The 57,671-nt window shown below is 57.3% G+C and carries 35 protein-coding genes and 3 pseudogenes (1 of these 38 running past the window's edge); 23 read left to right on the top strand and 15 right to left on the bottom strand.

All coding sequences use genetic code 11. The features are described from left to right. The 7 genes and pseudogenes from PMI21_RS18760 to PMI21_RS28775 all read left to right on the top strand — a co-directional run. Positions 1-1,640: the 3' portion of an acyl-CoA dehydrogenase family protein gene (locus tag PMI21_RS18760; RefSeq protein WP_007936682.1), read on the top strand. Its footprint begins 190 nt before the window's first position; only the last 1,640 of its 1,830 coding nucleotides appear in the window; its start codon lies beyond the left edge, outside the window; the stop codon is at positions 1,638-1,640. Continuing rightward, positions 1,630-2,118, top strand: coding sequence for an acyl-CoA thioesterase (locus PMI21_RS18765; protein ID WP_007936681.1), 489 nt, complete (start codon positions 1,630-1,632; stop codon positions 2,116-2,118). Before PMI21_RS18760 ends, PMI21_RS18765 begins: the two co-directional genes overlap by 11 nt. Next, on the top strand, positions 2,106-2,975 hold the full coding sequence (locus tag PMI21_RS18770; protein ID WP_007936680.1) for a fumarylacetoacetate hydrolase family protein: 870 nt from the start codon (positions 2,106-2,108) through the stop codon (positions 2,973-2,975). The genes PMI21_RS18765 and PMI21_RS18770 overlap by 13 nt, the downstream gene beginning before the upstream one ends. Further along, positions 2,972-4,417, top strand: coding sequence for an FAD-binding oxidoreductase (locus tag PMI21_RS18775; RefSeq protein ID WP_007936679.1), 1,446 nt, complete (start codon positions 2,972-2,974; stop codon positions 4,415-4,417). The genes PMI21_RS18770 and PMI21_RS18775 overlap by 4 nt, the downstream gene beginning before the upstream one ends. Beyond that, complete coding sequence (gene fabG, locus PMI21_RS18780) at positions 4,414-5,172, top strand: 3-oxoacyl-ACP reductase FabG (protein WP_007936678.1); 759 nt, start codon at positions 4,414-4,416, stop codon at positions 5,170-5,172. Before PMI21_RS18775 ends, fabG begins: the two co-directional genes overlap by 4 nt. Before the next feature lie 75 nt (positions 5,173-5,247). Then, positions 5,248-7,926, top strand: coding sequence for a pyruvate dehydrogenase (acetyl-transferring), homodimeric type (aceE, locus tag PMI21_RS18785; RefSeq protein WP_157214302.1), 2,679 nt, complete (start codon positions 5,248-5,250; stop codon positions 7,924-7,926). A 932-nt stretch (positions 7,927-8,858) separates the two neighbouring features. Further along, a pseudogene (locus tag PMI21_RS28775) lies at positions 8,859-8,960 on the top strand (transposase domain-containing protein); the annotation flags it as partial. A 122-nt stretch (positions 8,961-9,082) separates the two neighbouring features. On the opposite strand, the gene PMI21_RS0128020 reads toward PMI21_RS28775, so the two are convergent. The 4 genes from PMI21_RS0128020 to PMI21_RS18800 form a co-directional block, all read right to left on the bottom strand. Continuing rightward, positions 9,083-9,532 (bottom strand): hypothetical protein, encoded by a 450-nt coding sequence (locus tag PMI21_RS0128020; RefSeq protein ID WP_033063911.1) that lies wholly within the window; start codon positions 9,530-9,532, stop codon positions 9,083-9,085. Positions 9,533-9,866: 334 nt separating this feature from the next. Then, positions 9,867-11,771 carry a hypothetical protein gene (locus PMI21_RS18790; RefSeq protein WP_007936676.1) on the bottom strand — a complete coding sequence of 635 codons (1,905 nt, stop codon included), beginning with the start codon at positions 11,769-11,771 and terminating at the stop codon, positions 9,867-9,869. 17 nt (positions 11,772-11,788) lie between these two features. Next, positions 11,789-12,421: a hypothetical protein gene (locus tag PMI21_RS18795; RefSeq protein WP_007936675.1), complete on the bottom strand. Its 633-nt coding sequence runs from the start codon at positions 12,419-12,421 to the stop codon at positions 11,789-11,791. After that, positions 12,414-14,081, bottom strand: a complete 1,668-nt coding sequence (locus tag PMI21_RS18800) for a VPA1262 family N-terminal domain-containing protein (RefSeq protein ID WP_007936673.1) — start codon at positions 14,079-14,081, stop codon at positions 12,414-12,416. Before PMI21_RS18800 ends, PMI21_RS18795 begins: the two co-directional genes overlap by 8 nt. Positions 14,082-15,212: 1,131 nt before the next feature. On the opposite strand from PMI21_RS18800, the gene PMI21_RS18805 reads away from it, so the two are divergent. From PMI21_RS18805 to PMI21_RS18820, 4 genes are read left to right on the top strand one after another with little or no spacing between them, the layout of a single operon-like run. Further along, positions 15,213-16,028 carry a hypothetical protein gene (locus tag PMI21_RS18805; RefSeq protein ID WP_007936671.1) on the top strand — a complete coding sequence of 272 codons (816 nt, stop codon included), beginning with the start codon at positions 15,213-15,215 and terminating at the stop codon, positions 16,026-16,028. Positions 16,029-16,033: 5 nt separating this feature from the next. Further along, positions 16,034-18,979, top strand: a complete 2,946-nt coding sequence (locus PMI21_RS18810; RefSeq protein ID WP_157214299.1) for a hypothetical protein — start codon at positions 16,034-16,036, stop codon at positions 18,977-18,979. Beyond that, positions 18,976-20,382 (top strand): hypothetical protein, encoded by a 1,407-nt coding sequence (locus PMI21_RS18815; protein WP_007936667.1) that lies wholly within the window; start codon positions 18,976-18,978, stop codon positions 20,380-20,382. The genes PMI21_RS18810 and PMI21_RS18815 overlap by 4 nt, the downstream gene beginning before the upstream one ends. Beyond that, the gene (locus PMI21_RS18820) at positions 20,366-20,929 is read left to right on the top strand and encodes a condensin complex protein MksE (RefSeq protein WP_007936665.1); all 564 of its coding nucleotides are present in this window, start codon (positions 20,366-20,368) and stop codon (positions 20,927-20,929) included. Before PMI21_RS18815 ends, PMI21_RS18820 begins: the two co-directional genes overlap by 17 nt. Before the next feature lie 206 nt (positions 20,930-21,135). On the opposite strand, the gene PMI21_RS18825 is transcribed toward PMI21_RS18820, so the two are convergent. From PMI21_RS18825 to PMI21_RS18855, 9 genes and pseudogenes are all read right to left on the bottom strand, one after another. Continuing rightward, positions 21,136-23,787, bottom strand: a complete 2,652-nt coding sequence (locus PMI21_RS18825; protein WP_007936664.1) for a DEAD/DEAH box helicase — start codon at positions 23,785-23,787, stop codon at positions 21,136-21,138. Positions 23,788-23,807: 20 nt separating this feature from the next. Next, positions 23,808-31,298, bottom strand: coding sequence for a sacsin N-terminal ATP-binding-like domain-containing protein (locus PMI21_RS18830; protein WP_007936662.1), 7,491 nt, complete (start codon positions 31,296-31,298; stop codon positions 23,808-23,810). 363 nt (positions 31,299-31,661) lie between these two features. Next, a pseudogene (locus PMI21_RS28770) lies at positions 31,662-31,811 on the bottom strand (transposase domain-containing protein); the annotation flags it as partial. 255 nt (positions 31,812-32,066) lie between these two features. Continuing rightward, a complete protein-coding gene (locus tag PMI21_RS18835; protein ID WP_007936658.1) occupies positions 32,067-33,800 on the bottom strand; it encodes a UvrD-helicase domain-containing protein in 1,734 nt (577 codons plus the stop codon). Further along, positions 33,797-35,881: an ATP-dependent nuclease gene (locus PMI21_RS18840; RefSeq protein ID WP_033063910.1), complete on the bottom strand. Its 2,085-nt coding sequence runs from the start codon at positions 35,879-35,881 to the stop codon at positions 33,797-33,799. Before PMI21_RS18840 ends, PMI21_RS18835 begins: the two co-directional genes overlap by 4 nt. A gap of 769 nt (positions 35,882-36,650) precedes the next feature. Next, entirely contained in the window at positions 36,651-37,409 is a 759-nt protein-coding gene (locus PMI21_RS18845; protein WP_007936654.1) for a hypothetical protein, read from the bottom strand. After that, entirely contained in the window at positions 37,406-37,876 is a 471-nt protein-coding gene (locus tag PMI21_RS18850; RefSeq protein WP_007936652.1) for a hypothetical protein, read from the bottom strand. The genes PMI21_RS18845 and PMI21_RS18850 overlap by 4 nt, the downstream gene beginning before the upstream one ends. A 54-nt stretch (positions 37,877-37,930) precedes the next feature. After that, positions 37,931-38,424: pseudogene (locus PMI21_RS28765) on the bottom strand (conjugal transfer nickase/helicase domain-containing protein); the annotation flags it as partial. A 225-nt stretch (positions 38,425-38,649) separates the two neighbouring features. Beyond that, positions 38,650-39,564 carry a LysR family transcriptional regulator gene (locus PMI21_RS18855; RefSeq protein ID WP_007936649.1) on the bottom strand — a complete coding sequence of 305 codons (915 nt, stop codon included), beginning with the start codon at positions 39,562-39,564 and terminating at the stop codon, positions 38,650-38,652. 268 nt (positions 39,565-39,832) lie between these two features. Between PMI21_RS18855 and PMI21_RS18860 the strand changes: the two genes are divergently transcribed. From PMI21_RS18860 to pgm, 4 genes are all read left to right on the top strand, one after another. Continuing rightward, positions 39,833-40,855: a zinc-dependent alcohol dehydrogenase family protein gene (locus PMI21_RS18860; protein ID WP_007936647.1), complete on the top strand. Its 1,023-nt coding sequence runs from the start codon at positions 39,833-39,835 to the stop codon at positions 40,853-40,855. Between the two features lie 588 nt (positions 40,856-41,443). Continuing rightward, complete coding sequence (locus PMI21_RS18865; RefSeq protein WP_033063907.1) at positions 41,444-42,934, top strand: hypothetical protein; 1,491 nt, start codon at positions 41,444-41,446, stop codon at positions 42,932-42,934. Positions 42,935-43,001: 67 nt separating this feature from the next. After that, positions 43,002-44,402 carry an aminotransferase-like domain-containing protein gene (locus PMI21_RS18870; protein WP_007936643.1) on the top strand — a complete coding sequence of 467 codons (1,401 nt, stop codon included), beginning with the start codon at positions 43,002-43,004 and terminating at the stop codon, positions 44,400-44,402. Between the two features lie 112 nt (positions 44,403-44,514). Next, positions 44,515-46,161 carry a phosphoglucomutase (alpha-D-glucose-1,6-bisphosphate-dependent) gene (gene pgm / locus PMI21_RS18875; protein ID WP_007936641.1) on the top strand — a complete coding sequence of 549 codons (1,647 nt, stop codon included), beginning with the start codon at positions 44,515-44,517 and terminating at the stop codon, positions 46,159-46,161. A gap of 122 nt (positions 46,162-46,283) precedes the next feature. Here the strand turns inward: pgm and PMI21_RS18880 are convergent, their stop codons facing one another. Further along, positions 46,284-46,979 carry a pirin family protein gene (locus PMI21_RS18880; RefSeq protein ID WP_007936639.1) on the bottom strand — a complete coding sequence of 232 codons (696 nt, stop codon included), beginning with the start codon at positions 46,977-46,979 and terminating at the stop codon, positions 46,284-46,286. 279 nt (positions 46,980-47,258) lie between these two features. Between PMI21_RS18880 and PMI21_RS18885 the strand changes: the two genes are divergently transcribed. The 3 genes from PMI21_RS18885 to PMI21_RS18895 all read left to right on the top strand — a co-directional run bounded on the left by PMI21_RS18885 (position 47,259) and on the right by PMI21_RS18895 (position 52,478). Further along, positions 47,259-49,733 carry a UvrD-helicase domain-containing protein gene (locus tag PMI21_RS18885; RefSeq protein ID WP_007936637.1) on the top strand — a complete coding sequence of 825 codons (2,475 nt, stop codon included), beginning with the start codon at positions 47,259-47,261 and terminating at the stop codon, positions 49,731-49,733. 175 nt (positions 49,734-49,908) lie between these two features. After that, positions 49,909-51,285, top strand: a complete 1,377-nt coding sequence (locus tag PMI21_RS18890; RefSeq protein ID WP_007936636.1) for a pyridoxal-phosphate dependent enzyme — start codon at positions 49,909-49,911, stop codon at positions 51,283-51,285. Further along, positions 51,282-52,478, top strand: coding sequence for a cystathionine gamma-synthase (locus PMI21_RS18895; protein WP_007936634.1), 1,197 nt, complete (start codon positions 51,282-51,284; stop codon positions 52,476-52,478). Before PMI21_RS18890 ends, PMI21_RS18895 begins: the two co-directional genes overlap by 4 nt. Positions 52,479-52,669: 191 nt before the next feature. On the opposite strand, the gene PMI21_RS18900 is transcribed toward PMI21_RS18895, so the two are convergent. After that, positions 52,670-52,945, bottom strand: coding sequence for a DUF1652 domain-containing protein (locus PMI21_RS18900; protein ID WP_007936632.1), 276 nt, complete (start codon positions 52,943-52,945; stop codon positions 52,670-52,672). A 275-nt stretch (positions 52,946-53,220) separates the two neighbouring features. Between PMI21_RS18900 and PMI21_RS18905 the strand changes: the two genes are divergently transcribed. The 5 genes from PMI21_RS18905 (at position 53,221) to PMI21_RS18925 (ending at position 57,561) form a co-directional block, all read left to right on the top strand. Next, positions 53,221-54,036: a helix-turn-helix transcriptional regulator gene (locus tag PMI21_RS18905; protein WP_007936630.1), complete on the top strand. Its 816-nt coding sequence runs from the start codon at positions 53,221-53,223 to the stop codon at positions 54,034-54,036. A 51-nt stretch (positions 54,037-54,087) separates the two neighbouring features. After that, positions 54,088-55,494 carry an NAD(P)/FAD-dependent oxidoreductase gene (locus PMI21_RS18910; protein WP_007936628.1) on the top strand — a complete coding sequence of 469 codons (1,407 nt, stop codon included), beginning with the start codon at positions 54,088-54,090 and terminating at the stop codon, positions 55,492-55,494. Positions 55,495-55,524: 30 nt separating this feature from the next. Next, positions 55,525-55,866, top strand: coding sequence for a cupin domain-containing protein (locus PMI21_RS18915; protein WP_007936626.1), 342 nt, complete (start codon positions 55,525-55,527; stop codon positions 55,864-55,866). 61 nt (positions 55,867-55,927) lie between these two features. Beyond that, positions 55,928-57,013, top strand: a complete 1,086-nt coding sequence (locus tag PMI21_RS18920) for a polyamine ABC transporter substrate-binding protein (RefSeq protein ID WP_007936624.1) — start codon at positions 55,928-55,930, stop codon at positions 57,011-57,013. An 89-nt stretch (positions 57,014-57,102) separates the two neighbouring features. Beyond that, positions 57,103-57,561 (top strand): REP-associated tyrosine transposase, encoded by a 459-nt coding sequence (locus PMI21_RS18925; RefSeq protein ID WP_007936622.1) that lies wholly within the window; start codon positions 57,103-57,105, stop codon positions 57,559-57,561. Positions 57,562-57,671 lie beyond the last annotated feature (110 nt).

Genomic DNA, 57,671 nt, shown 5'->3' with positions numbered 1-57,671 from the left:
ATGTGCACGCGGCGCTGGAACGCCCGCTGCAGATTCTGGCCAACCCGCGTCGGCTGTTTGCCCTGGCCGAATGGCCAAGCCTGCTGGACGTCGCCAGCTTCTCGCTGCTGATGGTCCACTACAACCTGTGCCTGGGCACGGTGTTTGAACATGCCCAGGGCCGTCCCGACATTGCCGGGCTGACCGAGGCGCTGGACGAGCTGACCTCGTTCGGCCCCTACATGGCGACCGAACTGGGTTATGGCAATAACGTTGCGGCGCTGCAGACCGAGGCGGTGTATGACCGCCACAGCCAGACCTTCACGCTCAATACGCCGAGTGTGAGCGCGCAAAAGTACATGTCCTACAGCGGGTTCGGCGATATACCAAAAGTCGCCACAGTGATGGCGCGTCTGAAAATCGAAGGCAAGGATCACGGCGTATTCCCCTTCCTGATCAGGCTGTCCACCGAGGCAGGCCTGTGCCCGGGCATCCGCGCGGCCTTGTGTCCGGAGAAACCGGTGCAAGGGCTGGACAACGGCCTGACCTGGTTCGACAACGTGCGTGTGCCTCGTAGCAGCTTGCTGCACGGCGACATGGGCCACTTCGCCGAAGACGGCAGCTTCTTACTCGGCGCAGGCAATGCCAGGTCGCGTTTCCTGCGGGCCATGTCGAGGATCGTGCCAGGCCGTTTGTGCGTGGCCAGTGCCGCCCAGGGCGCAAGTCGCGCGAGCTTGTACATCGCGTTGCGCTATGGCCAGCAGCGGTTGACCAACGCCCCCGGGACCAACGACATGCCGGTCATCGAGTACCGCAGCTACCAGCGTGCGCTGTTCTCGGCCCTGGCGAGCACCTATGCGATGACGCTGCTGCTCAACGAAGCCAAGGCGCGTTTCCTGAACGGTACGGGTGAGCCCGCCGCCGATGTGGTCAGCCTGATCAACATTACCAAGGCCCTGGCCACCTGGGACGCCAGCGCCGTCATCACCGAGTGCCGTGAGCGTTGTGGCGCCCAAGGCATTTTCAGTGCCAATCGCATCGCCGATTACGGTTCGCTGCTGCAGGGGCTGGTTACTGCCGAAGGCGACAATCTGGTGTTGCTGGGCACCGTTGCCGGTCAACTCCTGGCCCAGGACTGGCAAGGTTCGCTGCCGCTGCGCCCCTCCCGGCCGCGGCGTCTGGCCGAGCCGGAATGGCTGATCGCGGCCATGGCCTACCGTGAACACCAACTGTGGCTGGCGATTCGCGAAGAGATGAACGCCGACGAACGTGGCTATTTCGAGGTGTGGAACGACGCGATGAATCCGGGCCTGGAGCTCGCGCGCTTGCGCGGTGAGCGGGTGGCTCTGGAGCAGCTGTGGAAAGCTTCGTTGCATGCGCAGCAAGACGCTGCCAAGGCAGCGCTCAGTGGCCTGGCATGCCTGTACGGGCTCAACCTGCTGCGCCGTGACGCGGCCTGGCACCTGGCCCACGAAGTGATCGACGCCGGGCAGGCACTCTCGTTGTCGGGCGTGATCGATCAGCAGTGCGCCGCCCTGCGTCCGCATGTGCCGGCCCTGATCGACGGCTTTGCCCTGTCGCCCGAGTTGCTGCGCGCGCCCATCGCGCAGGACGACTACATCCAGGCGTTCTGCAAGCAGGTGCATGCCAATGTCGACTGATACCAGCAGCGCACGCTTTGCGCGTTCGGCCACTGCGCAGACCTCCATGTCCGTACACGTTTATCAATGCCCCGTCCGCTGGTCCGACATGGACGTGTATGGGGTGGTCAACAATGTTTCGTTCCTGCGCCTGCTCGAGGAAGCGCGGGTGGACTTCATCTGGCGCCTGGGCGCTGAGCAGGGCGATGCCTTCTTCAGCGGCGGCTCGGTGGTGGTCAGGCACGCGATCGAGTACAAGCGCCCGCTGGTCCACCGCCACGAACCGGTGGCCATCCATATGTGGGTCTCCGAAGTCCGTGCCGCCGCAGTAACGATCGAGTATGAAGTGCGCGACGGCGATACGTTGTGCGCCCTGGCATCCACCACCATGGCGCCATTCAACTACGAAGGGCGTTACCCGCGCACTATGAGCGATGAGGAAACGGCGTTTTTCGAACGCTTCCTCAACTCACGCAAGGCGCTGTCATGCGCCTGCTGAGGGTCGGCGCACCGGGGCGCGAGCGCCCCTGCGCCTTCGCCGTCGATGGCTCGGTGCGCGACCTCAGTGCGTGGGTCGATGACTGGGCCGGGGCAGCGCTGGCAGTGGCGGCAATGGCGGCGCTGTCGCGGCGCTTCACGCAGGAATGGGCGCAACTGCCACAGGTTCACATCGACCGCGAACGCATCGGCCCGGCATTGCGGCCGGGGCAGATCCTGTCGATCGGCCTGAACTACCACCGGCATGCCCGGGAAGCCGGGATGGCGGTGCCGGAAGAACCGATTGTGTCGAGCAAATCGGTCCATGCGTTGGGCGGCCCCTTCGATGATCTGGTGCTGCCGCTCGACGGCGACAAGACCGACTGGGAAGTGGAGTTGGGTGTGGTCATCGGGCGTCGAGTCCAATACCTGGCCACGCCCACTGACGCTGAAGCCTGCATTCTGGGTTACTGCACCGCCAATGATTTGTCCGAACGCGGTTGGTTACTGGAGCGGGGCGGGCAATGGATCAAGGGCAAGTCGTTCGATGGCTTTGCGCCGTTGGGGCCTTATCTGGTGACTGCCGATGAGGTTCCGTCACCCCAGGCGCTGGAACTGATCTGCCGGATCAATGGTGAGGTCATGCAGCACGACAGCAGCGAGGACATGATCTTCGACGTGCATCACCTGATTCATTACCTCAGCCGCTTCATGACCCTGCACCCTGGCGACGTGATCCTCACCGGAAGCCCGGGGGGCATGGCGTTGGGGCGGCCGGACCAGCCGTTTCTGCGCGACGGCGATGTGGTCGAGGCCGAGGTTGTCGGCCTGGGCGCGCAGCGTCAGGTATGCCGTGCATTCTATAAGGAGATGACATGACCCAACTCGCCCAGACCTTTACTCGCACCGTATTGCGTGAGGCACCGGCCGAGCTGATCAAGGCCCTCGCGGCACGTTTCGCCGAGCGCTTTTCGACCGCTACCGCCGTGTGTGAGCAGCATGGCCGCGACGAGTCGGCGTATGTCGATGCGCCGTTGCCCCAGGCCGTGGTGTTCGCCCGCAGCACCGATGACATCGTCGAGACCGTGCGCCTGGTGGCCGCTCACCGCGTGCCGCTGATCGCTTACGGTGCCGGTTCGTCGGTCGAAGGCCACCTGTTGGCGGTGCAGGGCGGTATCAGCCTTGACCTGAGCCAGATGAACCAGGTCCTGGCGATCCACGCCGAAGACATGAGCGTCACCGTGCAGCCGGGTGTGACCCGCCGCCAGCTTGAAGAAGCCCTGAAAAGTACCGGTCTGTTCTTTCCCATCGACCCGGGTGCCGATGCGTCCATCGGTGGCATGTGCGCCACGAGCGCCAGCGGGACCAATGCCGTGCGCTACGGCACGATGAAAGAGAACGTGCTGGCCCTGCAGGTGGTCACCGCTGGCGGCGATGTCATCCGCACCGGTACCCGGGCGAAAAAAAGCAGTGCCGGTTATGACCTTACCCACTTGATGGTTGGCAGCGAAGGTTCCCTGGGCATCATCAGTGAGATCACGTTGCGCCTGCACCCGGTGCCGGAGTCGATCTGCGCTGCCGTGTGCTCGTTCGACAGCATCGACCAGGCGGTGAACGTGGCGATCCAGGTCATCCAGTCCGGTATCGCCGTGGCGCGGATCGAGCTGATCGACGCCAACACTGTGCGCATGGTCAATGTGCACAGCAAACTGGAGCTGCCGCAGGCGCCGATGCTGTTGATGGAGTTCCATGGCAGCGAACTGGGTGTGCGTGAGCAGGCGCAGGCCGTGGAAGCGATTGCCGGCGAGTGGGGCGGTCGGGCGTTTGAGTGGGCGACCAGCGTCGAGGCGCGTCGGCGGCTATGGACGGCCCGGCACCATGCCTATTTTGCCGCGATTCAATCGCAGCCCGGTTGCCGCGCAATCAGCACCGACACCTGCGTGCCGATCAGCCGCCTCGCCGAATGCCTGCTTGAGTCCATCGCTGAAGTCGACGCGACGGGCATGCCGTACTTCCTGGTCGGGCATGTGGGCGACGGGAATTTCCACTTCGGCTACCTGATCGATCCTGACGATCCTCAGCAAAGGGCGTTGGCCGAGTCACTGAACGATCGGCTGGTGGCACGGGCCATTCGCCTCTCGGGCACCTGCACCGGCGAACATGGTATCGGGCTGCACAAGCAGGGCTACCTGGTCGACCAGGCAGGCACGGGCGCCGTCGAGATGATGCGCGCGATCAAGCGCACGCTGGACCCGGACAACATTCTCAACCCCGGAAAGATTTTTTCCTTCGACACACCTGCCAGGGAGGCGCGTCCATGACCGATAAATCCAACGAATCCGGTAGCCCAATGCGTACGGTTCTGGTGACCGGCGGTTCACGCGGGCTGGGCGCCGCGGTGGTCGTAGACCTCGTGGCACGGGGCCTGAACGTGTGTTTCACCTACCTCAAAAACGCTGATCAGGCCGAACAATTGGCGGCGTCTCTGGGCTCCGATCGGGTGCTGGCGGTGCGCGCCGATGGGCGTGATGGAAATGCCATCGAGCAGGCGGTCAAGCGTTGCGTGGCGCATTTTGGCTCCCTCGAAGGCTTGGTCAATAACGCCGGTATCACCCAGGACCGCAGCGCGCTGGCCATGAGCGCCGAACAGTGGCATGACGTGATCGGCAGCAACCTCGACAGCGCTTTCCATGCCTGCCAGGCGGTGTTGCCGCTGTTCGTCGAGCAGGGCCAGGGTGCGGTGGTGAATATGGCGTCGATTTCCGGGCTGATCGGCGTCCCCGGGCAGGCCAACTATTGCGCGAGCAAGGCCGGGTTGATCGGTATGACGCGCTCGATGGCGGTCGAATTCGCCGCCCGTGGCGTGCGTTTCAATGTCGTCGCGCCTGGGTTCATCGACACCGATATGACCCGCAAGCTTAACGAGCGACGGGTGGCCGAAATGGAAAACCGTATCCCCATGCGTCGCTTCGGTACCCCGCAGGAGGTGGCCAAGGTGGTGGCCTTCCTGTTGTCGCAGGATGCGGCCTACATCACCGGCCAGGTCATGGTGGTGGATGGCGGCCTGGTGACCTGAGCTGTCGGGTGAGCACTCGCCGGACTCGGGTGCCGACGCACTACTTTGAATTTTTCGGAGCCTATCAACATGACAATGGATGCCAGACTTTGGGGCATGCAACTGGGGGCTGAGCTGCAGCTTCCCGTTGACGCCGACCCCGAGGAAACCAGGGAGTGGCTGGACGCCTTTGATGGCGTCGTGCGCCAGGTGGGGGTGGAGCGCGGGCGCTACCTGTTGCAGCGCCTGGTCAGGCAGGCCGGGCAGTGCGGCATCGCAGCGTCCACCACGTTGCGTACGGCCTACTGCAATACGCTTCATCACAGTGAGCAAGGGCATTTTGCCGGTGACCTGGTGCTGGAGCGCCAGTTGGCGGCGTGGGTGCGCTGGAACGCCATGGCCATGGTGGTCCAGGCCAACCGCCGGCAGGGCGAGCTGGGTGGTCACATTGCCAGTTACGCGTCGGCGGCCGACCTGTTCGAGGTGGGCTTCAATCACTTCTTCCGCGCAGGGCCCAGCGGTGAAACGAATGACCTGGTGTTCTTCCAGGCGCATTCGGCGCCGGGCATTTATGCGCGTGCTTTCCTCGAAGGACGCTTGAGCGAACGACAGCTGAGTAACTACCGGCGCGAAGTCGGCGGTGAGGGCCTGTGTTCTTACCCTCACCCGTGGTCGATGCCTGATTTCTGGCAATTCCCAACCGGTTCCATGGGGCTGGGGCCGATCAGTGCCATCTACCAGGCCCGCTTTATGCGCTACCTGCAGCATCGTGACCTGAGCCCAATGTCGGCACGTCACGTCTGGGGCTTTTTCGGCGACGGTGAGATGGACGAGCCTGAATCGCTCGCGGCGCTGGGCCTGGCGGCACGTGAAGGGCTCGACAACCTGACCTTCGTGATCAACTGCAACCTGCAGCGCCTCGACGGCCCGGTGCGTGGCAACGGTAAAGTGATTGAAGAACTCGAGGCGCAGTTTCTCGGGGCCGGCTGGAACGTGGTCAAAGTGCTGTGGGGCAGCGAGTGGGATGCACTGCTCGACCAGGACCATGATGGCGTGCTCCAGCATTACCTGGACATCACCGTCGATGGTGAATATCAGTCGCTCTCCACGCTGGACGGTGCGGCCAGGCGTCAACGCTTTTTCGCCCGACACCCACGGTTGCTGGAGAAGGTTGCGCACCTGGAGGACAGCCAGCTCGAACAAATGCGCCGCGGCGGCCATGACCCGTTGAAGATTCACGCCGCCTACACGGCCGCGCTGGCCTGCAAGGGGCGCCCGACGGTGATCCTGGCCAAGACCGAGAAGGGCCATGGCATGGGGCGCTGGGGGCAGGGCAAGATGATCGCGCACCAGCAGAAACAGCTCGACGATGAGGCGCTGCTGGCGTTTCGCGACCGCTTCGCGCTGCCCCTGAGCGACGATGATGTTCGTGCTGCCCGTCTGTTCAAGCCTGAAGCCGACAGCCCGGTGATGCGCTACCTGCACAGCCGTCGTCAGGCGCTCCACGGTTATCTGCCCAGCCGCAACCGCGTTGCAGCGCCGCTGGAAACGCCGGCGGCCGGTGCATTCGCCGGGTTTGCGTCGCCGGGGGAAAGCAAACCGATGTCCACCACCCTGGCGTTCGTGCGCATGCTGGGCACATTGCTCAAGGCCCCGGTGTTGGGCGAGCGCATCGTGCCGATCGTGGCCGACGAGGCGCGCACGTTCGGTATGGCCAATCTCTTCCACAAGTACGGTATCTATTCGCCCCAAGGCCAGCTTTATGTGCCCGAGGACAAGGATTCTATCGTGTCGTACCGCGAGGCGCGCGATGGTCAGATCCTCGAGGAAGGCATCACCGAGGCCGGGGCGATGTCTTCATGGATTGCTGCAGGTACCGCCTACAGCACCCACGGGATGGCGATGCTGCCGGTGTACATTTTCTATTCCATGTTCGGCTTCCAGCGTGTCGCCGATTTGATCTGGGCCGCGGCCGACCAGCGCACCCGAGGTTTTCTGATCGGGGCCACCTCAGGTCGTACAACCCTGGCCGGGGAGGGGTTGCAGCATCAAGATGGTTCCAGCCATTTAGTCGCGGCTACGGTGCCCAATTGCCGGGCCTACGATCCGGCATTTGCCGGTGAGTTGGCGGTGATTGTCGACGATGGGCTCAAGCGCATGCTGACCGCCCAGGAGGACGTCTTTTACTACCTCACCGTGACCAATGAAAACTACCTGCAACGGCCGCTGCCGGAAGGTGTCGAGGCGGATGTGATCAAGGGCATGTACCTGCTCGACACAGTGGACGCCGGGCCGGACGCGCCGTTGGTGCGTCTGCTCGGCAGCGGCGCGATCCTCAACGAAGTGCTGACGGCGGCGAACCGGCTGCGCGAGCAATGGGGAGTAACGGTGCAGGTCTGGAGTGTCACCAGTTTTAGCGAACTTGAACGCGATGCCAGGCATGCCCAGCACGCGCGCCTTGCCGGTGCACAGACGACGCTGGGGCATGTTGAACAATGCCTGGGCGGGGCCGCGCCGGTCGTGGCGGCGACGGACTATGTCAGGGCCTATGCACAACTCATCGCCCCCTATGTCAGTGCGCCGTTCAAGGTGCTGGGCACGGACGGCTTCGGCTGTTCAGACACCCGGCGCGCCCTGCGGCGTTATTTCGAGGTGGACAGCCAGGCGATCTGCCTGATGGCCCTGCAGGTACTGGTGGAGCAAGGACACCTGGCCGCAGACGTGGTCGCCACGGCCCGTCGCACCATGGACGGTACGGACAATCGCCATGCTTGACCGCTGTGGATAGCCCCGATTGACCTGGGTGGTGTTCCACCACAGCTACCTGTGGCTGTGGTTGGTGTGGCAGGCGCTGTCATACGACTTTGAGGGCTGGCGTACCCTGCTGGTCGCCACCCATTTGGCTCAGCAGCAGTGCCTGCGGCTCTTTTGTGGGCCGTTGTGAGCGCCCGGTCGCCAGCGATTAGGCGTTGCGCCGGTTTGATTCAAAGGCTCTCAGGGTCGCCGAAAAACATTTTGACTTGGCTCTAGCACGGTGGTTTTAGGCAGAAAAAATTGAAATTTACCCCCAGTTTTGCCCCTTGCAACGCTTGATGGATCGAGGATCACTATCAGCGAGTGATCGCTTTGTCTAGGGACTTCCACAGTCATCCAACGCTCGGTCAGAACATAAAGTTTTTACCACTCGCCGCCCCATCGTTCACCCCGACTTTTCTGAGTTATACAGTGAGCGCAGATGCGTTCGACCCAATATAGATAGTCCGTCCCGGCACCAACATTTGCGCTCTGACTGAGGGAGCTGGCTTTCCGGCGATGGGGCCAGTTCAAGCAACGCAACACCTTCCGGCAAGTTGACTGATTCGGGTCGGTTAACGCTCCTGGATCTGGCTGGCGAAAGCGATCGTCTACGACTGGCAGCTATCGACCCATATCCATAGCGGACTCCTGAAAGAACAACATTTGCATCCGTGTAATTGGTTTGCGGCGACCTTATGGCTTAAAGCACGTCATCTATATCCTTGCAACTGGATGTTGCCGATGTCGCTTCGGAGTCTGATCCGGAGAGGGCCTGAGGTGCGCGAGGCTTACATCGCAGGTTTAAGAGAAAGGGAAGGTGCCTGAAGCAGTTGTAACGCCTGCAACTTTGCAGACACCGCTTGAAAAATTAATTACAAAAAGCGCTATTTCGTCTCTCGGCGTTCTCCCTACATGATTCGTATGCCTATTTGAAGGACGTGCTCACGCGCCTGCCGACACAGCGGGCGAGTGAGATCGATCAGTTGCTGCCGCATCACTGGCAACCGTTTTAATCACGCAAGGCTTGATGCCCGGACGCATACATTGAGGCTCGGTTCCCGGCCCGTACGCTAAAAACTCTATTCGAATCAGGCTGCGTTAGCCCCGGAGCATCGAGCTTTAGAGGATTGGTTCGTTATTTTTCCCAGCTTACTATTGCGATAGAGCAATAGCGGCAAGTTCTGCAGAGCCTACCGGGCGTTACTAGTTCGGTCTGTATTTCAAAGGGTGATGCGTTTTTTTCTTTGACTAAACTTGTAAGCTCCCGCCGCAAGTTGTCTGGAAGCTTTATGATCCTAGAAAAAACCAACCGATTGGTGATTTCAACTTGGTCAACGGGGGAGGTTGTACCATCAATATGAATATGGAAATGTGTTTCTTTTGGTAGGTGTTCACCATTAAGTTGCTTTTGTATAAAGCCATCAGGATCTCTGGCAAATTCTAGAGCGGCTGCTCTTTCAGTTTCAATAAGTTCAAATATGGAATCTAGCTTCTGCATGTTGATCTTGGAAAAGTCATCTTGCATTTCAGATAAGATGTTAAACATGGCAATACCTTTGGGAATAGAGTGGGTAGCGGGCGACATGCAACCTCTTGTTTCCTGTCGCGATTAGGGGTCGAAGACGTTACCTGCTGTTCAGTAGACCCTGGTGCAGCTTAGACGTGGTCACGGCAAACGCAACATAGGAGCGGCGTTCTTGTGGCATGGGCGTCCACTTAAAATTTGGTGAACGCCATCGCCTCAAGCGACGGAGTCAGGAAGGTGTGTTGCCCGAACGGTTACATTGGGCTTGCCAATTTCATATTGTGATTGCTGAGACATTAACTGCGCTGGCCCTCACCTACGGGTGAGGGCGCTTCGCCCGGTGCTTCCTGAAAGCGAGCTTTTTCTATATTTCGACACCACTTACGAGCAATGACTATCCCAATTCTTCGATCAAATCGACGTGATGAAGATGAATGTTGAATTTTCTTTCCGGCGCCTGCTGATATTTGCGCGCGCTAGAGGCCAGTGCTGTCATGTCGATTTGGGCCTTAGCGAGTAGATGTCTCAGATTTCCTTTAGTGGTGTTTTGGACAAGCAGTGGCAGAAGCTTGAGAATGGCGCCTGTGTTTGTAGAAACTAACTTCAATAAGTTTGCCGCTTTCGGATGTGTTGCCTCGTCCAAGTAGGCGCGGTATCCAGACTCAGCGGGCTGACCAGGCTCTATAGTCCAACGTATCCGACGTATTGCCAGGTGCTGCTGTATATGGGCCCAGAATTCGTCGCCGTATAGGTCGATGCTGAGCATTTCAGTAGTAGCAGACCATAGCGCAGCGAAGAGTTTGGCTGATTTGGCCAAGGCTTCTGTATCCAAGGTCTCGGGCTCATAGGTTGTGCAGTCAAGTATGCCGAGACCGATATCGACTAATGTCCGCATTAGGCTCGATGCGTCCGAGGGGCGCCAATTTTTCGAGGTTTGGGTTGTAGGGCTAAACTCCAGGATCTCTCTCAGTGCAACGCTGCAGTCCCACATCTTCAACCAATCATTAGCAAAGTCGCCACTTAGAGCGATCGAGTACCCAAGTACTTTACAAGCATAGTCGCCTGGTCGGGTCGCATGGTAATGCCTAGCGTGATCTCTGAGGCTCTGACCCTTACCTGAATCCCATTCTTCCAGTGTGAGATCCCACTCACCAAGGAAGCTTGTTATGTCCGGCGGTAAAAATTTGGTCGGTTTCTCAGAGTGCAAAAGTGCAAGCATGCTTTGGTAGACCCAAGGCTCCCAACTGTTGTCTAGGTCGCTTGATGTGGCGGGCGAAAACGAGGGGGCTATTTTGTCAGCCAAAGCCATTAGAAGGTCATTGCTGTCAATGAGTGTCTTTCGCTGCGTCTCATGAGCCGGAAAATTGAGGGTCTGACGAGTAATCCACGTGCCCCAGCGCTTAAATATTCCGATAAAATCTGATCGCTGTGCAAGAGTGTCCCTCAGACGAGCAAGCAGGTATTTGACATGAGCTTCCAGTATGTCCTTTGGATGCTCTTGTCTGTCAGCTACATGAAGTAACATGGATTTGCCATGTCTGATCAAGCTCGGAAGCAATATCTCGCCGTTCCAAGTGCCGTCATCCCCAAAACTGGGTGCCGCTCTGAGAGTCAAACATTCCCATAAAACATAATTGCGGTAAAATTCTGGACTCTCTAGCACCCGGTTGAGCAGTACAGGGTTTCGTATCAATTTCATCGATGCGAGCAGTTGTTCAGCGTCTAACTCAGCGAGCAGGCGTACCCAAGACCAGCTCGATTCGTTTGATCGTGATTCGCGGATATGTCCGCTCCAAATGTCACCTAGTGTGAATGGATCAGCGGGATCTTCGGGGTGTTCTGAGTTGAGTTTAACTTCAGCATTGATGAAATGTTGAGCGGCAAGGGTGACGACAGTGGATCTGAAACTTTCATTCAATCTGGCTAGGGTGGCGGTAGCGACAGGCCAGAGCTGCTCAAGCCACCAAGAATGCCTAATCAGCGCTAAAAGCGCTGGCAGCCTGTCCTCAGTTTCTTTAGATGACCAAACGCTAATGATTGCCCCACATAGAACGGCAAGGGATTCAGCGTCGTCCAAGATGTCCGAAGCCTCATCCGTATCACTCAGCTGCTTGGCAAAATTTTTGAGCGCAGTTTTGGCGTCCCCAGGAGCGAAAAAATAATTTTCGATGAGTGCAATCAGCTGTGGAGGGTATTCAATATTGCCTGCCGCGTAGTTGTTGATAAGGCCTAATGCACTGTTGTAATCCTTCTCAGTGCTTGATACATATGCAGAAGGTAGCAACCATTCTTTGTTCATTGATTAAAATTCCTAGATTAGTCGCTTAGGCCTTTCCATGCCATCTCAAAGAAGTCGATTGCTTTGTGAGCGTTGACATCCCATCCTCTGCTGGCAGCATTCACGTGACGATGAAACCCACCTACGGTAGCCCCGAAGTGCCAAAGTTCATCATCAATTATCGCGAATCGGTCATGTATGTAGGGGAACTTATTTATTGTAAATTTTATCTGTGCGTCGAGCGGCGGATAAAGTGGGCCTCTACGATCTGTGACCTCTTTGGATAAATCCGAAAATACATCTAGCGCCTCGTTTTGATCGGGCGGTGCGCCTGTTAAAATACGTACTGATTTAAGCTGGTCGGTATCCCGAAACCAGTTTGAAACCTTTTCGAGTCTTTGGTTGTGTTTGGGTTTTTTGCCATCGTCGGAAAGGATGCGCTTGTCAATAATCCATACGCGTGACTGTGCTGCAAGAATAGCATTGGAAAACTCGTCAAAAATTTGTACTCTTTCCACATTCTGCCTTGCCTTAATTGCGGCAATGTCGGGAAAATACTGCGCTCCTTCTTCGCGATAATGGGGCTCGCAAGGAATCAGGAGTTGGGGTTTGAGAGTAGACTCAGCTTCCGGGACGACACTCACTGCGGGAGTAGGTGAAAGCTTAGGCATCTGATTCGTCCCGCTCGGCGAGCCCCTCAAAAGCGGCAGAGTTATCAAACAAATGACTTAGGTGGTCTAGAACTTTTTCGCCATGGGGAATCCGCATAATCAAGGTTGGTCGTACGCCAATCGAATTTAATGAACTGCCAAGCATCCAGACTCGACCATCTACAGCGATAAAACGGTCATGGAAGTATGTCTCGATTGTTCGCGCAATCTTGATTTCAAGGGGGTTGCTGTGCAGGGTTCGGAATTTTTCTATATTACTTTTTAACGCGCTGAGATCATCGCCCGCCAAGGTTGCCGACCTCTCATCCCCTTCTGATGTTTTGGGCTTGCTGAATGCGTAGTCCGACGTGAGGATTTTAACTTTAATATCGTCGCGCTCAAGTGCAAACAGATATTGCACGATCTGAGTAGCGCCAAAATAGGGGTCGGCGATAAAAACGCTAACACGCGCATTTCTAATTTTGGCTCTGATGTGATCTAGCGCCGGCTTGCGTTGCCCGGTGCCAAACCACGTTTGATCGTATAGGCGGGCACTGTGGTTTAGATTTCGCTCATTCCGGGCCTCAGTCAACCGCTTGAAGGCATCGGAGTTGTCCTGGGGATCTCCGTAAGTCTGGGCGGAAGCTAACGTCTTTTTCTCGGTGTGATATTGATCTGCTTCGCTCCTTTTACCCTCGTTTTGCGGCACGGTGACACTGACGCGTCGCTCAACGACCTCTGTCGTTAAGTGCATTTGTCGAAAGAATGATCGCATAGGTGTCTGTAGTAACACACCGCGTTGCTCATGCGCTAAAACCAATCCTGCAGTATCAATAGCGGTTGGCCTTTTGATTTCTATTAGGCCATCCTCAGGCACTTTGAGCGTTTGAAAAGAGGTCAGCATACCCTCCTGCCCCTCAAACACAGTCAGGTTAAGGTGTTGTAAGGTTTGGCCTGGATGAGGCTTTAAGTGGAAGTAAAGTGACTCCGAACCCTCGTTCTTCGGTTCGATGAACTGCCTAACTGAGTGAACGTCTAGGTCAGGGACGGCAAGCGTGAGGCCGCCTAAGTATTCTGGATATTCTCTGAGATCGACATGCATGTGTCTTTCCAAGAACTTAAAGGCCTCGTCGGCGTTGTCTCTCCGTCCATTGGGGGTCAAGAACTCTGGCCATGATTGATTTCCGGAGATTCGACGAGAGTACCGAGTGATGCCGATATTTCTGAAAGGGACAGAAGATCGTTCCGATGACCCGGTCAGACTTTCACTTTGCATAGGTACACCCAAGAGCGGCCACCTAGGAAAATCGTCTAGGCTTGCTACATCCAGAGGAATACCATCTGAGCCCCGGGAGTCCTGGAAAGGAATAGGTGTAGTAAAAGTTTCAAATGAGCTTCTGTACCAGCTGATAGCGTCTTCAGCTCGCATGACTATTCGATCAACTGCGATGCCGCCCTTTTCCTTTTTAAAGCGTTTGATTGCCGCTTCATGACGTTTACAGGGTATTTCTCGTCCCGGTGGCAAGAGCCAAACCGAGGCATATAATAAACGGAGGGGTGGTCTCTCGGTTTGATCCGACTTGGGCGGTATCAGCACGGCAATGCGAACTACTGCATAGTCAAAGCTCTCAAGGGCATCGTTGTATTGGTAAGATGATGAAAGGCTTTCTAAACTGTCCATGTTTGGCTCTTACTATGGCGCGATTTACGGGTCGCTGGGTTTGTCGTGCTAGTGCGTCGATTTTACCCAAAGTTTGATCAAGCTGCCATTGTGCTATCAAATGTTAACGGTCTCGGAGGCAGGCCTGCTATTGAAGGAGAGCACCACGAAACGCTGGAGATCTGATCCTGCCAGCGAGGCGTAGCCGGAAAGTAAGTCTGACTAGAATAATGGCGACTTGTCGAGGGAGATCGAGGAGGGTGACGACTAAGCTCGGTGGTCGGGACAGGCATCGCAACGCCATTAACTGAGGTGATCGGATAGCGCTTGATGGCGGTTTGACAACAGTAACGGATGATATTTTCGAGAAGGGGACTGTTGGACCTTAGGCTGGGGGCATCCTTTTCAAACCATCCAAAGCATGCCCTCAGATATGCCCCGAGTGTGGTTATCCACTGGAAGTGGATGGATTTCCATGGTCTGTGGAGTCTGTGGAGAGGCAGAAAGAATCAGATGCACAGGCTGCCCGACTACGCTTAGAGACTCTCGGGGTCGCCGAAGAACATTTTGACTTGGCTCTAGATCAATAGTTCTGAGGGAGAAAATAGTGTGGATGCCCCCACCTTTGCCGCCACTCGCACCCGGTACGCGAGCGGCGAATGGGAATTCTGACAGCGACCCATTATGGCAATGGTGGTTTTCAGTGTAGCGCCGCAACAGAAATTGGCAGGGATCTTGAGTCTGATGTCGGGTGTAGAACGCACCTGCACCTTGCAGAACCACCATCCATTGCCAGCAAAGGCAGTCCGATGTGGGTTAAGGCTTTGGCAGTCGAAACCTGAGATGATGCGACTACAAACGTTGTGCCTTTAGAGAGTCAGAGCTCGAATTAACGGTAGCGGCTCTTCGCTACTTTAGGGTTGGTCGTGGAGGTGAGGGTTGTTTCCCCGAGATTCAAGCCCAGTTCGAACTGGTCTATCTAGGTACGTGTCGCTCGTAGCTAAGCAAAGAAGTAACTTGAGCGTCGACGCCCGAGCGTTCGCTTTCAACGGTCCACTGCCTCGTCTTGGAGCGTCTGGATGGGGAATAACCGGGTTGCTATAGCCTAGAGAGCTTATGGGTTCACTTGTTTCGCAGAGCGCAAGGAATGCAATGTCGAGGATCTACAGCTATCTGAACTCAATCAGCTCCGGTCAGCCGATCAATTTTGAGGCTTTTGCTAAGGAGTTGAAGAAGCATGGCAAGGGTGCTGGCTATCTGTTCGATACGTTTTCAACGTCGAAAATCGGAAAGAGCAGCTATCAGGTGGCTGTCTTGCGTGAGGATCGCTTTGCTGAGCTGATTCGTGAACACGCTCCATCAGAAGTTACGGGCCGTATTGGTGCTGCTTTCGACGGAAATAGCCATGCAGCAGCAGTAAGCGGCTCGCTTTTGATAACACGAAGCGTGGTCCATCCTCATCCAAGCGTGGTTCTTCTGAGCAAGCACGGGTGGGAAGCACCTAACACTCTCCGACCAGCAGCGTTGCTGGTGGAAAATCTCGAGAACTTCCTAGCTCTCGAGCAGACAGTCGACATCCTGGCCGACTGTGGCGTAGCTGAGCAAAGTGAAAATCTCGACGTCATTTTCAGCGCCGGTAATCAGATCACCAACAGGCTGAACATGCCATTTCTCAGCAAGTACCAGAGGCTGTACTGCCTGTTTGATGCCGACTTAGGTGGGCTGACAATGTATCGAACCCTTCTCAAAGGGCTGCCAGACGGGCACCGGGTCGTGTTTGTGTACCCTGATGATATCGCCCACCGGTTAAGCGCTTCCAAATACTCACTAAATCAGCAAACGAGACAAGATCTCCTTGAGTTCGTTGGTCTATCCAAGGAAACCAATGAGCTGATCGGACTTATGCGAGACAGCCATAGAGCGCTAGAGCAGGAAACCTATTTGATGTTGGCAACGACAAGGGACTGATGATGTTGAGCGACTCCTACGCGTTTCAGGACGTATACAAATTCCACAGGCTGATTTTTGTTAACAGTGCTGCCTATGCCTACACCGTAATCCGCGTGGACAAGCACACCGCTTTGTGTGGCCAGAACAACCTCGGAAAGACCTCGATGCTGAATGCATTGAAGCTTTTTTTGCTGCCACACGAGAACTTCAAAAGCTGCGATAAGAAATTCGCCTTCAAGGGGCCGGCCGGGACGTACTACTCGACTGATGCTAGCTACAGCTACTACTTCCCGGAAAACCACTCCTTCATCATCCTCGAAGCGGAGAACATGCACGGCCCGTTCTGCCTGGTCCTGCACCGCGGGAATCGACCATTCTCATACGGCCGTATGGCAGTACCTTGCATGTATGCCGATATCCAGCACATGTTTTGGGACCTTGAGTCGCCCATCAATGGAGACATGGGGGCTCCGATAGAAGGCATCTCACTTTCTGGTGTGCTTTCGGATCTCCGAGCTCGGGGCGGGGAGGCAATGAACGACGGTGCTGTCATTCGCCAGCGGCTCTTCGGTCAACAGGCTCTTAATCGTGAGGAGGGCCGATTCTGCTTGCTGCCTCTTAGGAATGGCGGTACCGCACGCGAGATCGACGCGTGGAAGATGCTAATCCACCTGGCCTTCGACATTGGGGCGAAGGACAACCGCACTCTGCCGGATACTATCGCCACGATCATCGAAGGGGATAAGGACCGGAAGAATGCAGAGCTGAGTGTCAGCCTGAGCGAGATCCTCGATGACTATGAGAACCTGAAAAAAGAAGGCGATCGCCTGGCGGACATAGAAAGCGCGCGGAGGTCTTGGGAGAGCTTTGATAGCCAGTTCCAACTGTTTGAGACGAAATCCGAACTGATCGTTCAGAGTATCGTCGATGTTGAGCATGCCTTGGCTGAAAGGCAGTCCAGCATTCTTGATGATGTTAAGGCAGCATCTGAGAGATATCAGGCTCTTGATGTGGCTCACTCAGCTAAGAGACAGCACCACGGTCTGGTCAAGGCTGAGTATCTGAAGCTGGCTGGAGCACTGAGTCTCCGGCATAAGGATTTGGAAGGTGTCCAAAAGCAGCTATTCAAGGTCAGCGAGATTCTTCGGCGTTACCCTGGCACAACAGAGCATGAGGTCCGCGAGCTCTTATCCGATCTCTCCGCAGAGTTGACCGCAGAGATCGAAACCCTGACAAACAAGGTTCAGAGCGCTGAGCAACTAGCCCAGGCGATCAGGAATAAGAACAGTCTTTCCCATCAGCGCGACCAACTCCGAAAAATTCTTGATGAACATGTGGAAACTGTTCTCGAGCAGGTCGATCGTCACAGTGCGTCGGTGCTGAGTAGCTTGAACTCGACGCTGTTCACCAAGCTGACTCCTCGACTCAACTCTGACCAGAAGCAAGCCATCAAAGAGTTTGGCTGCCTATTCCAGGAGCGAGGTTCTTTCATCAGCTTCCTGAGCCAGGAGACCTCATTTGGTTTCATGTCTTTCGACCCGACCAGAGCAAGGAAGCAGCACGAGCAAGACCTGATCAAACTGGATGACGATATCAAGGACTGTGATGACCTCATTCAGCGCCTAAACGATGACAGCAAGTTGACTGCTGAGCAGGCCAAGGATAAAGCCAAGCAGCTGACCCGCGAGCGGATTGAAACTGATGAAGAGGTTCAACTACTCAGTCGGCATGGCTACATGCGCGAGCAGCAGAAAGCATTGGAACTTGAGGTGGGGGAACAGACGGTAGAGTTGGCCAAGCTACATGAGAGTGTGGCGGATGCCGCCGGCGAGCTGGAGGACCTAGCGGTACAGGTTGAGCGCGCAAAAGAAGTGCTCGCCAGGGTCAGGAAGGAAAACGAAGATCTGCGCAATTACCTTGAGCAGATCCGGAACGTAGCTGAGATCACTTTAGGATTCCTTTCGATCCGCGAGATGAAGCTGAAAGCTCGCGATACTTTCTTTCACCCTAGCCAGATCAAGGAGATTTCCCAGTTCGCTTCTGAGGTAGCCAAGAGCAGAGAAGCTCTGCAAGTGGCCTTGGATGAACTGCTGAAACGTAACTTGCTGGGCGAAGAGGGCAGAGACTTTGGCTACCATGCTTTCCATGACTTGAGTCGGATGCGTAGCTGTCGGAGAGCTTTCGCGGCGATGTTTGGCACCTTGGAAGGTGAGCAGCAGACCTACCAGGCCAAGGTCACCGCGCATAACTCGAATACCTCTATTCAAATCGACGAAATCAAACACGCCAGAAGGATGATCAAGGAGTTCGAGAAAGAGGTAGATGACCAGCTCTCGGAGTTCAGTGTGTCTGACCTCGAGGCGATCGAGATTTACTGCGTATTGAATCCCCATTTCGAAGAGCTGTTGGTCGATATTGATTCCATAAACCTCATGACAACCGGGCTCCACGAGAAGCGCTTGTATGAACGGTTACGAGCTTTCTGTACCGAGTTCTTTGTTAACGGTGGCCGTCGGGGGACCACCCTGGATATGAGCCTGTTGATTGATCGGGTTGGATATCGGTACCGCAAGCGTGGGCATGACAAGTACACCGAAGAGGATCAATCCAACGGTACTACGGCAATGATTAACTGCCGCCTGCTATCGATTCTTCTGCGTAGGCTGTTGGTTGCGAATACACAGATCTGTTTGCCATTGGTAATGGATGAGCTGTCGAATCTGAGCCACTTGAATCTGAAGGCTGCGCGTGGCATCGCTGAGTCAGAAGGGTTCGTGCTGTTCGGGGCAACGCCGGAGCCGACGTCTACTATCGCGAAAGTAATCGAAAACTACATCGACCTTTCGCATTTTCTCGCCACCGACAGGGCATACAGCCACTTACGTCGAGTGATCTACACAGGTGAAAGCGAGTCGCTGAGAACAAAGAAAGATCCCGCCGATGCTGTTGCGGAGATCACTGTCGGATGATCGTTGCAGCAGACAAAACGGTCATGCTCATGATCGAGCATAAGCACATTTTTCTTGATCTTATCGACATCATGGATGAAGGCTCGGCTGGCGAAGAAGTGTCAACTCGCCTGTACGAGTCCAAAGTGATGAAGCTGCTTGATTCGCTGGGAGACAGTAAGTCCGATCGGCAAAAAATTGAAGCGGCCTTCGACGTGCGTAACCTCGTCCGGGCAAGCTTGATATTGCACCATGACACCAAGCGAGGAGTCATTGCCTTCGCCCCGTTTTTGATCGAGTTATTTCGCCACTTTGATAGATCGCGTCTTCGGCAGCTGAGTAGCGCCGATCTTGAGGCGCTGTGCGACAGCTTCAATGATAGTCTTGAAAAGCTTCGCGATTTGACAGTGATTGAGCAGGGGAACGACACGTTCGAGGATGAGCTTAAGCTACTCCGGGAACGCATCCGCTACGCTCAAGGGAAGATCAAGGAGAACGTGGACAGTCTTCAGGGGCAGACTCTTCGCCTGGCGGAGATCGTCGAAGTGATGAGCCTTGAGAACCTCGACGAGGTGAAGCAGGCTCGCGGTGCTTTGCAGGCGATCACCCGAATCTACGGTAGGCATGTTCTCCCCACATTGCAGTTCCTCAACGAGAGGGAACCTCTGAAGAAAGGCCTGCCGGCACTCACTGCCTTGCTGCGGATATCCGAGATGTTCCGCGATGCCAAGTTGCCAAAATTGGGTCAGCAAGTTCTCTATGCAGTGGCATCCATTCGCTCCTATCGCTACGACGTGGAAGTCATCAGTAAGTCTCTGCAGCGCTACGTGCATCAGAATGAACGTCAGCGTCGTGAGTACGACCAGGTTGAGAGTGTTTTCAACGATCTACTGGTTGCCTGTCGGGAGCTCCATGACGGGAAACTAAGGGGCAACCTCATCCCTAAAGATCATGAGGTACTGGAGCGTTTCTCTACCTTCAAAGGCATGAAGAGGCAGAGAGCCGATAGCAAGATTGAATGGCACAACGTAGATCATTGGCTTCACCTTCAGGAGCATCTGCGGAGTAGCCTGGATTCACTCAAAAATACCCGAGTAACAACAACGTCTGTTGAGCCGGTTGGCGAGGACGTGCTCAAAGCCAGGCGTGCTTCAGACGTGCGCCGAAAACTAATTGGAAGGCTGATAGATGAGTGGCCTATTCAGGTTGGGCCTGACGCCCATGCGTCGCTTCACGCACATCTGGCCCAGCAGATCAGCGACTACGAAATTGCTGACCTAGTGGAAGGCGTGTCTTGGCTAAAGCACCGAGAGGACATTGTGCTAACCCCTCGATTCCAGTTAGGGGTGATTGAGGACGACAGGCAGAAGCTGACCTATTACAAATTGAGAATCGAGGAGCAGGGCAGTGAGACAACAGCTTAGCCAGGCCATCTACAAAGAGTTGATGTCGGGGAAGGTGATCAACAAAGACACCTACGAGAATGGTGAAGTAAAACCCAACCCGCTCTTCGAAGAGATGCTCAATAACTACGATCAGAGCTACAAGCCCTTGTACTTGAACATCGGGTTTGAGTTGGTGATGCGGAATGGCTTTATCTACATTCGTTCAGTCGAGCGCGATGAGGAGTACAGCGAGGTGGTCAGGAAAATACAGGTTCTGCTGCTGATCCTTGCTCGCGGACTGCACGAACAGGGCTACCAGCTTGATATTCTGCGCGACGGTGAAGCTGGTGTGTCTGATGGGATCATGGAGGAGATCGGGAAGGGAGAAGACAAACAAGACGTCATGTCTGCCAGCAACATGAAAGGGGAGGCTCTTGCATCTGCAGTTAGAAAAAATCTCGAGCAGCGTGGGATCGCCTACAGGAATGCAAAAGGCAATCTGGTACTGACTCATGCTGGATTAGCGTTCTTTGACGACGTATTTAAGTACAGTAATGCTGAACCAGGTGCAGTTATGGTGGCTTGAGTTTCCGGCTTTATCAATTGGTAGATGGTTTCTTTATAGGGCTGCGTGCATGGACTGTCGGCTATCGCGCCTCCTGCATTGAGCTTGGTGCGCCAAGCATACAGGGCGGCTTGCGAGATACTTTCTTTGACTGAGGACGTCTGGCTTGACGTGGTTCAGGGGGGATTACCTCCTTCCGCAGTTCTTTTTCTATCGGCCATTACGTTCTACAACTCGCATGCTACAGGCCATAGCAGGATCAGGTCGGTGAGTAATGGCTTGCGAAATGGCAGGTTAAGTGTGTCGGCGGCAGCGATGGCATGTTGCCGAGCCTTATCCAACCATAGCTCTATTGCTTCAGGCGCAATGGCGATCGAATCGGGTTGTAGTTCACCTGACCCCGATTTCAATCCATTCAATATCTCCAGCACCTCCTCATCCCGCACCAAGCGCAGGATTCCCTTGCTGTTGGCCGTTACGCCCGCTACGACCTGACGCACCTGCCCGGTCTGGCTGGTGACCGCATCCTGAAACCGGAAGAGGGCTAGCGGTGCGAGTCCTTCATCAATCAAGGCCAAAGCAACTTCCCATTCAATGGCCTGCGCGACGGCTTGATCGAAGACCTGATGCCCAACACCGACAATTTTTTTTGCTTCGTCACTGTCACGGGGATTTCGGTGAAAGATCAGCCCTTCATAGCGGGAGCGGATACCCGGCGCTTTCTGCCAGGCGTCGGGTGTGATGAAGCTGAATACCCCATCTTCTCGATCGGGGCGCCGACGATTGCGCACCAACATGCTGTGGAAGAAGGGGATCAGGTCCGGAAGATCCTTTTTTGGTACATCATCGAGCTGAGAGAGATCGAAACTTTGGCAGTGCCCCACAAGATCCGTGACAGTGGAGATTGCCGAACGCCCACCAAGGCTGCGAGCCTTTTCATCAAACCAGTCCGCGAACCGATCAGAAGTAACTTGCTGTCCTTCTGTGAACAACTCGTTGAAGAAACGCGGTCCTGCCATACCGAGAACCATCTGCATCAAATCCTCCGGCTCGTCCATGGCGTGCCCCAGGGCCTCCATGATGTGCGTGATCTTCTGCTCCAATTTGCCCCAGATCCGCGACTCCACTGTTCCTGGGTTACGGATCGTCACAACCTCCACGGGATGACGCTGACCATAGCGGTTGAGCCTGCCCACCCTTTGGTGCAGCCTCATTGGGTTCCAGGGTAAGTCCACATGGATCAGTGTGTAGCAATGCTCTTGAAGGTCGATGCCTTCCCCCCCGGCTTCGGTGGAAACTAGAAAGCGGATGTGCCCCCGATTGAAGGCATCAGCTGTGTCCTCACGGCTGCCTGTCAGAGCCACTTCTCGTCCAGTTGGCAGGCGCACTCCCTCTAGCCGATCATCTCCATTGATGAAACCCACGGTATTCTCGCCAAAGCGCGCCATCAGGGTGGAGATCATCAGGGCTTGGGTGGCCTTGTATTCGGTAAACAATAGGATCGATCGCTCCGCAAACTTCTCCTCGATGATTGTTCCGATCCGCAGGATTTTGCTCTCGTTGACGATTGCCGTTGCCGACTCAAGCAACGCCTCTAGGTGCGGGATCTCGTCCTCCATGAGCTTGAACTTGGCCTGGCTCATCCAACTATTGAGAGCCTCAAGCAGGTCCGCGTCTTCCTCCTCATCAGCCCTCGTGAAGTCGACCTGCTCAGCGCGCATTTGCGCAATATCCTTGCGAATACGAACCAGCCGCGTACGTAGGGCAGCGCGGATCGCCGCCACCGAGCTGGAGGCTATTTTCTGCATGGCGATTAGTACCAGCGTAACTTGGTTGCGGCCGGTCTTGTCCAGTCCAGAGGCATAAGCATTGCCGGCCAAGATGAAGCGGGTTAGAAGTTGATAAAATGCTGCCTCATTCTCGCCATAGCTATAAGTTTCGGGGTGTTGTGTCACCGGTTGGAACAGGCGCTTGCCCGCCATATCCGTAACCTTCTGCTTGAAGTTGCGGATTAGTACTTGGCGTAGCAGAGGCAGTTGCTCCTTCTCCTGCCGCATAGGGCTGAACGTATCCGGGCGCAGGAGCGCCATCAGTGACCAGAAGCCATGAGGCTTGCCACGATGGGGCGTACCGCTGAAAAACAGACAGGACTCCACCTTGTTTTCCGCAACCAGTTTCTCCACCAGTTGGTAACCTAGCGTCTTACCGGTCTGTTCGTCGGCATTGAGATGATGAGCTTCATCGACGATCAACATGTCCCAGCGTGGCGCATCCAGCAGCCGCTCGTGGCGGCCCTTGCGGTCGCTACGCAGGGTAGGCAGGGAGGCGACGATCTGATTGTGGGTACTCCAGAAATCAGCCCGGGGGGTGTCCACTTCCGGTCGGTACATTCCCAATCGGATATCGAACAGGGTACGCAGTCGGTATTGCCACTGTTCCACTAAGGACGCCGGGGTCAGGATTAATAGGCGCCTCACCTGACTGCTGGCCAGCAGCGGCCAGAGGATAAGTCCCGCCTCAATCGTTTTACCCAAGCCCACGTCGTCGGCAATCAGCAGTCGGATTGGCCATTGCCGCAATGCCCGGTGGCAAACCCAGAGTTGATGGGGCAACAGGTCAATGCGCGAGCGGGAGAACACCCCCCAAGAGTCATTCAGCGAACGGATGGCGGCAGCCTGGGCTTTGAGCACGACGTCGAGCGAAGGGGACCACTGCCCCATGCGCACCGCCTCCATCAGTCCGATGCGGCGAGTGAGGAGGGTGGCCTCACAGGACTCAATATGGTCGCCGAAGCGGACGATGACCGTCTCGCCCTGGTCCAGGATTACGCTGCCTGTGCCGAAGCGGGGGTGTTGGACCTGCTGGTCTTTCGAAAACATGATGTGCTTCGCGCTCCGTCCTAATTGAACAACTTGGATTGCAGATCGTCGTTTTCGGCGATGATGCGCAGAGGGATGTCATAGAAGTCGCCGAAGGTGGCCCGCTCCGCTCCGAGGTGCTCGCGTAAGAGTTTGTAGATATCTTCCGATGTGCAGATCTCATGGTCGAAAGACCCGAACAAAGTTTTGATGCGCTCGATCGGTGCGTAGGCGTGCGGGATAGCAAGAGGGGTGTGGATGACTCCATGGTGGAGCAACTCGCGCATCACCAAGTGAGCGCCGATCTTCAAGGTGCGGTTGATAGGTGGGGCGTCGATACCGCCGCCTTGATATAAGGCATTCGCCCTAGGTGTCTTTAGTTGCTCCAGTGAGAAGGGCTCAGTGTACTTATCTACAGATTTGAACAAGTCAACATAATCATCCAGCCAACGGGCAAGCCGGTAGAGCTTCGGGAATTGACAGATCCACAGGAGCCACTTCTCATTATCATGTTGGCTCTCAGCATACTCTCCGATGATCCGCATCCAGTCGTCTGGTTGCTCCTTGGGGTCCTTCTCCGCAAAAACTTTCCACCAGCCTTGTTGCTGACAATGGTCAATGAACCCGCGATGCTGCTTTTTGCCAGTTTGGCCGATGCTTTGAAAAGCCCCGAGAGCGAAAAGGGTCAGCCAAGAGGAACGGTCGAAACGTCCAGTCTCCGGATTTTCTTGCAGGTCAACGGTCCCGCAGGGATAGAGGTCCTTGTGATAATTCGATCCGTAGGAGGCCGCGCCATCTGAGGAAGACCACCAATCGTGTATCCGCACAAGAGCAGTAGGCAGGTCGATGGACGAGCGAAATGCCTTCCTGGGCTTATCCCAATTGTCTAAGACAACACGAGCGATCTGCTCGCCGGTGGCTAGTAAGCGGATCAGCCCCTCGCGCTCGTCTTCCTGCAACACTCTCAGCAAGGTCTCGTTATTGAGTACATCGGCCAACCAGCCCTGGCCACGCACCTTCTCACTGACCTCGATTCGAAGATTGCCTTTGCAGAGGTAGATCAATGCGGCCTTCTTTGTCTCCTCATCTTCGAGTGAAAGTATCCACTTCGCGATATCTTTGGCCGGTGCCGCCATGCCTCCACGACAAAGGCGGAAGAACTCCAACTCCACGGCTGTGGCATCCTCGTCACTGAAATAGTAGTCCTTGTGCAGGCGTAATTGCGATGGCGCGAGGTTGTGGCGCAGTGATTCCTCCTGTTCGATAAGACTGCCATCGTTGGCGAGCAAGTATCCAACTTCTGCCCAACCGCCAGCCTGGGTACGGAACTGGAGCTTTTGAAGACGTCCCTTCAACTCACGGGAGTCTGACTCGGATGCGATCGAATCCTGAGAAATGATGCATCCCAGCACTAGGGCGTCTTCTGGCCCAACACGGGGCGGATCGAGTAGCCCGACAAGCGCTGTTATCCCTAAAGTTGCAGGCTTGGCTATCGCCCCGTGCTTGAGGATGGCACCGATCTCCCGCGACACGAAGCTGATGGCGGGATACTGTTGGTTGAAACGTGTCCAGGCAAATAAGAGTGCCAACACCTCGGGCGTAGCCAGTTCGTCCGTCAACTCGTAGCGGATATCCTGCGCCGAAACAAGCCTTTGGGCTGGGATCGGCAGCCCGTTGGGGACTGCGTCCGGCATATCACTGAGACATTTCAACAAGTCCAAGGCCACGGTGCGGGCCAGTTCGCCCGCAGCATCACGAGGGCGGTTGAGCCAGCCTTGAGTCAGCAATCTCCAGAGGCTAATCCAAAAGTCGTGGCTAGTGAGATCTGCCGCCAGGCGCAGTCGCTCGCGCATCACCGGCCAATTCGTCCTCGCTTCGTCAAGGAGCCGGCTCAGGGCTTCCCCAGCTTGCCGCCCAATATCCCTGGCGAGGATCTTGTTGCTGTCGCTGTTGCCGGCCAGTCGCCCTCTACCGGCGTCCAGATCAAAGGCTCCATTGACCGCGAAGCCCAGGTGAGCTTGCTCGCGCGTGGGTGCCGTGACCCAGAGAGCCGGCAGATCATCGGGCAGCTGTCTGCAGCCTTCGGGACCGAGGGCTAACAGCACGCTGCCGTGTGTGCCCCGTAAGCACAGGGCATCCGTATCCGTGCCCCATGTATTGTCACTCACTACGAGCCGGCCGTGCTCCAGCCCAAGGACGATCTCATCCGGAGCCCAGTCGAATTCTTCCATTTCAGCTCGGTTGATGGCGATGAACCGGATGGCCCGGCCGAACACGCACAAGAGGCCGGCAAGCCGACAAAAGCGTTGCAGGATCTTGTCTGGTTGTATCTCTGGCAGCAGTGGCAGCTCGATTAGGGTGCCCGGTAGCCGTCGATCGAGGCTGTGCCGGCCCAGACATTCCCGAGCAGAACCGGCTTCCTCCCAGGACTGAGGCAGGATGCCGGCGACTACCTCTACCGCCATATGGCCGCTGACAATGCGCGGCCGGTCGCAGACCAATAGTACGCTCTTGAAGCCCAGACCGAACTTGCCGGTGACCCCTTGAGATGTCTGCTTGTCCGAGGCCGAGAGGATGAGCATCTTTTCCAAGTCATGGCCATAGCCGCGAGCCTCACCATCGAAACCCACAGGCCCCCGAGCATTGATGGGGCGCCCCCAATGCAGGAAGCGCAGCGAATCACCGTCTGCTTCGACTATCAGTCGGCGGGAGACGTCCGGGATTTCACTGCCCTCGGCGGGAAAGGCCGCGATCTGCCCGAGTTCCATAACTGCGTCGTCGGCATTCTGGAATAGCTCGAAGGGAATGCTAGTCGAATCGTACTGGTAATCCTCGAGCTTGCTCCGCACACCAAGCAACACAGTGGTCTGCATTTCTCGATCCTGTCCGATGAGTTTCGCTAGGGACTCCATGGCTCTGCGCTGGGCTGCCCGCGCTTCGGACGCATCCCTCTGATCCTCTTCGGCTTCGGCTACCTTTGTGCGTTCATTATCGCAGGCGCGCAATGCCTTCTTGATCACTTCGCTGCCTACTGACAACTGCCGCAGATAGAAGTGGAGCGAGTCCAGAATCAGTCGGCGTGCCAAACCAATTTCGAGTTGGTCGGTGCGATCCAGCTGCTGCCATAGCGAACCAAGATTCGGTCGGCGTTGATTATATAGGTCGGCATAGAGGCGCTCTGTCGTTCCGCGAAGGAGGACCTCTAATTCCTGGGATGTGTGGCGAGCAGGATCAATGCGCCGGAGGGGAATCTCGACGCGGAAGCCCTTAATCCAATTCAAAGGGCCGGCCAGCAGGTTGCTTGGTCGGGGGCTCAAAGGTACGCGACGTGGTTCACCCAACAGGTTGGGCACCTCAACATGCGTCCCATCGACCACCCGAACCACCGCGTCAATGAGCTCCAGTGCCTCGGCTATCGAGTGCCCCCCCATCCACTCCAGGCGGCCCGTATCGTCGGATCCCGGATCATGCCAAGGCAGCTGCTCCTGCAACCATCCGAAGCTATGTGGATGCAACCAAGACTCCGCCAATTCGCGTGCGCTCCGCCAAAACAAAGCCATCAGCACGCCAATCATGAGCTCGGGCACCAGTCCTCCGCCCCATGGACGGAAGAAGCTCTCCAGCAAAACTGGAGTCTCTTTTCTCGCCAAGTCGAAGTCGAACCCGGCACTGGTGCCTCCAAGGCAGGCGGGCTCGCTGCGGGGACGGTTCGTGTGAAAGACGATGGCGTTGAGAATTTGCGCTTGTTGCTTGTCCAACAGGCATGCTGCCTCCACCTCGTAATCACCGGTGCACAGTTCGCTCGCCAGACGCCACTCTCCGCACTGGTTAGCAAGGCGCAACCCACCAAAACGGCTACAGATGATGTCGGGGGTGGCGGTGTACTGACGCAGGTATTGATCGTATGTGGCCTTGCGAACTTCCCAGTGATCGGTGTGGGCAGAGAGCCAATTCAACACTGTAAACAGCCGTTCAGAAGCCAAAGGGCGGACGATGCCGTGTCTCAATTGCTGCCAAGCAGTCTCCTCATTGAATGGTTGGTGGGCAGCCTGGCGCAACAGCCGCCAGCCAGGGAGCAGTTCGCATTTGTCGAGCAATGTGACCATGTCCTTGCGCATTTCCCCAGACCATGAGCCGATGTGATACTCGGGCAAATCACTTAGTAGAAGGGCCAATCGCGCGAGCCCGTCTTCCTCATTAGCGGTGGCAAGCTTCATCAGCAGTTCGAAGCCAGGGTGTTCGAGCAGACTTGGTGTGAGATCGGCTTTTGCGGCGAAACACGGCCCATTAACGGCCCGATGCGCGGCGACTAACCGCTGCACCTCTTCCTGGATGTGGGGGATATCAATCACGTCCTCCGGTTTGACCGGAGTTCCCTGTCGGGTTGGTAACCAAGCAACACGGTAAAGCTTGTCAGAAACTGGGTTAACTCCGACCTGCACTAGAGCATCTAAAATGGTTCGCCAGTGCCTAAAAGGCTCAGAGACCGCAAGGGCTATCTCCATCCTGGCGCGGACGTTGAAAGGTTCAAGCCATTTCTTCTGCTGGTCTGCCACCAGAAGATGGCTGCTTGGTGCAATGAGCGTCACCTCACAGCTCAATGCATCGTCGGGGCATCCGTTCTCAGGAGCACAATAGGTACGCTCCCCGTTGACCGACACCAGTTTTCCGCCACATGTCCTGTGCAGCGGCAGGTGTTTCCAGAGGTTTTCGTCCTCGATTTTGGAGAGGATCTCGTCCCGTTCGTCGCCACTAAAATCGCTAGGGTCGCCGATACTAATACCGACTCGTTGGAGCTCACCAATTAGATTTCCCGCGTCGACTTCCTTGATCCCCACTGGACTCCAGCGGCCCCGCGGCATGGTATCGGCCAGACTTCCATCGAGTAGGCCCCACTGCGGATCCTCGCCCTGAACCTTCTTCCACAATTTGGCCCACGCAGAATGCTGCTCGTGACCAGGAATCCACAGCGTCGCCTCGTCGTCGGACCGATGGGCCGGCGAGCCATGCAACAGATAACGCAGCCCCCGCCGCGCATCAGTGTCGGCACCTGGGTCGTTCGCCTTCTCCAGGAGCGTGCGGCGGTAGGCAAGGAGTCCGAGTCGGTCAGTGGTATCCCTACCTACTGAGATAAGACAGGCGCGCCCGTCGTCAGCTCGGGGTGGCTCTGGTTCGCCCGGAAACAGATCCCGGTAGGTCTCGGCGCGTACCAAGTAAACTTCTGCAATGGGCAGCGCCAGGGCCAGTAAAGGTGTAAGTCCGAGACGGTTCTCTTCTCTTGCGCCAGGGGCGAAACCGAACAGAGTTCCCGCGTTCCGCACCCGCTCGATATCCTCTCCCGAAACCGCCAGGTCGCTGCGGGTGCGAACATCACGTACTGCGAGGACCCGTAATGTGCGATGGGTCCGCAAAAATCTCCCACGCGCCTCATTGTCGAAGGACTTAAGCAGCCCTTGAGCAAAGTCGAGGATGGCGCGCATCTCGGTGGAGACAAGAGACGCGTCCAACGCTTGATCGACGATACCTAACCATCTGGCCAGGGTTTCCCCGTCAGGTACTGCATTGCCTGGAGACTCCTCGGAATCCAACTCTTTGGGTACCAAGAGAATTGGTGACGCGATAGACCAAAGGCGGGTGGCGAGATCAACCGGGAGTTTCGCAGTGAAAGAACTACGAGAAAGACAAGGGATGAACCCCACTAACCGTCGAATGTCAGCGCCGTGCCGTCCCAGACTCTGCAGGTCAACGTCCCGGAAGCCCTCCCGTATGAGCGTAATAATTCGATTTCGAAGCTTTTCGGTGCCTTTGTATGGACCAGCGCAGTCGCTCAGAAATTTAGCAAGGTACTGGATCCGCGGCGCCTCGCTGAAGACATTAGGAACAGCGGACAGCAAGTCGTGGATTTCTTCCTCCTGCCATCGGGGCTCACCCGCTATCAACGGAGTGGCCTCTTGGTCAAAAGGCAAGATCTGCATCCGTTCGAGGTGTGGGAAAACGTACCATGGGCGTTGCGCGTCAGACATAGGCGGAGTCGGCAGGGGCCGCAGGTGACTTACGCGATCAGTTTCGATGCGTCGCCACGCTGGCTTAGCTTTGCGCTCCAGTATTCGCACCCAAGCACTGCTTCCGCAGACTAAGCTGCGGAAGCGGATGAACCAGTGCGTGTTGGCGAGAGCGTTCGTCAGGTCTTCGCACTGCTTATCTGTAAGCAGGGAAGAGATGACGTAATGTTCCAAGGCTGGGAGTACCAGCGGCAGCAGCACTCTCTGGGTGAGACATTGGTTCCATGTCGTGCGTAGCATGGCATCGTCCATGGTCTCCTCGGCGAGTAGCTTCGGCTTCTCGTGGAGATGCTCGAAACCATGAATGCCCTTGCGGCCAGCGTCGATGAAGAACTGTCCATGCAGCACCAGGCGATGATGTCGCGTTCCTGGCTTGTAGTGATGTGTTTCTCGATCATGCTCCAGCGGCAGAAACACTGCCCATTCGATGTCCAATCCTCCGCCGGAATCATTGTCATCGCAGAACATGGCCGCTGCCTCGGCGCGAGCTTTATCTAGGGTCACGCATTCGCGCCCTAGGTTGTTACGGTACCTTGTCTGCGGCCACTCGGGACGGCTCTTGAGCCTTGAGAAGATGTCATCTCTGTCTTGACCCACGCGCCGAACACCCGCGAACCCATGTACGCTATCGCCCCCTCCTAAATCCACGACTCCAGCGGCCTTGCTATTGGTTTCGCAAATTGGGACCAGTGAATTTTGGGGGGGCAGCAGCCGCTGATCGGCTTTGAGTTGCACGATAAAGGGGCAAGGACCTGTGCGGTGCTCGATCCGCTCCAGATGATGGAGCAGCGGTAGGATCTGAGCCAGTTCCACCTTTAGGTTGGATTCCTCGAGAAAGGCGAGATCTCGGCTGGGATTATCCCCGGGAAAATGAGCGACAATAGGGTCGGTTTCCGCCCCTAGGGAATTGAACAAATGACGCGTCTGCCGCAGAGGGATCCACAATAGGAACCATTCTGAAGCACTGTCCGCGCCTATATCTGGACGCATTTCCCGTACAACCGCCTCCAATCTCCTCCTGTCGGCGGCGTCCATCTTGTCCCACTCCGGATGAGGAGTATGCCCATCGCTCTTCCAAGGAGTTAACCCCTCCAAGTGGATGTGCTGGCCGTCCCAGGCTACGTAGAAAAGTGCCTCACAAAGATGAAAGACACTCTTCATGCCCAGACCGAACTTGCCTATGCTCGCGCTGTCGCCTGCCTTAGTGTTGATGCCGAATGAGCGTAATGCCTCTGAATCGCTCTCCTTGAAATGCCCGTCGTTGTAGAACCACAGCGCGGGCCCTTGCAAGAGAGGGTGTATTGCGTCCAAGAAACCAGGATGGCTCCCGAAGACGAATTCCCTCGCCTCGGCATCATCGGCGTTTTGGATTAGTTCTTTCAGGATAGGGAAGCCGCTGTCGTAGCGATCACGCAAGTTGTCTGCAATCAGGTTGATGAAGCTTGTAGCGAAGCCCTTCATATCGTCCATATCTTCCTTCCCTAGCTCTGCAAGACCTGCATTGCCGGAGCGAAGTGGCATGCTCCTTCTATTTGTTCCCGCGCAAGCTTCCGCAATCTTCGCTCCTTCGGCGGCGATAGCCCATAGCGACGGGGGCCATTCAGAACATCTACAGCCCCAGCGAGTGATGGACCCCGCGGATGCTCGGTTTGCTCTGCCGGTATCAGGCGCTAATGTGCGAAGTGTAGTGTCGATTCCGAGAATAGGCGCCCAACCTTGACCTGATACCGTTGACTGACACACTCGAAGTCGATGCTCGTAAGCGGCCAGCCATCACACCTTGCTGGGCGGTTCCCAGTTATGCGGCAGTAGCTCAGTAATCGCGCTCATCTTCTACGTCGGCAACCGCTCCAGCACATCCTTTAAATACTCACACGGATCATGCTCGTTGAGCTTGGCTGACTGGATCAAACTCATCAGCGCAGCCGCACGTTTGCCACTGCGTAACGACCGGGCAAACAGCCAATTTTTGCGCATCAAAGCAGAAACTCCGCGTTACGGGGCGAGACCATCAGGAGGTAGGAGCCGGAAGCTCCGAGGGCCGGTCTGGGTGCTTAGATACCACGGGCGATACATCAACGGAACCAAGCTCGCTGATGCGGTTTATCAGTAGGCAGGAACCGCCGTATACGGAACCGTACGTACGGTTGTGTAAGAGGGCGGCGGATGCAAATCCTACTCGATCGTCGAGAAAACTTGCTCCGGCGTGGCTGAGCGAACCGAGTTAAGGATATGGCTTCACGTCACGATAGCAAGTTCCTCGACGCTATCGCTCCCAAAAAGGTGATTCACCGTTGCGAGAGCTGTATCCGGCATGGTTTGCGTGGCGAGCACGGCAAGCCGCGTCATGGGCCGGGAGATGGATACATAAAAGAGATTACGAGCACGATAGAAGCCCTTCGTGTTCTTTGCGTTCAGCGCATTTGTCTCAATAAGTTCTAGTAGCTGTGGCCAGTTGTAGTGATTCCAGCCACCTCCAAGCACTACAAGGACGTTATCAAACTCAGCACCCTTGACGCTATGCTGCGTGGCAAAGGGGGTCTGCTTCTCAATGAACTTGACTACCTCGATGACTTCTCCGTAACGAATATCCCGCAGCTTGCTGTACCGCTGAAGTGCGGAGGCATCTTCGGGTATAGGGGCGCCATCTAGTGCGATAAGCTCTTCGTCACGCCGCAGCAGGCGCTCCGGTGGCGATGGGCGTCTCGTTGTCTTCAGGTGGTCGATGAGCTGTCCGATCGTTCCTTCTGTACGCAGTTTCTGAAGGGTGTCCATGTCGCGGCGCCAGCAGGCCTTGTCATCATGCTTCGTGATCGCGGGGCCGGAGCCGAACGCCCTGAACATACTGCCGTATCGAGATGCACCGTAGGCCTCGCACATGGGTTCAACGACTTCTGCAAAGAACTTGATCGCCGGGTCTTCCTTCTTTGTGAACTGTTCGGTACGGCCCCTGAACACTTCGGCAATGTTGGGGTAGCCCTGCTCAGCAGCTAAGACGTTGTGGGTGAGCATGAGTACCTTCGTCTTGCTCAGATCCCAGCCCTCGGCTTGCAGCCGTTGCATCAAGGCTTCCCGAGTGCTCCGCGCCAGGTCAGCTGGCAGATCTTCCTTGGAGTGGCTGTCGCTGGTCCGTTGACCCTTATAGGCGTTGGCGTGAAAAAACCTCGCCTCGCCCTTTGCCTCGGGGGCGCGAACGGCCTGGGGCAGATCTGGGCGCAGCTTGTTAAGTACATCTACGACTGCGGGCACTGACCGAAAGTTGGAGCCTTTGCCAATCTCTTCGATCGGATATTCGGCGAGTTCGTACTCGCTGCGATAGATCGTCTGCCAATGATCCCCAAAAAGACCTACGATCGGGCCGGTATTGGGCATCAAGAAATGCTCGGTGATCGCCTCCATGAATTGGCGATGGGTATCTTGATACTCGTCTATGAAGATCACTGGAAATTGCTGGCTCAAGATGCGTCTAAACTTCTCCTTGCCCAGAAGCTTGGCCATCATCTCCGGAATGTCGTCGTGACTCAGTGTGATTCTGTCCGTGTCGACACCGAAGAATCCAAAGTCGTAATCCACAGGCTTTGAGCCTACTCCTCCGCCTTCCTCGATCTTCTCGTGCCGGTCGCCCATTTCGCCCACGAGGTCACGCAGTGACTTCTGAAACTGGCGTAGGAACGCCCATGAGAAGCCGTGGATAGTATCGACAAGAATGGCCGGATGATCCTCAATCTCCTGGGCAATCTCGTTACGGGCAACCTCGGTGTAGGTGATGCAGGCAACCTTTTGCCCAGCTTGAACCAACGCCGGGCCACGCTCTGCAATCAGTCGCTTCAGCGCAGCGACCAGGGAGTACGTTTTACCCGCGCCTGCGCCGGCTTCAAGACGAAAGCTGCGACCTGCATCAAGGGCCTCATCGATCCTTCTCTGGGCCTCTTGCGCAGCGATAAGTGCGGGATTCTCGGCAGGCTCAGTCATGCTGCCTCCTCCTTGGCTGGCGCTTCCAGATTCTGTGCGGGTTGAGGAGGGGGTTCGGAAAGCCATGCAAGGCCTTCCTGGATATAGCGAGGTACCGCCCATTCCTTCTCGCGGATGGCAAACCGCAAGGCTGTATCCGCTTTCGCGAGCCCCTTCGCGATCTCCCACGCCTCAGTGGCCTCGTCCTCTTCCTTTGGCCATTCAAATCGATCCGGGTTTGCTAGGACGAGCGCGTCTTCATAGCTTCGAGCGCACATGTTCGTGCCAGGCTTCTCCGCAATCTGATAGGCAATGCGACGGTATCCGCTCTGCTTTTCTTCGGCGGTTTTGCCAATAAGTTCGGCAGGCGTGATTTGCCAGCCGTCCCGATCTTTGGAGTCTTCGGGGCGGAACCATTCTTTGATGGCTGCGTTCGACGTCCGCTGGCCTTCAGCTACCGGGCACTTCTCCCACGACGTAATCGTATTTCCTTTTTTGTTTTGCTTTTCCACCGGTTTGGTTGAATCCAAGTCGGTGACGACCAAGGTCTTGAGTTCGAGGAAGTCGAGCAGCGGATAGAAGATGTGCGCGTAAGCTCCTCCGACCTCGACACATGTCACATACTGTCTGGCCAGCTTGTGTTTGTCGTCGAGCGACCTATCAACCAATTCACACAGACGGGGCATCAGCAGCCGCTCCGTTGTTCCCTCGACCATAATGGCCTTGTCTGCAAAGTACAGGTCACACTTGGTCAACGTCATGTACTGGTGCAGGAAGTCCTGGTCTTCGGGAGAGATGGCGCTCATGCCCTTCTTGAAATCTTTGACCTTAGTCTGTCGGGTGCTCGCCTGGTTTGGCGACTCATTGAGGAAATACCGTACCGCCTCAAACGATGCAGCGTTTGCGACATGTGGAGAATGCGTCGTGATGACAAACTGAACGTTCCACGCGGACTCTTTGGGGTAGCTGGCCGACAATTTTCCGATGGCAGCATTCAATTGGCTGATGAAGACTTCTTGCATCTGCGGATGCAAATGAGCCTCAGGCTCTTCGATGAAGATTAGGTGGGTGGCCGGGCGAGTCGCCTTGGCACGGTAGGCCTTATGGTAGCTCTCGAGCTGCAACAGCATGTAGATCAGATTGCGAGTTCCGAGGCCGTTGTAGCCCTCCGGCAGATGTACCCCGTCTGTGCCGGTGTAGACCACCTTTGTGTGGTCCGAAAGCAGGGCCTCCACGTTCAATGAGGTCTCAGGCCGAAGCTCGGTATCGTTGAGGCTCGGAAAGCCCAGCACTTCCATGGCCGGCAGCAGCTTCTTCAACATCTCATCGAAGTCGCCTTGAACATTGCGTTCTATGTCTTCGACGGACGCCTTCAGCTTCGCCGCGAGTTCCTGGTCTGCGGCCGCAGCAGTTGGTGCTGCAGCAGTCTTGAATAGCGCGCTGAGCAATTTGCCAATGACATCGGCATCGCCATGCTTTGCATGATCGAGAGTTCTTTGTGCGCGAACGAAATTGCACTGCAGCAGAGCCGCCATTGCGGCGGTGCCCTCAAAATTACGTCGATTGGTGTCGTCGGTGGGATCAATGGCACAAACATGGATGCTGTATGCCTTGGGCAAAGTGTCGCGCAACGACCTAAAAAAATGCGTTCTTGGTTCGACACCTTCTGGCGCGGAAGGTATGTCGAGCAGCGTGTGGAGCGTTGCCAAGGTCGGTCGGTACTCGACACGCGCAATGGCTGCAGTGGAGTCTACGTCCAGGTCAATGACGAAAGGTGAAAGAGGCCCTAAATTCGGGATCGCGCCGTCATAGCGGAAGGTGAGCGTAAGAGAGAGCGTCGGGAGTGCAGCTAGTACATCCTCTGGTTTTGCCCCCTGTTTTCTCAGTGTCGTTGCATTGTAGAACCGCTCGCGCGATGCGACCGAGAAGTCTTCCAGCCGAAATCGCGCGCCGGTCTCCCCGGTGAAGCGATCAAAAATGTCGGTGAACGATGTCTTTCCGCTGTTGTTGCGCCCTACGATAACTGTGGAATTGCCTTCCAGCATGATCTCAACATCCTGAAGGAGTCGAAATCCCTCGACCCTAACCTTCTCGACTCGCATTCTTGCTCCCCCGATTGGTTGTCCTAAGCGGCTTCCTACTTGCCGGATATGTATGTCTCTGTGCGTATATTTGGTGAAAAGCTAAGTGTAACGTTCGTCAGTAGAGCGTGACCCGCCAAGAGCATCTCTCGATCGAGCCAGGTCGCAAAGTCGTGCTTTGCACCGAGCCTCGCGATGCGAGTCTCGCCCAATCCGGGCTTCCATCACTGATGACTTCGACCCGGATCCTCGATCCGGGCCTGCGCGCTTCGCTTGCGCGGGGTCTGCGCCCACAGCGGCCAGATACCTGTCCAGCCGCCTCCCTTGACTTCATCACCATGTCCGCGACTGTAGCCTACGGCCGCCTGTCGTCAAGGCAAAGGGCCGTAACCTCGGCTGCGCCAACCTTATGTTTGTCTTTTTGACGGCCCGCGGCCGCGGACTCCTGACCGTTGAGAGTGATGAACTCAGGAAAGACGGTGGTAACGAGGCTGGCCCAGGTCTCTGCGCCGACCCCATTGGAAGAGCCGAAAGGCGGGCTCCGAATCTGGGAGTCCGGTGGTTTGTCGACAGCCAATGCGGGGGCTCGGTAGGTGTATTGGTGTATTCCCCGTACGCTTACGGAGCAATAGCCCAATGCAGCTGTTCAGGGTTTATGTTGGCCCTGAGCAAACGATGCCGGTACCGAGGGGTGAGAGGGGGTGGCTGCTCGCCACCGAAAAGTCGGTGGCGGCTAAAGTAAGAGCATGCTGTTTAGATTTCCAGGCTTGGCGGCTTGGCCAATACAGACTTAAACCTCCGCTTCCCAGGGGCGACGCACGAATCGGACATAGACGCCCAGGGCATCAACTGGCGACGAGTATTTCCTTATCCCGACATCGGAGCTGATGAGAAGGATCGGTGCACTCGGTTCCGCGGGGACCTCAGTGACCAACCAAGGGGCGAGGCTTTGCACAGGCGGCTGCAGGAACGCCGTCTCGCGCCGCAGCCCCAGTGCCTCACGTACGTTCTCCTTCGATGAACTGCGCACGTCTTTGCAACTGATGCCCGCAAAGACCTGCAAGTGAGACGGACGTTCTTCCGCACCAGGTTCGAGTACACAGACGTCAAGCTCGTGTCGGGCCTGGCGGGGGGCCTTGCCCGGATCTCCGCCGTTATGCGCCCAACTCAGCGACTCAAACTCGACCGAGGTCCAAGCTTCCCCCACTGACTGACCAGCGGCATCGAGCAGATCAAAGTGTGAGAACCTTTTGCGATCAGCTAGAGCTGGTTTACTCGCCACAACCACTTCTGACGCCTTACCTCCCTTGGATGGTGGCCGATGAATGATTGACCCTTTAGGGTGTGCACGCCGAAATACCCTCAGTAAACGAGCTAGAACCAGCATTTCGTACAGCTTGTCGCGGGTCATCGCTTGCAGTTGAAGAGGGGGAGGCGCTTTCGCGGCAATGTCGAAGAGCGCGCCTACCGCATTGACCAGATCCGGTGGCGCCGGTTGGTTCTTCTTTTTCTTCTGGACGCCTGTCGCGTGGGGTGGAGTCGTACTCATAAATCCTCCTTGGTCTCTCGAGGGAGAAATTCGAGTAACGCTTCCCGCAACGCAATTTGCTGCTTCGTCGGGCGCCGTCCAAGGTTACGTCGTAGGTTGGTTTTTCGGTTGCCGACGCGCATCTGCATTGACTCGACCTGCTGATCGCGTGCGAGCAACTCGTTGAGTTCGCGGCGAACTGCTTGCTCGGTTCCGATGTTCACCGGAAAAGCGAGCACCATCAGTAACGACAGGGCTTCTTCAAATCGCTCTTTGGTCTCGCTGCGCCTCGCGGGTTCCGCGTTGCCACTGCTTAACCTATTACTCTGGGGCTCCTCTCCAAGGGGCTCATCAGGCTCGACTGGCGCGCTGAGCTTGGCCAGCTCCATGAACTGGTGGATCAATGGCCCCTCATACGTGGAAGCTCGTCGATGTATCTCGCGAAGTGCCTGTTCCAGGTCGTCCTCACCTTGTAATGTAATCTGCATGCTTCCTCCATGAATGTTTCAGTGTCGCGGCTCTGGCAGCTATGCGGTATTTTTTCAGAGACGACTGTGCGGACTGCGAGTTGAACGCTGGTTGTATCGTTTCCTGTGGACCTTCGGTTTCTCGAACTGTTTCTGCACCCATCGCCATTCTTCAATCTCTTTATCGACCCTCTTGGCGATGCCATGAAAATCCTGGACATAACGTTGGAAGAGGCCAGAATTTATCAGAAATACAGTACCACTCACCGTGTGAATTTTGGCCTTGCTGGCATTGATGATCAGTTTGTGGCTGAGGATGCCTTCATTGACCCAATTCAGAAATGTTTGGCCAAGGTCATCCGATGGGAGGGGGAGGTTTCGGGCAGGCTTTCTGACGGCGAGTCACTGATCTCTGCCCCCTCCAACTCGAACATATCGAGCAGAGTTCCAAGGTAGTCGGTATTTTCCATCGCCATGGGGTCTCTTGGCGAAGAGCTCTGACGTGATCCTGAACTGACAATCTTCGGGGTTGGTGGTGATGTCGGAGAGTCAATCGGCTGCATGTTCACCGTTCAGCTGAAAGCCTCAGGCCAGTCTATCGACTCGCAGAGAGTCCGGTCGGAGCTATCCTCATCAATAGCCTGCTCGGCCTTAGGCTGGGGGCATCCTTTTGAAACCATCCAAAGCATGCCCTCAAATATGCCCCCGAATGTAGCAATCCACTGGAAGTGAATGGATCTCCATGGTCTATGAAAAGGCAGAGATCATCAGATAAACAGCCTGCCAGATGCCCCCTAGAGACTCTCAGGGTCGCCAAAGAACATCTGAATCCGCGACCTCAACCACCGCTCACCCGGATCATTATCCTGCGACCCGCGCCAGGCCATGTGCAATTCAAAGCTGCGCACCGGTAACGGCGGATCTTCCGCCCGAACGCCACCGGCTGCGGTCAACGCTTCGGCGGTGTAGTCCGGGACGGTGGCCACGATGTCGGTTCCGCTGATCAGTGTGCTCAATCCGTTGAACTGCGGCACCGCCAGCACCACGTGCCGTTTGCGCCCCAGTTTCTCCAGCTCTTCATCTATAAAGCCGCTGAGGTCGCCCGCGAACGACACCAGCGCGTGGGGGCGGGCGCAGAAATCATCCAGGCTCAACGGCCCCGGCACTGTGTCGGCACGCAACAGTTTCGGCATGCTGCGGCGCAGTACTTTGCGCTTGGCGTTGGCCGGAAGGTCGGCGGTGTAGCTGACACCAATGGAAATTTCGCCCGAGGCCAACAGGTTCGGCATCAGGATGTAGTTGGCCCGCCGCACCACCAACACGATGCCCGGCGCCTCGGCACGCAGCCGTTTGAGCAGCATCGGCAGCAACGCGAACTCGACATCGTCCGACAGGCCGATACGGAATACTGCGGTGCTGGTCGCTGGATCGAATTCCGCCGCACGACTGACCGCGGTGGAGATCGAGTCCAGGGCCGGCGAGAGCAGGGCAAAGATTTCCACCGCCCGGGCGGAAGGTTCCATGCTACGGCCGGTACGCACGAACAGCGGGTCATCGAACAGCCCGCGCAGGCGCGAGAGCGCCGCACTGATGGCCGGCTGGCCGAGGAACAATTTCTCCGCAGCGCGGGTCACACTGCGTTCGTGCATCAGTGTTTCGAAAACGATCAACAGGTTCAGGTCGACACGACGCAGGTCATTACGATTCATCTGGAGTCCTGGCAGAGTCAGCAAACTTGACGTGAGCGACCATATGAGAACAATGGCCGGCATGAATCTTACGGGGAAAGACTGGTACTCTGCACAGGGTAATTCAGTTTTCCCTGAAAGGCTGCTTCGGTTTTTACGGCATTGGATGATGTCGCCGTCGCTGCGGAATCAATGACAGGCATGTCGACTATTAATAGCCACTGATGGTCTTGGGTAGAAAGCCCAGATAGAGTTCAGGGCATTAGAGGTTACTTTGACGAGGTTTGCGATGTCCCGCACGATCCGTTTTCACAAGTTTGGTCCAGCCGAGGTGCTCAAATGCGAAGAGCATGCGGCCGCTCTGCCTGCGCCGGGCGAAGTGCAGGTGCGTGTCGAGGCGATTGGCATCAGCTGGTACGACATTCTCTGGCGCCAGAACCTGGCTTCCTCCCATGCTCGCCTGCCTTCAGGCCTGGGTCATGAAATGGCCGGCGTGGTCACGGCGCTCGGCGAGGGTGTCGATGACCTGGCTGTCGGTGACAAGGTCGCCAGTTTCCCGGCCGAAAGCCCCAACGACTATCCGGTCTACGGCGAACAGATCGTTCTGCCGCGCACGGCGTTGACCCGCTACCCGGACGTGCTCAGCCCGGTCGAAGCCAGCGTGCATTACACGCCGCTACTGGTCGCCTACTTTGGCTACACCGATCTGGCGCGCGTCAAACCCGGGCAATTCGCTCTGGTGACCGACGCCAGTCACTGCGCCGGGCCGTCGTTCGTGCAGTTGGGCAAAGCCCTCGGCGTGCGAGTGATCGCTGCGACCAAAACCGCGGACGAGCGTGAATACCTGCTATCGCTGGGTGCCGAAAAAGTCATCGTCACCGAAGAAGAAGATCTGCTGATGCGGATCAACAAAATTACCGATAACCGCGGCGTCGACGTGGTGTTCGATGGCCTCGGTGGTCCGCAGATGTCATTGCTCGGCGATGTGCTCGCACCTCGCGGCAGCCTGGTGCTCTATGGTCTGCAAGGCGGTAACCAGACACCATTTCCGGCCTGTGCGGCGTTCCAGAAGAACATTCAGTTCTTCGTGCACTGCATCGGCAACTTCACCGGCAAGCCGGAGCTGGGCATCCTCCAGGATCAGGCCGCGCTGCAACGTGCCCTGCGCGACATCAACCAGTTGACCGCGGACCGTGTGCTGCTGCCGCTCAAGACGCGAGTGTTTCCGTTTTCCCAGTTTGTCGAAGCGCACCGCTACATGGACGAATGCCCATGCCGCGAGCGGGTCGCCCTTGAGGTCGAACCTGCCTGAGCTCTTCGTACGAGCCTCTTTGTATAAGCCCCTCTGGAAAAGTCCGTGCAAGCACGGACTTTTCCGCTGTCAAAACCTCCAGAATGAGACATCCCATTGATCCCTCGGTGGGGCGGTTCAGCAACTGAACTGGTTTTTGCTCTCGATCTGTATCTTCTAATCATTATGTAAGCCCTGATAATTGAATGATTATTTCATCTCAAGGAAAGAGTCATGGCTGGGTATCAGGTTGAAACTTTTCAACGCGCATCGGCAATACATGCTCAACAAATAATTCGACGCCGCTCGGCGGTCATACATTTACTGGCAACTTCTTTCTTTATTTCTTGTATTACATGTCTGTGGGATGTTGTCGGAAATTTCCTAGGAAATCGCTCGGGGTCGAAAAACACCAGCCCTGCTGGGCGTTGCGGCGGCCCGGCCCTGATTGAGGTCCCCGAGGCATGCAACCATTTCAAATAATTACACAATGCTTAAGTGCTAGCATTTGATAACAGCCCCGCCACCCCATTCATGACAGGCAATCCGTCGCGCAGTACATGTAATTGTTTGCGAGGCGTCGAACTTATGAGTAACAGGTAAACAATGATGACCCATACCCATGAACAGGCAATGAATTATGTTTATCAACAAGTACTGCAGCGCTTGCTGAGCTTTTTCTCTCGCGCCGAGCGCACGGCATTGCAACTGATGATTCAGCGCCTGGTGGTGTCGGCTGGAGGTATGGAGCGTATCGGCGATTACAAGGTGTTGGCGATCCAGTCCGGGTCCCGCGACAGCTGCTACACACTGGCGCTGCTGCGCGCCGCGCAACTGAGTATCGCCGGTCGGGCACCGGCGACGTTTCAGCTGCGAGTGGCCACTTTGCGCTTGAATGGCACGGCTGCGACAGCGCTGGAAAACATCCATCGCAGCAGCAGTGCATTGTTTCTCTACGACGATCCCCGGGTCGAAATGTTGATGGTCGATAATCGTGAAGTCCTGCCGTTCAATCACCAGGGGCCAATCTCCGAAGCCGGCCGCGAGTCGAATCGGCTCAACCTGCTGATGGTCGGGCACCGTCGTGCCTGGAACGGGCCGCTTGAGTTGTGGGACGACGGGTACCTGGCCACGGGGGAGTTTTATGGACAAATCGCTCGCTGGGACAACGGCGTCGATGTCATGGTCAGTAGCGATTCACCCCGTCGGCAGGCGCAGTTTCTCGATGGCTTGAACCGTGCCGCAGCCAAGGCCGGGCTTGCGCCGCCGAACCGCCACGAAACGGGCTACGAGGGATTGTTCGCGCGGCTCGATGAATTGGGCAGTGATTGCTATCGCGAGTTTTATCTCGACTCTGCTCCGGCTGCCTGGCGTCCTGCCGACCGCTTTGAAGCCTGCCGCCGCACGACCTTCATCGACATTCACGACATGCTGGTCAGCAACCTGGAAGAGCGCTGGCCGCTGCTCACTGACTTCCTCGGGTTTCAACCTGACGAACTGACGGCTCAACTCAGTGATAACGACCATGTCAGTCTGTCGATATCCGCGCACCTTCGCGGCTTGCAAGCGCGCTTTGTACACGGTCGCACGTACGAGGAGGGCGTCATCGAGTACCTGCAACGGGCGCTGGTGATGATGCGCCGTAAACAGTTGCCCGAGCGTTTTTGCGAGCAGGCAATGGAGACCTTCGGCAATCCGCTGACAATGGCCGATCAGCGCGGATTGGCGACGGCCGAGGCACAAAAGAATCTCGGTTTGAGTGAAGCCCAACTGGTGTGTCTGCTGTTCGCCCCTTTTGTCGATAATGGCGCGGCACTGGAGCATTTTCTCCGTCAGTGCCACCCCGGCATGCTGGTGGCGCTGCCGGAATTGCACCGGGCGATGCAGGGCGGCCCGGCACCCGAGCAGGTTCTGCAGTGGATGGTTGATGTCAGTGGGTTGTCGGTCAGCCTGATCGGTACGCTTTACCGCATGGGGCCGGTGGTTCGGGATGAGGGCAGGGTGCCTGGCACGGAAAGCGGCGACGCGGGCGTGCAAGCTGAAGGCATGGACCCTGAAAATGAAACGGCAGTGACTGGCGAATGGTCGATGGGCCAGTGAACGTTCCTGGTTTGGCGGATTCATCAAGAGTGCGTGATGACATTCGTAGCGTGTTCGGTCATCACCCATGAAAGGATCACGAGATTCCGATTTCGCGTATCAGGCGGTGTACCGCTACCTGAACAATCTGATCAATGAACCGGGCAGTGACGTGCGAGTGCGCCTGCCTTCATTGCGGCAGTTGGCGGATCGCTTGAGTGTGTCGATCTCGACCATTCAATACGCCTATTCGCTGCTGGAGAAGGAAGGGCGCATCTATTCGGTTGCCAAGTCGGGCTATTACGCACTGCCGGTGTCCTCCATCGGCCTGCCCGGCAGCGGCAAAGACCTGCTCGAAACAGTCTATGTCAACGCCAGGCGCCCCGGCATGCTGGTGTTGAGCGCCGATGAACCGGCGTTGTTACAACCTCTGGACAGCCCGTTGTTGTTGCTGGAAAGAGAATTGCTGCGCCAGTATCCGCGCCAGCCGCAACCGTCTTCACAACCCTGCGGCGAGCTGGAACTGCGCACGGCCCTTGCGGCGCGCTACACCACTTCACCTTCACGCTGCTGGCATGCAGATGATGTCTACATCGGCGCAGATATGCGCGGCGTACTTGAAATATTGATCGCCGTTCTTGAACTCAAAGATACGGTGGTGGTGGTCGAGTCGCCGTGCGACTGGGTGATTCTGCGCCTGTTCCAGGACGCGGACGTGCAGGTTGTCGAGCTGCCGTTGCAAGCCTGTGGCGGCCTGGATCTCGAACAGCTGAGAGAGCTGCTCGAGACCGGGCGGGTGCGACTGGTGATGCTTTCATCGGGACTGAACATGCCACGCGGGAGTGTGGCGCCTGACGGCAACCGGCAATCCATTGCGCAACTGCTGGAACGGCATGGCTGTTGGGTGTTGGAAAACGATTGTTACGGCGAGCTCGAATTTGAGCCGAGCGGCTTGCGGTTTCGCGACCTGCTGGACCCTGATCGGCTGATCGTGTTTTCCACTTTCGAGAAAATCATCGGCTCGGAGGCGCCCTTTGGTTATCTGCTCTCGCGACAACTGCGCGCCGAGTTGCAACGGCACTTTCTGCTGCGGGCATTCCGTTTGTCGCTGATTCGTCAGAAAGCCATCGCACGGCTGTACAGCAACGGACGCATCGATCAACACCTGCTGGTGTTGCGTCGGCTGCTCAAGGAACGCATGGTGCTGATGACCCAACTGCTCCAGGAGCGTCTGCCGGATGCGCTGCATTTCGTCGAACCCCAGGGCGGGGCGACGATCTGGATCCGCTCGTTGCGCCAGGTCAATGTACATCGAGTGTTCCAGCGACTGCTCAAACAGCAAGTGCTCATCGCACCGGGGGAGTTGTTCAGCCTGCAGGGCCTGCACACTCAGCACTTGCGCCTGAGTCATACGTTCGGTGGCGACCACGAGCTCGTCGCTGCACTGGGGCTTCTGGGGGATGCCTTGCGTCTGGAATCGATCGATTGAGCCGAGGTGCCAGAGCTCCTCGGAACCTGACATTCGATAACGTCGCGCGATGGCCAAACTGTCAGTAAACTGCGTGCCTATCCCGAACCACTCTCTCTCTCAGAGGTTTTGCATGACACTCAGTCCTTTTGCGGGCAAACCGGCACCGGCAGAACTGTTGGTCGACATCCCGCGACTGGTAACGGCCTATTACACCGGCCAGCCCGATGCAGCCATTTCTACCCAGCGCGTCGCCTTCGGCACGTCCGGACACCGAGGTAGCTCGTTCGACTTGAGTTTCAACGAATGGCACGTCCTGGCCATCAGCCAGGCGATCTGCCTGTACCGCGAGGCCCAGGGCATCGATGGCCCGCTGTTCGTCGGGATCGACACCCACGCACTGTCCACGCCGGCCGGTGCCAGCGCCCTGGAAGTGCTGGCAGCAAACGGTGTGACGGTGATGATCGCCGAAGGCGATGAGTACACTCCGACGCCGGCCATTTCCCATGCGATTCTTTGCTACAACCGCGGGCGCACTTCAGGCCTGGCGGACGGCATCGTCATCACGCCGTCCCACAACCCGCCGCAAAGCGGTGGCTACAAGTACAACCCAACCAACGGCGGCCCGGCCGACACCCACATCACCAAGTGGATCGAAGCCAAGGCCAACGAGTTGCTGGCAGCCAAACTGGCCGGCGTCAAACGCATCAGCTACGAGCAGGCCTTGAAGGCCAGCACTACCCATCGTCACGATTACCTCAACACCTATGTCGCTGACCTGATCAATGTGATCGACTTCGACGCCATCCGCGATGCGAAGCTGCGTCTGGGTGTCGATCCGCTGGGCGGAGCAGGGGTGCGCTACTGGTCGGCGATTGCCGAGCACTACCGCCTGGACCTGGAAGTGGTGAATAAACAGGTTGATGCAACGTTCCGTTTCATGACCGTTGACTGGGACGGGCAGATCCGCATGGACCCATCGTCCAGCCACGCGATGCAAGGCCTGATTGGCCTGAAAGAGCGTTTCGACGTGGCGTTTGCCTGCGACCCGGACCACGACCGCCATGGCATCGTGACCCCGTCCGGTGGTTTGCTGGCGCCGAACAACTACCTCGCGGTGTCGATCGACTACCTGTTCCAGAACCGTCCACAGTGGCGCGCCGATGCGGCCGTGGGTAAAACTGTGGTCAGCAGCGGCTTGATCGATCGCGTGGCCAAACGTCTGGGCCGTCGTCTTTACGAAGTGCCGGTCGGTTTCAAATGGTTTGCCGACGGTCTGTTCGACGGCTCCCTGGGTTTTGGCGGCGAAGAAAGTGCCGGTGCATCGTTCCTGCGCAAGGACGGCGGTGTCTGGAGTACTGACAAGGACGGTTTGATTCCGGCGCTGCTGGCCGCCGAAATGACCGCTCGCACGGGCCGTGACCCGAGCCAGGCCTATCGCGCGCTGACCGATGAGCTGGGCGAACCGTTCTCGGTACGGGTCGATGCCAAGGCCAATCCTGAACAGAAAGCGCTGCTGAGCAAATTGTCGCCGGACCAGGTCACCTCGACTCAACTGGCGGGCGAAGCGATCCAGAGCATCCTCAGCCATGCCCCGGGCAACGACCAGGCCATTGGCGGTCTGAAAGTCATGACCGAGAACGGCTGGTTCGCGGCGCGGCCGTCGGGCACCGAGGACATCTACAAGATCTACGCGGAAAGCTTTGTCAGTGATGACCACCTGAAACAACTGGTGGCCGAGGCTCAGACGCTGGTGGATGGCGCAATCTCTGCGAAGTGATTGAGGGCCCCTTCGCGGGTAAGTCGGATCGCGAAGGCGGCAGCACAATCACCCAGGATTTCAGCCAAAAAAAGGGGCGACCATCAACGGTCGCCCCCTTTTTTTGCCGCGCATTTATCGCCTCAAGCCAAATCCACCAACACGATTTCACTGTCCTCAATCGCGGTTACGCGCAACACCTGCTCATCGGCAATCGCAACCCCGTCTCGAGCTTGTGCACGCAAGCCGTTGACTTCAATCACACCTGTCGCTGGCACCAGATAAGCGCGACGGCCACTGTCCAGACGATATTCAGCCGTTTCCCCGGCTTTCAGGTTGGCCGCCACCAGACGCGCATCGGCACGAATCCGCAGGCTTTGATCGTCGCCGGCCTTGCCGCTGGCCAGGGTCACGAAGCCTTCGCGCTGGCCTTTGGGGAAGGGCTTGGCGCCCCACGACGGTGCCAGGCCGGTTTCGTTGGGAATGATCCAGATCTGAAAGATCCGGGTCTCGGTCGCTTCCAGGTTGTATTCACTGTGGGCGATCCCGGTGCCGGCACTCATGACTTGTACATCACCTGCTTCGGTGCGGCCCTTGTTACCGAGGTTGTCCTGGTGGGTAATCGCACCTTCACGAACGTAGGTGATGATTTCCATGTCCCGGTGCGGGTGTTGCGGGAACCCGGTGCCGGGGGCAATCACATCGTCGTTCCACACCCGCAGGTTGCCCCAGTTCATGCGTTTGGGGTCGTAGTACTCTGCGAACGAAAAGTGGTGATGGGCATTCAGCCAGCCATGGTGCGCGCCGCCCAGGGAGTTGAAAGGTCTGAGTTCAAGCATGATCGTCTCCTGAAAAGGTTCGTCATGGGGCAGAACGTCTGAGCCACAAACGAGAACCGGTGGTTGATGGCGAGCATCATCCATCAGGTACCAATCGATAAAAAGCGTAAAAAATGCCTCATTGCAATCGAATTTGTCGATATAAAATAACCTCGAAAAACTCTCATCCAGCCTTCACTTCATCGCATAAGCCAATGACCTGTAAGCATTTCACTAGAACTCAACGGCAAATGCAGACACCATAGCCCTCGACAGCCTCACACACTGGAGTCCGCCTGCGTGCCGCAACACACACCCGATCTTCCTCCTGAACTTCGTCCCTTGGCCGAGATGCCTTTGCTCAAGCGCCTGGTCGCCCGTTTCTTTGGCCACGGCCTGACCCGCCTGCACGCGCAACACCGTGCGTCCTGGCTGCACGGGCAAGCCGACGGTTTTCGCAGCGGCCACAGCGCCGGCGTGGAATACGGCTATAAGGAAGGCAAGCTCGAGGGGCTGGAAGAAGGCCGGCAAGTGCTGCTGATCCGGGACTCGCGCTCGACCGAGCATCGACCGCCCAACGTCGATGACAATTTGTTCGACGATTGGCGCCTGCCATTGAGCGCTGAGCTGAAGAAGCGCATGAAGGCCGACGTGGCACGACTGCTGCCCGCGCATGCCCAGCCGAGCGCTGCCCAATGGAAAATGATTTTCAGCGACACACCGTCGACCTCGGTGATTGCCGGGGCGGGTGCGGGCAAGTCGACCACGCTGGTGCTGCGAATTCTGCTGCTCAGCCATTACCTGGGGTTTGAGCTGAGCTCGATGACCGTGGTGACCTTTACCCGCGAGTCGCGCAAGGACTTCATCAATAAGCTGATCGAACTGTTTGCCGTGTGGGGCCGGTCCCTCAGCCTCAAAGAAGCGCGGGACCTGGTGCGTACCTTTCATTCGCGGATCCTGCCGATGGTGCGCAGCCTGCCGGGTTTCGAACGGCTGCAAGCCTTCGAAAACCTCAGCTTTCGTGTGCAGGGTGCCGATGAGGAGGTCGACAGCAATCCCTTCGACCTGCGAATCAACGACGCCCAGCGCCAGCAACTCAATGCCTGCTATCACAACCTGCACACCCGCGATGAGCGTTTCCGTGAATTGATCAAACCGTTGTCTCGTCACGCCTTGCAGCTCAAGGAACTGGAGCGCGATCACCCGGACGTGCAAAAACGCATGGCGGTGACTGAACTGGCCGCCAAGCGCGATGAAGAACTGTGCGACACCATTGAAGACCTGTGGTTTCGCGCCAGCGCCTGGCCGATCAAGGGTATCGAGCCAAATCGTCAGGCCTTCGACATCAACGGCTCGACCTTCCATTGCCACGGCTACATTCCGGCGCTGGATGCCTGGGTGGTGCTGGGTTTCGACCCTCGGGAAAACCCGCAGGTCAGCCGCCCGAATGCCAAGCTTACCGTGCGTGCGGAATGGGCTGTAAAGCGCACCCTGTTTCAAGCTTTCTGCCGTAAGCCATTGATATGGATGGATAGTTACGAATCTTCAAAGCGTGTTTTGGCGTCTCTTGCCGGTGACGCCAGCGCCGGGCCGGGCTTCGATTACAAGGTCAAGGGCGAGCTTGCTTCCGCGCCGTTGCTGGACTGTTTTGTCGCGGCGGCCGGGTTTATCGAAAACCTCGGCCTGGATGTACCGAGTGCCGTGGGCCAGATGAGTTTTGCCAAGGATGACCCGGACCGATTCTTCTTCGAGGCCTTGAGCCTGTTCTGGCGAGCGCTGGAAGATCATCTGTTGGATCAATCGCCACCCGTGATGACCTACAACCGGATGTTTGCCCTGTTCAGCGAGCATTCGCCGGAGAATCTCAAGCTGCTCAGCGATGAACTGCTCAGGCCGATGTCGCACTTGATGATTGACGAGTTTCAGGACGTGTCGCCGCAGATCGTTTCCTGGATTCGCGCCAGCCTGGCCGAAATCCGCAGCCGTGGCCCAGCCATGCATGTAGGGCGCGGCGCGCAACGTTCGTCGTTGCTCTGTGTGGGGGACGATTGGCAGTCGATTTACGGCTGGCGCGGTAGCTCGCCGAGCTACTTCATGGAGTTCAACAAGGAGTTCCCGTCGCCGAGCACGACCAAGGTGATGCTCAGCGACAATTACCGCAGCCATCAGCACATCATCGACGCGGCAGAGCACATCGTCCGCGCCGCACCGGCGATCGCCGGCAAGAAGGCCAAGGCCAGTGGCGAACCCAAGGCGCTGCTGCCGGTGAACGTTCTCGATCGGGATGACCAGGGCATGGCCCAGCGGCTGATCGAGCACTACAGAAAAGGCGATTCAATCTTGATGCTTTATCGAAAAAGTAGCGATAAGTTATTGATAGAAGAGCATATTCAGTCTGTAGTTAATGTGGATTCTAGCTTGCCGTACGACGCGCGAAGGCTCAAGCAACTGACCTATCACAGCGCCAAGGGCCTGCAAGCTGATGCGGTATTTCTGCTGGGCGATTGCCAGCATCTGACCAGTTCACCTTACAAGAACCAGGTCTATCGCCTGGCCGGGCTCGGCAAGGCCGGCGACAGCGAGCCCTACGATAGCGCGCAGAAAGACGAGATTCTGCGACTGGCCTACGTGGGTATCACTCGCGCGGTGAGCCATTGCTACTGGTATGTCGATGGCCAGGATACCCAGGCAGCGAATATGCCCAAGGCCTCCGACCGGATCGGCAAGGGCAAGGCGTTTTTTGCCGATCACCGTCAGGGAAAAGTGCCTGCATGAAACCGGGAATTCTCAGGTAGCGGCGTTCTGCGACGACGTTACCGACTGGCTACGAAAAGTTGCGGCGCGCGCAATCCCGGCCTATGGTCCAAGCGAGGCTTTGCTGGCGACTGGCGCGCGATGCTCGCCGCGGGTCGCTGTCCATCCAGTGCGGATTCCGCTGCGAGGTGACGACATGCCGAACAATTCCCGTCCCGCCGTGCTCGAACTGATCGGCAATACGCCGCTGGTGCGTGTCAGCCGCTTCGATACCGGCCCGTGCACGCTGTTTCTCAAACTCGAATCACAGAACCCCGGTGGATCGATCAAGGATCGCATCGGCCTGGCGATGATCGACGCCGCCGAGCGCGATGGTCGCCTTCGCCCCGGCGGCACCATCGTCGAGGCCACTGCCGGCAACACCGGTCTGGGGCTGGCCTTGGTCGGCCGCGCCAAGGGTTACCGGGTGGTGCTGGTGGTGCCGGACAAAATGTCCACCGAGAAGGTCCTGCACCTCAAGGCGATGGGCGCCGAAGTGCACATCACCCGCTCCGATGTCGGCAAGGGCCATCCCGATTATTACCAGGATGTCGCGGCGCGATTGACCAAGGGCATTCCCGACGCGTTCTTCGCCGATCAGTTCAACAACCCGGCCAACCCGCTGGCCCACGAGTGCAGCACCGCGCCGGAGATCTGGGCGCAGACTCAGCACGATGTGGATGCCATTGTCGTCGGCGTCGGTTCGGCCGGCACGTTGACCGGGCTGACCCGTTTCTTTCGCCGGGTGCAGCCTGAACTGGAAATGGTGTTGGCCGATCCGGTCGGCTCGGTGATGGCCGAGTACAGCCGCAGCGGGATCCTCGGTACGCCGGGCTCCTGGGCGGTGGAGGGCATCGGCGAGGACTTCATTCCGTCGATTGCCGACCTTTCCAGCGTGCGCAAGGCTTATTCGATCAGCGACGAGGAAAGCTTCGATCATGCCCGCCAACTGCTGCGCGCCGAAGGCATTCTCGGCGGCTCTTCGACCGGCACCTTACTGGCGGCGGCATTGCGTTACTGCCGCGAGCAAACCGAGCCGAAGCGGGTGGTCAGTTTCGTTTGCGACACCGGCACCCGCTACTTGTCGAAGATCTATAACGACCAGTGGATGAACGATCAGGGCTTGCTTGCGCGCAAACGCTACGGCGATTTGCGAGACCTGATTGCACGGCGTTTCGAGGATGGCCGGGTGGTCAGCGTGGGGCCGGATGACACGTTACTCACCGCCTTCCAGCGCATGCGCCTGGCGGATGTGTCGCAACTGCCGGTGCTGGTGGACGGGCAACGGCTGGTCGGGGTGATCGACGAGTCCGACATTCTGCTTGGCGTGCACGAAGACGCTACGCACTTTCGCATGACCGTGACCAGCGCGATGACCGACAAGCTCGAAACCCTGCCTCCCGGTGCCAGTCTTGCTGAACTGGAGGCGGTGCTCGACCGTGGGCTGGTGGCGATCATCGCCGACACTTCGGGCTTCCATGGCCTGATTACTCGCGTGGACATGCTCAATCACTTGCGGAGATCCCTCGCATGAGTCAGCACGATGAAACCACCGCGCCACGAGGCTTTGCCACCCGTGTGATCCATGCCGGACAAACGCCGGACCCTACCACCGGGGCGCTGATGCCGCCGATTTACGCCAACTCCACCTATGCGCAGCAGAGCCCCGGTGTGCACAAGGGCTTCGATTACGGGCGTTCGCACAACCCGACGCGCTTTGCCCTGGAGCGTTGCGTGGCGGACCTTGAAGGCGGCACTCGGGCTTTCGCCTTTGCCTCCGGGTTGGCGGCGATTGCCACGGTGCTCGAACTGCTCGACGCCGGCGCACACATCGTCTCTGGCAATGACCTGTACGGCGGGACTTTCCGCCTGTTCGAGCGGGTACGCCGGCGCAGCGCCGGGCATCGCTTCAGCTTCGTCGATATGACTGATCTGGCGACCTTCGAAGCCGCGCTGCAGGACGACACGCGAATGGTCTGGGTCGAAACACCGAGCAATCCTTTGCTAAGCCTGACTGACCTCGCTGCCATCGCGCGGATTTGTCGCGAGCGAGGCATCATCTGTGTGGCGGACAACACCTTCGCCAGCCCGTGGATCCAGCGTCCTCTGGAATTGGGCTTCGATATCGTGCTGCACTCGACGACCAAGTACCTGAACGGTCACTCCGACGTGATCGGCGGCATCGCGGTGGTCGGGCAAAATGCAGAGCTGGCCGAGCGCCTGGGTTTTCTGCAGAACGCAGTGGGGGCCATCGCCGGGCCGTTCGACGCGTTCCTCACCTTGCGCGGGGTGAAGACCCTGGCGCTTCGTATGGAGCGTCATTGCAGCAACGCGCTGGAGCTGGCGCAATGGCTGGAACGTCAGCCGCAAGTGGCACGCGTGTATTATCCGGGCCTGGCATCGCACCCGCAGCACGAACTGGCACGACGGCAGATGCGCGGGTTCGGCGGGATGATTTCCGTCGAGCTGAACAGCGACCTCACTGGCGCCAGACGTTTCCTCGAGAGTGTGCGGATCTTTGCCTTGGCCGAGAGCCTGGGCGGGGTGGAAAGCCTGATCGAGCACCCGGCGATCATGACTCACGCCACCATCCCCGCAGAAACCCGCGCGCAGCTAGGTATCAGCGATGCGCTGGTGCGTCTGTCTGTGGGGGTGGAGGATGTCGAAGACCTGCGCGCCGATCTGGCCCAGGCCCTGTTGCAAGTTGCGGCAACGCATTCCTTGTAGCAGCTGCCGAGCAGCGCGAGGCAGCGTTCGGCGGCGCAGCCGTCGTGAATCCAGCTGACACGGTCTGCCTGATACACCGCGAGTTATGATTTTACGACGGCTTCGCCGCCGAACGCTGCCTCGCGCTGCTCGGCAGCTGCTACAAAAAGCCCGCTAAATCGATGAGCGGGCTTTTTGTCGGGTGTTGGCTGTCAGGCATAACTCCTGAGCGTCTGCGGAGGAATGAACGCTTCCAACTCATCCTCGACCGCTTCGATAATCCGCTCTACATCGGCGGCATTCATGACCGTTGCACAAGGAATGCCGGCAATGGCGATCATGGTTTCGCCGCTGGCTCGGTCGAACAGGCGAGCAACCATGCTGCCCGGTGCATCCATGGTCGCCTCGAAACCCATGGGATGAAAATGCCAGCGCATCAGCTGGCAGGCATTTGGAAAAGTGACCTTGCTGAATGAACATTGATTCATGTGTTGCCCGCCTTCATCATCGAGCGCTTCCTTTAGCTCATGTTAGGAGGGAAGAGCCTTCAATGGCTCAACCGGTGACTGTCTTTAAAAGTAGCACCCGGATGTGAAAATCATGTGGAATTTTTCAGACCGTTCAGCGATTGGTTCAATTTTTTTTGACCCAGGTCATGAGAGGCCGGCCTTTCGGCCAAAGGCCAGCACTGCCGGGCATCCCATTGGACATTGAAGCCCGGACAGAACTTCGGCAAGCTCGCTTTTTTCTCGTCGAGTCCTCTATGCACGCCGATGATGATGGTCCGTTGCAAACCCAGGCCACGGGCGACACGGTCATGCGTTACCACCTGCGCTGGAAGCACCGGGATCTGGACGGTGTGATGGCGCTTTATCACCCGGACATTCAGTACAACGACTTTTTCCAGAACCGCATGATGGGGCTGGACGCGTTGCGCGAGTACGTGCGCGACAGCATGCCCCGAGATCCGGATGAGGCGCTGGAGCACTCGGACCGTATTCGACTGGATGGCAATACGGCGTTCATTCAATACCGCATCACCCTTCGCGGCGGTGAAGGGCTGGTGTCGTTTCGGACCAGCGAGGCGATCACCGTGCGTGACGGGCTGATCTGGCAGGTCAATGAATACGCCACCCTCGTACATGAACAGACATCCGGCAAAGCCACCCGCAACCTGCGCCCGGCGGTCAGCCGGCTCGGACTGTCACCGCGGCAGCTAAGTTTCATGGCCGACGACCTGCAGCAGTATTTTCAGCGTCAGCAACCCTATCTGGATCCCGAGCTCGATCTGCAACGGGTGGCGAAGGAGTGCGGGTACAGCCGCAATCAGATTTCCTACCTGTTGAATCAGGTGCTCGGCCAAAGCTTCTACCGGTATGTCAATCATGCGCGATTGCAGCATTTGCTCGCGGCACTGGACAGCGCCACGCCGCCACTGCGTATCGATGAGCTGGCTTTTGCCGCAGGCTTCAATTCGCTGTCGGCGTTTTACAGCTGTTTCCGCCAGCACACTGGCCTGTCGCCCAAGGCTTACGCCAAACAAATTTCTTTGCGTGCACGCGCGCAAGACAGCCCCTGAACCCACGCACTAGGATCGACGCCATCGAAGTGTTGAGCGGTGGAGTCTGGCATGGCGGCGTGGCGCACGATCAGTTTGTGGATGGATCAACTCGACGAGCCGTTGCTGGCGCGCCCGGCGCTGGAAAAGGACCTGGACGTCGACGTGGCCATCATCGGCGCCGGGTACACCGGGCTCTGGACCGCGTACTACCTCAAACGCCTGGCGCCGGGACTGAACATCGCCATTGTCGAAGCACAAACTGCGGGGTTTGGTGCGTCGGGCCGCAACGGCGGCTGGTTGATGGGCAACCTGCTGGGTGAAGACCGCTTGCTCGCCGGTTCACCGGCCGAACAACGTCGCGCCTCTTTCGATCTGTTGCACGGCATCCCCGATGAAGTAGAGATCGTCCTCGAGCGAGAAGGCATTGACTGTGATTATCGCAAGGGCGGGGCGCTTTACTGTGCGGCGCGCTACCCGGAACAGGAAGCCAGCCTGCGCCATTATCTGGACACGCTCTACCGCCAAGGCCTGACCGAGGCCGATTACCGCTGGCTCAGCCCCGAGCAATTGGCGCAACAGATCAGAATCGCCAAACCTTATGGCGGTATCTATGCACCGCACGTGGCAACCATTCACCCGGCAAAGTTGGTGCGAGGTCTGGCACGGACGGTGGAGCGCATGGGGGTCAACATCTACGAGAACAGCCCGGTCACCCAATGGCAGTCGGGCAGTTTGCGTACCGCCCGCGCGCAGGTTCGCAGCCGCTGGATCGTGCCGGCGGTAGAAGGTTACTCGGTCACATTGCCGCCGCTGGGCCGTTATCAATTGCCCGTGCAGAGTTTGCTGGTGGCGACCGAACCGCTGTCCGCCGCGACCTGGGACGACATCGGTCTCAGCCATGGTCAGGCGTTCAGCGAAAGCAGTCGCCAGGTCACCTACGGCCAGCGCACGGCCGACAACCGTCTGGTGTTCGGCGCCCGTGGCGGCTATCAATTCGCCGGCAAGTTGCGCCATGACTTCGACCTGAGCGCCAGCGAAGTGCAGTTGCGACGCTACCTGTTCAGCGAACTCTTCCCGCAGCTCAAGAACGTGCGAATCACCCACGCCTGGGGCGGCAACCTGGGGATGTCCCGGCGCTTCAAGCCGCACATGCTCTGCGATCAGGCCAGCGGCATCGCGTTGTCGGGTGGTTATGGCGGGGAGGGCGTTGGTGCCAGCAACCTCGGCGGGCGGACGCTGGCGGATCTGATTCTTCAGCGCGATACCGAGTTGGTGCGCCAGCCGTGGGTGATTGCTCAGGGCGGTCTCGACGCGCTCAAGGCGTGGGAGCCGGAGCCCTGCCGCTGGCTGGGCTACAACGCAATCATCCGCAGCTTCGTTCACGAAGACCAGACCCTGGCCAACCCGTCTACCGCACCCTGGCGTCGCAAACTGGCCGGCCAGGTCGCGGGGTTCATGGAAGGCTTCATGCGCTGAACGGTATTTTCTCAATCGACAGGTACTTCCATGGCAATCACTCACTTCAAGAACACCGCAACCCTGAAGCTGGAAGAGTCAACGCCCGTCGCCGTGCCACTGGGGATGCCCGTGGCGGTGGCCTCGACCACCAGCGTCGAACGCGACGACGGCGTCGAAACCGGCGTCTGGGAATGCACCCCCGGCCGCTGGCGCCGGCAGATCGTTGCCCAGGAATTCTGTCACTTCATCCAGGGGCGTTGCACGTTCACCCCGGACGACGGTGAAACCCTCTACATAGAAGCCGGCGATGCACTGATGTTGCCAGCCAACAGCCTCGGCATCTGGGACATCCAGGAAACCGTGCGCAAGACCTACGTTTTGATTTTTTGATTTTGATTTTTTGATCTTTTGATTGCCTGCCAATAACAACAACCCATACAGGAATCGACCCATGATCCGAAAGACACTGACGCTTGCCCCACTTGCGCTCGTCGCGACGCTCAGTCAGGCCGCCGAGACCGTGAAAATCTATAACTGGTCGGACTACATCGCCCCGGACACCACAAAAAACTTCCAGAAAGAAACCGGTATCGCCTTCAGTTACGACGTCTTCGACAGCAACGAAACCCTGGATGGCAAGTTGATGACCGGCACATCCGGGTATGATGTGGTATTCCCGTCCAACCACTTCATGGCCCGACAGATTGAGGGCGGGGCCCTGAAGAAACTCGACAAGAGTCAGTTGCCGAACTGGAAAAACCTCAACCCGGTGCTGCTCAAAACGTTGCAGGCCAACGACCCGGGCAACGAGCATGGCTTCCCGTATTTGTGGGGCAGCACTGGCATCGGCTACAACCTTGCCAAGGTCAAGGCCGTATTAGGCGATAACGCGCCGGTGGATTCCTGGGACCTGATCTTCAAGCCCGAGAACATGGCAAAGCTGCAAAAATGCGGCGTGGCGATCCTCGACAACGGTCCCGAACTGTTGCCGGCGGCATTGAATTACCTGGGGCTGCCGCATCACAGCAAGAACCCCGAGGATTATAAAAAGGCAGAAGCGCTGCTGATGAAAGTCCGGCCTTATGTCAGCTATTTCCACTCATCCAAGTACACCAGCGACCTGGCCAACGGCGACATCTGCGTGGCCGTCGGCTTCTCTGGCGACATCATTCAAGCGGAAAACCGCGCCAAGGAGGCCGGGAACGGTGTGGACATCGGCTATTCGATTCCCAAGGAAGGCGCGGCCATCTGGTTCGACATGGTCGCCATGCCCGCCGACGCCCCGGACGAGAAAGCCGGTTACGCGTTCATGAACTACTTGCTGCGTCCCGACGTCATGGCCGGCATCAGCAACTACGTGCACTACGCCAACGGCAACGAACAGGCCGACCGCCTGATCGATCCGGCGATCAAGAGCGACACCAAGGTGTATCCGAGCCCGGAAATGATGGGCAAATTGTTTGCCCTTGAGGCGATGCCGTTGAACATTGACCGGGTGCGGACACGGGTGTGGAACAAGATTCGGACCGGTAGCTGATCGGTCATCTTTTGTAGCCAATGGCGCCAGTCGGGCTGACTGCAATGGGTTAGATTCCATGCCTCTTTCAGTCAGTAGGAGGCAATGGAATGCCTGTCTGTTCGAAAGCTGGTTATCTGCGCATTGGGCGGTATTCGGAGCCTGGACGCATCTACTTGTTAACAGCTGTGGTTCACGATCGGCAGCCAATTTTTACCGATTGGCGCATGGGTAGGCTGGTTGCCCAACAATTACGTCAGGCTCAGGAGGAGCATTGGGCAGACTTTTTGACTTGGGTGGTGATGCCGGACCATATGCACTGTTTGGTAGAACTTCGGGATAAGACGCTGGCCGAGCTGATGTGCCGAATCAAATCCCGAAGCAGTCTGGCCGTTAATCAGGCGTTAGGGCGAAGCGGACGTTTGTGGCAGAAGGGCTATCACGATCGAGCGGTTCGGCAGGAGGAGGACGTGAAAGATCTTGCTCGATATGTCGTTGCCAATCCTGTTCGAGCAGGACTGGTGACACGTGTTCATGATTATCCGCTGTGGGATGCTTGTTGGCTGTGATGTTTTACGACTGCTGCGCAGCCGAACGCAGGCTGCGCCAGCTGCTACAAAAGCCGTAACGGCCGCAGACCTGTAGCAGCTGCCGAAGGCTGCGTTCGGCTGCGCAGCAG

This window comes from Pseudomonas sp. GM18 (assembly GCF_000282195.1).
Classification (GTDB): domain Bacteria; phylum Pseudomonadota; class Gammaproteobacteria; order Pseudomonadales; family Pseudomonadaceae; genus Aquipseudomonas.
This window is presented reverse-complemented; position numbering and strand designations above follow the sequence as displayed.

Bases quoted from the DNA above. Each gene is read 5' to 3' on its own strand.
- PMI21_RS18880 (WP_007936639.1), bottom strand. From the start codon at position 46,979: ATGCTTGAACTCAGACCTTTCAACTCCCTGGGCGGCGCGCACCATGGC.
- PMI21_RS18905 (WP_007936630.1), top strand. From the start codon at position 53,221: ATGCACGCCGATGATGATGGTCCGTTGCAAACCCAGGCCACGGGCGAC.
- PMI21_RS18890 (WP_007936636.1), top strand. From the start codon at position 49,909: ATGCCGAACAATTCCCGTCCCGCCGTGCTCGAACTGATCGGCAATACG.
- PMI21_RS18910 (WP_007936628.1), top strand. From the start codon at position 54,088: ATGGCGGCGTGGCGCACGATCAGTTTGTGGATGGATCAACTCGACGAG.
- aceE (WP_157214302.1), top strand. From the start codon at position 5,248: ATGGATGCCAGACTTTGGGGCATGCAACTGGGGGCTGAGCTGCAGCTT.
- PMI21_RS18870 (WP_007936643.1), top strand. From the start codon at position 43,002: ATGAAAGGATCACGAGATTCCGATTTCGCGTATCAGGCGGTGTACCGC.
- PMI21_RS18795 (WP_007936675.1), bottom strand. From the start codon at position 12,421: ATGCCTAAGCTTTCACCTACTCCCGCAGTGAGTGTCGTCCCGGAAGCT.
- PMI21_RS0128020 (WP_033063911.1), bottom strand. From the start codon at position 9,532: ATGTCGCCCGCTACCCACTCTATTCCCAAAGGTATTGCCATGTTTAAC.
- pgm (WP_007936641.1), top strand. From the start codon at position 44,515: ATGACACTCAGTCCTTTTGCGGGCAAACCGGCACCGGCAGAACTGTTG.
- PMI21_RS18915 (WP_007936626.1), top strand. From the start codon at position 55,525: ATGGCAATCACTCACTTCAAGAACACCGCAACCCTGAAGCTGGAAGAG.
- PMI21_RS18900 (WP_007936632.1), bottom strand. From the start codon at position 52,945: ATGAATCAATGTTCATTCAGCAAGGTCACTTTTCCAAATGCCTGCCAG.
- PMI21_RS18835 (WP_007936658.1), bottom strand. From the start codon at position 33,800: ATGACTGAGCCTGCCGAGAATCCCGCACTTATCGCTGCGCAAGAGGCC.
- PMI21_RS18845 (WP_007936654.1), bottom strand. From the start codon at position 37,409: ATGAGTACGACTCCACCCCACGCGACAGGCGTCCAGAAGAAAAAGAAG.
- PMI21_RS18860 (WP_007936647.1), top strand. From the start codon at position 39,833: ATGTCCCGCACGATCCGTTTTCACAAGTTTGGTCCAGCCGAGGTGCTC.
- PMI21_RS18815 (WP_007936667.1), top strand. From the start codon at position 18,976: ATGATCGTTGCAGCAGACAAAACGGTCATGCTCATGATCGAGCATAAG.
- PMI21_RS18855 (WP_007936649.1), bottom strand. From the start codon at position 39,564: ATGAATCGTAATGACCTGCGTCGTGTCGACCTGAACCTGTTGATCGTT.
- PMI21_RS18895 (WP_007936634.1), top strand. From the start codon at position 51,282: ATGAGTCAGCACGATGAAACCACCGCGCCACGAGGCTTTGCCACCCGT.
- PMI21_RS18830 (WP_007936662.1), bottom strand. From the start codon at position 31,298: ATGGACGATATGAAGGGCTTCGCTACAAGCTTCATCAACCTGATTGCA.
- PMI21_RS18865 (WP_033063907.1), top strand. From the start codon at position 41,444: ATGACCCATACCCATGAACAGGCAATGAATTATGTTTATCAACAAGTA.
- PMI21_RS18840 (WP_033063910.1), bottom strand. From the start codon at position 35,881: ATGCGAGTCGAGAAGGTTAGGGTCGAGGGATTTCGACTCCTTCAGGAT.
- PMI21_RS18765 (WP_007936681.1), top strand. From the start codon at position 1,630: ATGTCGACTGATACCAGCAGCGCACGCTTTGCGCGTTCGGCCACTGCG.
- PMI21_RS18805 (WP_007936671.1), top strand. From the start codon at position 15,213: ATGTCGAGGATCTACAGCTATCTGAACTCAATCAGCTCCGGTCAGCCG.
- PMI21_RS18920 (WP_007936624.1), top strand. From the start codon at position 55,928: ATGATCCGAAAGACACTGACGCTTGCCCCACTTGCGCTCGTCGCGACG.
- PMI21_RS18800 (WP_007936673.1), bottom strand. From the start codon at position 14,081: ATGGACAGTTTAGAAAGCCTTTCATCATCTTACCAATACAACGATGCC.
- PMI21_RS18775 (WP_007936679.1), top strand. From the start codon at position 2,972: ATGACCCAACTCGCCCAGACCTTTACTCGCACCGTATTGCGTGAGGCA.
- PMI21_RS18825 (WP_007936664.1), bottom strand. From the start codon at position 23,787: ATGTTTTCGAAAGACCAGCAGGTCCAACACCCCCGCTTCGGCACAGGC.
- PMI21_RS18770 (WP_007936680.1), top strand. From the start codon at position 2,106: ATGCGCCTGCTGAGGGTCGGCGCACCGGGGCGCGAGCGCCCCTGCGCC.
- fabG (WP_007936678.1), top strand. From the start codon at position 4,414: ATGACCGATAAATCCAACGAATCCGGTAGCCCAATGCGTACGGTTCTG.
- PMI21_RS18790 (WP_007936676.1), bottom strand. From the start codon at position 11,771: ATGAACAAAGAATGGTTGCTACCTTCTGCATATGTATCAAGCACTGAG.
- PMI21_RS18850 (WP_007936652.1), bottom strand. From the start codon at position 37,876: ATGCAGATTACATTACAAGGTGAGGACGACCTGGAACAGGCACTTCGC.
- PMI21_RS18925 (WP_007936622.1), top strand. From the start codon at position 57,103: ATGCCTGTCTGTTCGAAAGCTGGTTATCTGCGCATTGGGCGGTATTCG.